The 57,299-nt window shown below is 55.5% G+C and carries 57 protein-coding genes and 2 tRNA genes (2 of these 59 only partly in view); 29 read left to right on the top strand and 30 right to left on the bottom strand.

The window, feature by feature from the left end; all coding sequences use genetic code 11:
* The 6 genes from VNX88_12265 to VNX88_12240 form a co-directional block, all read left to right on the top strand.
* Positions 1-650, top strand: partial view of a TrbI/VirB10 family protein gene (locus VNX88_12265; GenBank protein HWY69435.1) — the 3' portion only. 577 nt of this gene lie to the left of the window's left edge; only the last 650 of its 1,227 coding nucleotides appear in the window; its start codon lies off the left edge, out of view; the stop codon is at positions 648-650.
* 16 nt (positions 651-666) lie between these two features.
* The gene (locus VNX88_12260) at positions 667-1,461 is read left to right on the top strand and encodes a hypothetical protein (GenBank protein ID HWY69434.1); all 795 of its coding nucleotides are present in this window, start codon (positions 667-669) and stop codon (positions 1,459-1,461) included.
* A gap of 16 nt (positions 1,462-1,477) precedes the next feature.
* Positions 1,478-2,332 (top strand): type IV secretion system protein, encoded by an 855-nt coding sequence (locus VNX88_12255; protein ID HWY69433.1) that lies wholly within the window; start codon positions 1,478-1,480, stop codon positions 2,330-2,332.
* A 4-nt stretch (positions 2,333-2,336) separates the two neighbouring features.
* Positions 2,337-3,023 (top strand): VirB8/TrbF family protein, encoded by a 687-nt coding sequence (locus VNX88_12250; GenBank protein HWY69432.1) that lies wholly within the window; start codon positions 2,337-2,339, stop codon positions 3,021-3,023.
* On the top strand, positions 3,020-3,274 hold the full coding sequence (locus VNX88_12245; GenBank protein HWY69431.1) for a helix-turn-helix domain-containing protein: 255 nt from the start codon (positions 3,020-3,022) through the stop codon (positions 3,272-3,274). The genes VNX88_12250 and VNX88_12245 overlap by 4 nt, the downstream gene beginning before the upstream one ends.
* A 99-nt stretch (positions 3,275-3,373) precedes the next feature.
* A complete protein-coding gene (locus VNX88_12240) occupies positions 3,374-4,600 on the top strand; it encodes a site-specific integrase (protein ID HWY69430.1) in 1,227 nt (408 codons plus the stop codon).
* A 37-nt stretch (positions 4,601-4,637) separates the two neighbouring features.
* Here VNX88_12240 and VNX88_12235 read toward each other — a convergent pair.
* Positions 4,638-4,714: transfer RNA gene (locus tag VNX88_12235), tRNA-Asp, on the bottom strand.
* 234 nt (positions 4,715-4,948) lie between these two features.
* Here VNX88_12235 and VNX88_12230 point away from each other — a divergent pair.
* Entirely contained in the window at positions 4,949-5,485 is a 537-nt protein-coding gene (locus tag VNX88_12230; protein HWY69429.1) for a DUF2127 domain-containing protein, read from the top strand.
* Between the two features lie 662 nt (positions 5,486-6,147).
* On the opposite strand, the gene VNX88_12225 is transcribed toward VNX88_12230, so the two are convergent.
* From VNX88_12225 to ndhC, 13 genes are all read right to left on the bottom strand, one after another.
* A complete protein-coding gene (locus VNX88_12225; GenBank protein ID HWY69428.1) occupies positions 6,148-6,906 on the bottom strand; it encodes a hypothetical protein in 759 nt (252 codons plus the stop codon).
* Positions 6,907-7,035: 129 nt separating this feature from the next.
* Positions 7,036-8,556: an NADH-quinone oxidoreductase subunit N gene (locus tag VNX88_12220; protein ID HWY69427.1), complete on the bottom strand. Its 1,521-nt coding sequence runs from the start codon at positions 8,554-8,556 to the stop codon at positions 7,036-7,038.
* Positions 8,553-10,100: an NADH-quinone oxidoreductase subunit M gene (locus tag VNX88_12215; protein ID HWY69426.1), complete on the bottom strand. Its 1,548-nt coding sequence runs from the start codon at positions 10,098-10,100 to the stop codon at positions 8,553-8,555. The genes VNX88_12220 and VNX88_12215 overlap by 4 nt, the downstream gene beginning before the upstream one ends.
* A complete protein-coding gene (gene nuoL, locus VNX88_12210) occupies positions 10,097-12,136 on the bottom strand; it encodes an NADH-quinone oxidoreductase subunit L (protein ID HWY69425.1) in 2,040 nt (679 codons plus the stop codon). Before nuoL ends, VNX88_12215 begins: the two co-directional genes overlap by 4 nt.
* Positions 12,133-12,435 carry an NADH-quinone oxidoreductase subunit NuoK gene (nuoK, locus tag VNX88_12205; GenBank protein ID HWY69424.1) on the bottom strand — a complete coding sequence of 101 codons (303 nt, stop codon included), beginning with the start codon at positions 12,433-12,435 and terminating at the stop codon, positions 12,133-12,135. Before nuoK ends, nuoL begins: the two co-directional genes overlap by 4 nt.
* Entirely contained in the window at positions 12,432-12,932 is a 501-nt protein-coding gene (locus tag VNX88_12200) for an NADH-quinone oxidoreductase subunit J (GenBank protein ID HWY69423.1), read from the bottom strand. Before VNX88_12200 ends, nuoK begins: the two co-directional genes overlap by 4 nt.
* A gap of 13 nt (positions 12,933-12,945) precedes the next feature.
* The gene (gene nuoH / locus VNX88_12195) at positions 12,946-14,016 is read right to left on the bottom strand and encodes an NADH-quinone oxidoreductase subunit NuoH (GenBank protein ID HWY69422.1); all 1,071 of its coding nucleotides are present in this window, start codon (positions 14,014-14,016) and stop codon (positions 12,946-12,948) included.
* Positions 14,017-14,129: 113 nt separating this feature from the next.
* A complete protein-coding gene (gene nuoG, locus VNX88_12190; GenBank protein HWY69421.1) occupies positions 14,130-16,496 on the bottom strand; it encodes an NADH-quinone oxidoreductase subunit NuoG in 2,367 nt (788 codons plus the stop codon).
* 27 nt (positions 16,497-16,523) lie between these two features.
* Entirely contained in the window at positions 16,524-17,858 is a 1,335-nt protein-coding gene (nuoF, locus tag VNX88_12185; GenBank protein HWY69420.1) for an NADH-quinone oxidoreductase subunit NuoF, read from the bottom strand.
* Positions 17,855-18,337 carry an NAD(P)H-dependent oxidoreductase subunit E gene (locus VNX88_12180; GenBank protein ID HWY69419.1) on the bottom strand — a complete coding sequence of 161 codons (483 nt, stop codon included), beginning with the start codon at positions 18,335-18,337 and terminating at the stop codon, positions 17,855-17,857. Before VNX88_12180 ends, nuoF begins: the two co-directional genes overlap by 4 nt.
* A complete protein-coding gene (gene nuoD / locus VNX88_12175; protein ID HWY69418.1) occupies positions 18,337-19,542 on the bottom strand; it encodes an NADH dehydrogenase (quinone) subunit D in 1,206 nt (401 codons plus the stop codon). Before nuoD ends, VNX88_12180 begins: the two co-directional genes overlap by 1 nt.
* A complete protein-coding gene (locus VNX88_12170; protein HWY69417.1) occupies positions 19,543-20,034 on the bottom strand; it encodes an NADH-quinone oxidoreductase subunit C in 492 nt (163 codons plus the stop codon).
* Positions 20,035-20,484, bottom strand: coding sequence for an NADH-quinone oxidoreductase subunit A (gene ndhC / locus VNX88_12165; protein HWY69416.1), 450 nt, complete (start codon positions 20,482-20,484; stop codon positions 20,035-20,037).
* A gap of 170 nt (positions 20,485-20,654) precedes the next feature.
* Here ndhC and VNX88_12160 point away from each other — a divergent pair, with 170 nt between their 5' ends.
* On the top strand, positions 20,655-21,257 hold the full coding sequence (locus tag VNX88_12160; GenBank protein ID HWY69415.1) for a hypothetical protein: 603 nt from the start codon (positions 20,655-20,657) through the stop codon (positions 21,255-21,257).
* 473 nt (positions 21,258-21,730) lie between these two features.
* On the opposite strand, the gene VNX88_12155 is transcribed toward VNX88_12160, so the two are convergent.
* From VNX88_12155 to VNX88_12140, 4 genes are all read right to left on the bottom strand, one after another.
* The gene (locus tag VNX88_12155; protein HWY69414.1) at positions 21,731-22,945 is read right to left on the bottom strand and encodes a tetratricopeptide repeat protein; all 1,215 of its coding nucleotides are present in this window, start codon (positions 22,943-22,945) and stop codon (positions 21,731-21,733) included.
* Between the two features lie 274 nt (positions 22,946-23,219).
* Complete coding sequence (locus tag VNX88_12150; protein HWY69413.1) at positions 23,220-24,035, bottom strand: hypothetical protein; 816 nt, start codon at positions 24,033-24,035, stop codon at positions 23,220-23,222.
* Positions 24,036-24,213: 178 nt separating this feature from the next.
* A tRNA-Arg gene (locus VNX88_12145) sits at positions 24,214-24,290 on the bottom strand.
* 417 nt (positions 24,291-24,707) lie between these two features.
* Positions 24,708-24,935: a hypothetical protein gene (locus tag VNX88_12140; GenBank protein HWY69412.1), complete on the bottom strand. Its 228-nt coding sequence runs from the start codon at positions 24,933-24,935 to the stop codon at positions 24,708-24,710.
* 146 nt (positions 24,936-25,081) lie between these two features.
* Between VNX88_12140 and VNX88_12135 the strand changes: the two genes are divergently transcribed.
* Together VNX88_12135 and VNX88_12130 are read left to right on the top strand one after the other, a co-directional pair.
* Positions 25,082-25,462 carry an EVE domain-containing protein gene (locus VNX88_12135; protein ID HWY69411.1) on the top strand — a complete coding sequence of 127 codons (381 nt, stop codon included), beginning with the start codon at positions 25,082-25,084 and terminating at the stop codon, positions 25,460-25,462.
* Positions 25,463-25,470: 8 nt separating this feature from the next.
* Positions 25,471-27,987: a heavy metal translocating P-type ATPase gene (locus tag VNX88_12130; GenBank protein ID HWY69410.1), complete on the top strand. Its 2,517-nt coding sequence runs from the start codon at positions 25,471-25,473 to the stop codon at positions 27,985-27,987.
* A gap of 241 nt (positions 27,988-28,228) precedes the next feature.
* On the opposite strand, the gene VNX88_12125 is transcribed toward VNX88_12130, so the two are convergent.
* Entirely contained in the window at positions 28,229-28,747 is a 519-nt protein-coding gene (locus tag VNX88_12125) for a TlpA disulfide reductase family protein (GenBank protein HWY69409.1), read from the bottom strand.
* A gap of 44 nt (positions 28,748-28,791) precedes the next feature.
* Here VNX88_12125 and VNX88_12120 point away from each other — a divergent pair, with 44 nt between their 5' ends.
* The 4 genes from VNX88_12120 (at position 28,792) to VNX88_12105 (ending at position 31,268) form a co-directional block, all read left to right on the top strand.
* A complete protein-coding gene (locus tag VNX88_12120; GenBank protein HWY69408.1) occupies positions 28,792-29,202 on the top strand; it encodes a 6-carboxytetrahydropterin synthase in 411 nt (136 codons plus the stop codon).
* Positions 29,199-29,648 (top strand): 6-carboxytetrahydropterin synthase, encoded by a 450-nt coding sequence (locus VNX88_12115; GenBank protein HWY69407.1) that lies wholly within the window; start codon positions 29,199-29,201, stop codon positions 29,646-29,648. Before VNX88_12120 ends, VNX88_12115 begins: the two co-directional genes overlap by 4 nt.
* Positions 29,649-29,659: 11 nt before the next feature.
* On the top strand, positions 29,660-30,298 hold the full coding sequence (folE, locus tag VNX88_12110; GenBank protein HWY69406.1) for a GTP cyclohydrolase I FolE: 639 nt from the start codon (positions 29,660-29,662) through the stop codon (positions 30,296-30,298).
* Between the two features lie 250 nt (positions 30,299-30,548).
* Complete coding sequence (locus tag VNX88_12105) at positions 30,549-31,268, top strand: SDR family NAD(P)-dependent oxidoreductase (protein HWY69405.1); 720 nt, start codon at positions 30,549-30,551, stop codon at positions 31,266-31,268.
* Between the two features lie 110 nt (positions 31,269-31,378).
* Here VNX88_12105 and VNX88_12100 read toward each other — a convergent pair whose 3' ends face one another.
* The gene (locus VNX88_12100) at positions 31,379-33,871 is read right to left on the bottom strand and encodes an ABC transporter permease (GenBank protein ID HWY69404.1); all 2,493 of its coding nucleotides are present in this window, start codon (positions 33,869-33,871) and stop codon (positions 31,379-31,381) included.
* Between the two features lie 330 nt (positions 33,872-34,201).
* Positions 34,202-34,918, bottom strand: coding sequence for a rhomboid family intramembrane serine protease (locus VNX88_12095; protein ID HWY69403.1), 717 nt, complete (start codon positions 34,916-34,918; stop codon positions 34,202-34,204).
* 21 nt (positions 34,919-34,939) lie between these two features.
* Here VNX88_12095 and truB point away from each other — a divergent pair, with 21 nt between their 5' ends.
* The 4 genes from truB (at position 34,940) to VNX88_12075 (ending at position 37,229) form a co-directional block, all read left to right on the top strand.
* Positions 34,940-35,920 (top strand): tRNA pseudouridine(55) synthase TruB, encoded by a 981-nt coding sequence (truB, locus tag VNX88_12090; protein ID HWY69402.1) that lies wholly within the window; start codon positions 34,940-34,942, stop codon positions 35,918-35,920.
* A gap of 72 nt (positions 35,921-35,992) precedes the next feature.
* On the top strand, positions 35,993-36,226 hold the full coding sequence (locus VNX88_12085; protein HWY69401.1) for an AbrB/MazE/SpoVT family DNA-binding domain-containing protein: 234 nt from the start codon (positions 35,993-35,995) through the stop codon (positions 36,224-36,226).
* Complete coding sequence (locus tag VNX88_12080) at positions 36,223-36,636, top strand: type II toxin-antitoxin system VapC family toxin (protein HWY69400.1); 414 nt, start codon at positions 36,223-36,225, stop codon at positions 36,634-36,636. The genes VNX88_12085 and VNX88_12080 overlap by 4 nt, the downstream gene beginning before the upstream one ends.
* A gap of 392 nt (positions 36,637-37,028) precedes the next feature.
* Positions 37,029-37,229: a hypothetical protein gene (locus VNX88_12075; GenBank protein HWY69399.1), complete on the top strand. Its 201-nt coding sequence runs from the start codon at positions 37,029-37,031 to the stop codon at positions 37,227-37,229.
* Between the two features lie 312 nt (positions 37,230-37,541).
* Here VNX88_12075 and VNX88_12070 read toward each other — a convergent pair whose 3' ends face one another.
* The 4 genes from VNX88_12070 to VNX88_12055 form a co-directional block, all read right to left on the bottom strand.
* Positions 37,542-37,856 carry a hypothetical protein gene (locus VNX88_12070; GenBank protein HWY69398.1) on the bottom strand — a complete coding sequence of 105 codons (315 nt, stop codon included), beginning with the start codon at positions 37,854-37,856 and terminating at the stop codon, positions 37,542-37,544.
* A gap of 266 nt (positions 37,857-38,122) precedes the next feature.
* The gene (locus VNX88_12065; protein HWY69397.1) at positions 38,123-38,608 is read right to left on the bottom strand and encodes a bifunctional nuclease family protein; all 486 of its coding nucleotides are present in this window, start codon (positions 38,606-38,608) and stop codon (positions 38,123-38,125) included.
* Between the two features lie 92 nt (positions 38,609-38,700).
* Positions 38,701-40,029, bottom strand: coding sequence for a tRNA (N6-isopentenyl adenosine(37)-C2)-methylthiotransferase MiaB (gene miaB, locus VNX88_12060; GenBank protein HWY69396.1), 1,329 nt, complete (start codon positions 40,027-40,029; stop codon positions 38,701-38,703).
* Positions 40,030-40,197: 168 nt separating this feature from the next.
* On the bottom strand, positions 40,198-43,731 hold the full coding sequence (locus tag VNX88_12055; protein ID HWY69395.1) for a hypothetical protein: 3,534 nt from the start codon (positions 43,729-43,731) through the stop codon (positions 40,198-40,200).
* Between the two features lie 165 nt (positions 43,732-43,896).
* Between VNX88_12055 and VNX88_12050 the strand changes: the two genes are divergently transcribed.
* Positions 43,897-44,364: a PaaI family thioesterase gene (locus tag VNX88_12050; protein HWY69394.1), complete on the top strand. Its 468-nt coding sequence runs from the start codon at positions 43,897-43,899 to the stop codon at positions 44,362-44,364.
* A 10-nt stretch (positions 44,365-44,374) separates the two neighbouring features.
* On the opposite strand, the gene VNX88_12045 is transcribed toward VNX88_12050, so the two are convergent.
* The gene (locus VNX88_12045) at positions 44,375-45,529 is read right to left on the bottom strand and encodes a DUF5009 domain-containing protein (protein HWY69393.1); all 1,155 of its coding nucleotides are present in this window, start codon (positions 45,527-45,529) and stop codon (positions 44,375-44,377) included.
* Positions 45,530-45,768: 239 nt separating this feature from the next.
* Here VNX88_12045 and VNX88_12040 point away from each other — a divergent pair, with 239 nt between their 5' ends.
* The 7 genes from VNX88_12040 to ribB all read left to right on the top strand — a co-directional run bounded on the left by VNX88_12040 (position 45,769) and on the right by ribB (position 52,622).
* Entirely contained in the window at positions 45,769-46,902 is a 1,134-nt protein-coding gene (locus VNX88_12040; protein ID HWY69392.1) for a winged helix DNA-binding domain-containing protein, read from the top strand.
* A 438-nt stretch (positions 46,903-47,340) separates the two neighbouring features.
* Positions 47,341-48,255 (top strand): pyridoxal 5'-phosphate synthase lyase subunit PdxS, encoded by a 915-nt coding sequence (gene pdxS, locus VNX88_12035; protein ID HWY69391.1) that lies wholly within the window; start codon positions 47,341-47,343, stop codon positions 48,253-48,255.
* A gap of 101 nt (positions 48,256-48,356) precedes the next feature.
* A complete protein-coding gene (gene pdxT, locus VNX88_12030; GenBank protein ID HWY69390.1) occupies positions 48,357-48,962 on the top strand; it encodes a pyridoxal 5'-phosphate synthase glutaminase subunit PdxT in 606 nt (201 codons plus the stop codon).
* A gap of 390 nt (positions 48,963-49,352) precedes the next feature.
* Positions 49,353-50,102 carry a cytochrome c oxidase subunit 3 gene (locus VNX88_12025; GenBank protein ID HWY69389.1) on the top strand — a complete coding sequence of 250 codons (750 nt, stop codon included), beginning with the start codon at positions 49,353-49,355 and terminating at the stop codon, positions 50,100-50,102.
* Between the two features lie 331 nt (positions 50,103-50,433).
* The gene (locus VNX88_12020; GenBank protein HWY69388.1) at positions 50,434-50,661 is read left to right on the top strand and encodes a hypothetical protein; all 228 of its coding nucleotides are present in this window, start codon (positions 50,434-50,436) and stop codon (positions 50,659-50,661) included.
* A 110-nt stretch (positions 50,662-50,771) separates the two neighbouring features.
* Entirely contained in the window at positions 50,772-51,407 is a 636-nt protein-coding gene (locus tag VNX88_12015) for a DUF4126 domain-containing protein (protein HWY69387.1), read from the top strand.
* A gap of 48 nt (positions 51,408-51,455) precedes the next feature.
* A complete protein-coding gene (ribB, locus tag VNX88_12010) occupies positions 51,456-52,622 on the top strand; it encodes a 3,4-dihydroxy-2-butanone-4-phosphate synthase (protein ID HWY69386.1) in 1,167 nt (388 codons plus the stop codon).
* Between the two features lie 9 nt (positions 52,623-52,631).
* Here the strand turns inward: ribB and VNX88_12005 are convergent, their stop codons facing one another.
* The 3 genes from VNX88_12005 to thiS form a co-directional block, all read right to left on the bottom strand.
* Positions 52,632-52,895, bottom strand: a complete 264-nt coding sequence (locus VNX88_12005) for a hypothetical protein (protein ID HWY69385.1) — start codon at positions 52,893-52,895, stop codon at positions 52,632-52,634.
* A 32-nt stretch (positions 52,896-52,927) separates the two neighbouring features.
* Entirely contained in the window at positions 52,928-53,467 is a 540-nt protein-coding gene (locus VNX88_12000; protein HWY69384.1) for a MerR family transcriptional regulator, read from the bottom strand.
* A 159-nt stretch (positions 53,468-53,626) separates the two neighbouring features.
* Positions 53,627-53,905: a sulfur carrier protein ThiS gene (gene thiS, locus VNX88_11995; GenBank protein HWY69383.1), complete on the bottom strand. Its 279-nt coding sequence runs from the start codon at positions 53,903-53,905 to the stop codon at positions 53,627-53,629.
* 2 nt (positions 53,906-53,907) lie between these two features.
* Here thiS and rdgB point away from each other — a divergent pair, with 2 nt between their 5' ends.
* Positions 53,908-54,540: an RdgB/HAM1 family non-canonical purine NTP pyrophosphatase gene (gene rdgB / locus VNX88_11990; protein HWY69382.1), complete on the top strand. Its 633-nt coding sequence runs from the start codon at positions 53,908-53,910 to the stop codon at positions 54,538-54,540.
* On the opposite strand, the gene VNX88_11985 is transcribed toward rdgB, so the two are convergent.
* A complete protein-coding gene (locus tag VNX88_11985; GenBank protein ID HWY69381.1) occupies positions 54,533-55,063 on the bottom strand; it encodes a hypothetical protein in 531 nt (176 codons plus the stop codon). The two genes, rdgB and VNX88_11985, sit on opposite strands and share 8 nt — an antisense overlap.
* A gap of 176 nt (positions 55,064-55,239) precedes the next feature.
* Here VNX88_11985 and VNX88_11980 point away from each other — a divergent pair, with 176 nt between their 5' ends.
* Positions 55,240-56,004, top strand: a complete 765-nt coding sequence (locus VNX88_11980) for a hypothetical protein (GenBank protein ID HWY69380.1) — start codon at positions 55,240-55,242, stop codon at positions 56,002-56,004.
* A gap of 70 nt (positions 56,005-56,074) precedes the next feature.
* Positions 56,075-57,299: the 5' portion of a succinate dehydrogenase flavoprotein subunit gene (gene sdhA / locus VNX88_11975; GenBank protein HWY69379.1), read on the top strand. The gene runs 548 nt beyond the window's last position; the window shows 1,225 of its 1,773 coding nt (coding positions 1-1,225); the start codon lies at positions 56,075-56,077; its stop codon lies off the right edge, out of view.

Below are 57,299 nucleotides of genomic sequence, written 5' to 3'. Positions count from 1 at the left end.
CACAGGCAGAAATGCCGCATAAAAGAACGAATCCAAATTTTAATCAGACGATCGGGAAGGACTACGTCGTCTTCGAAGGAACTGTTCTTGAGACCGCACTTGTCACTCGCCTGAACGGAGAGTTCTCCGGGCCGATTATTTGCATGCTGACCAACAATATTTACTCACATGACGGTCAGCACCTGCTTATCCCTGCCGGCGCAAAAGTGCTGGGTGAAACCAAACGGGTGGAGGGCTTCGGCCAGACTCGCCTGGCGGTCGCTTTCCATCGACTCATCATGCCGGATGGCTATTCGGTCGATCTCGATCAGTTTCAGGGCTTGAACCAGATTGGAGAGACTGGACTGAAAGATCAGGTCAATCATCACTACTTCCAAATCTTCGGCGCATCCATTGCGGTCGGTGCAATTGCGGGATTGGCAGAAGCAGGTACAAGTACGAGCAGCGTCGGCTTGCCTCAAACCACAACTGACGCGTACCGGCAAGGCGTGGCCGCTAGCCTTGCGCAGTCTTCAACGCACATTCTGGACAGGTTCTTGAACCTGCTCCCAACCATAACCATTCGAGAAGGCCATCGGGTGAAGGTGTATCTGATGCAGGATTTGCTCGTGCCCGACTACAACCAGCACACGATGCCTTCTGATTTGTGATTAAAGGAGTCTAGGTATGAAGTTCAAATTCGCTCTTGCATTTTTCCTCGTGCTTTCTGCTGCCCAATCAAGCTTCGCGCAGTTTGGAGGGGTCGTTTATGACCCGACCAACTACAAGAATGCCGTGCTGCGCTACCTGCAATTGCAAAAGCAATTGCAGCAGCTACAGCAGTCGTACAACGTCCACATGCAGCAGTTCATGTTCATTCAGTCTCAGGCTCGCCAGATGCAGAACATGGTGGCCCGCTATCGCGCCATTCCCTCCCTCTGGACGAATTTGAGCGCGGCTAACACGCTTGGAAACACTTCTCGTTGGGTGAACGGCATCAATACGGGAAGCTACAGCACCGCTCAGCAAGGCTACGGTCAAGTCAATCTGTCGCTGAGTGACCCTACAGGCGTGAATACTTACGACGGACTGAAGCGGGCTTATGGTCTCGAAGAGCTGTCAGACGGTTCCACCATCAACAACATGGCCACGATTGGGCAGTTGAGAAACAACGCCCAACAGCTTGAGAGTCGGATCAAGCAACTCGAAGACGATTCGCTCTCTTCTGATCCTGATCTCAACACCCAGACTGCCGTTTTGAACAAAATCAATGCGGCAAATGTCCTGCTGGTGCGCAGCCTGCAGGACACGAACAAACTGTTGGTTGCGATGCTCGAACAGCAACTCCTGACTAGCGAGCGCAACCGTACGTCGAATGTAGGCAGTATCAACACGGAACTCTATCGCCAGCAGCACTTCTCGGATCTGATGAGTTTCACCAGTTCGATGCCGAACCGGCTGCAAACGCCGAGCTCGAAATGAGGAAATGGGGCATTTCATGTTGGTTCCAGTCACAGATCCGTTCACCTCTCTCGAAGACGGCATTCGCGGTCTGCTGACCTCGCAACTCGACTTGTTCGTCCAGATGGGCCACAACCTGTTTCGTGGGTTTGCCACGATTCTGATTGTCTGGTTCGGCGTACAGGCTGCCCTCTCCAGCGCTGAAGGGGGCGAAGGCTTCAGCTTCGCCCGCTTCAGCCGCCTGCTCCTGGTCGTCGCCTTCGGTTTTGCAATGGTGACCTACTACAGCACCCCAATTCCGGGAATGGGCTACAGCTTCTCGGACCTGGTGATTCAAGAAGCCTCTTCACTTTCAAACAGCATCGGGATCGAGCAAGGCCGCTTGGTCGAGACGAAGGTCACTGAAGTTGAACAGGGCCTCGAACAACCGAGTTCTGTGAATCTGCACGAGATTCTGACGTTCGTCGTGCTCTATGTCATTCTTGCGGCTGTTCAGGCCGTAATCTTCATGGTGATTGGTTTCGGGCTGATTGCCCAAGCAGTTCTCCTGTTGGTCGGGCCAATCTTTATTCCATTCTTTGTTGTTCCCAAAATGGACTGGCTCTTCTGGGGCTGGTTCAAAGCCTTCCTGCAATATTCGTTCTATCAAGTCGTCGCTAATGCGTTTGTGTTCATCTTCGCGAAGCTGCTGCTGGCGTTCTTTGCGATTGACACGGGCGGAATGACCGTCGATCAGTGGATGACGGCGTTTCCGGCAATGTTCATTTTCCTCCTGATTGCTATTTATGGATTGCTGAAGATTCCGGCCTTAACCAATCACCTCTTCAGTGGTGCGGCGGGAGCTGACTCCGGTTTGGCGGCGGCAATGGTCGCCTACGTCAGTCGAGGTTGATTTTATGGTTGCCGAAGCGAAGCCGGATGCCACATTCAGCGCCGCGAAACAGCTCTATGCCGAGCAGTTCGGCGACGCCATTGTTACCAACACGTACTTGAAAATTGCTTTGCTGGCGATGGCCCTCGTCGTTGCCGGTCTGATCTACACCAACGTCAAGACCGTTCGCATGGTCCAGAACTTCAAGCCGCTGGTGATCCGCATTAGCGACATTGGTCGCGCTGAAGCGGTGTCGTACGACACGCTTGGATATAAGCCTCAAGACGGGGAGATCAAATACTTTCTCAGCGAGTTTTGCCGTCTGTACTACAGCCGAAATCGATACACGATTCGAGACAATTTCAAGAAATCGTTGCTCTTCATGGAAGCTCAACTCGGGAACAGCGTTGCCGAGGCATACCGGAAGAATCACACGATAGACGATTACCTGCAGAACTCGACGAGCCGGCCAGACATCGACATCGAGGTTGAGAAGGTCTCAATCGAAGACTTGCGAGCGGCTCCCTACAAGGCGACGGTCGATTTCTACGAGATCGCCTATTCGCCAGTCGATCATGCCGAGAGCAAGCGCACGCTCTACACGGCGCACTTCGTCTTCCTCTTCCGCGATTCAGTTCCGAACGAACTGATTCAGGTGAATCCGCTCGGCCTGGCAATCACTTATTTCCGTGAAGATGAGGCGTTCAAATGAAGAAACCTAATGTGAACCACAATGGAAATCATGGCCAAGTGGAGGCTCGACAAACGCTCTCCTCCGCCGTCCAAGATGATGCATTCGAGCCTCTCTTGGACAGTGAGGAAGCCGCTGCACTTTTGAAAATCCATCCGAAGACTCTGCAGAAACTCGCGCGCAGCGGCGAAGTGGCGGCGATCCAAATCGGGAAGTTGTGGCGGTTTCGCGCTTCCGCATTGGATGACTGGATCAGGAAAATCGTGAGCTAATGTTCTGTGTATCTCAAGCGAAAAAATAGCGAAAACTGGCGCAAATCGCGTTATGATGAATCTCGCCAGTCTGTGCCGTTCAAACATGGAGGATTTTGAATGTTTGGACGGACACGATTTCAGCAAGGCTCTCTTCAACGCGAGTCGCGTATGAAGGGACCTGAGGTTTGGATTTTCCGTTGGTATGAACCGACGCCCGATGGAAAACGCAAACGTCAGTATCGCGCAATCGGAACTGTTGACGAATATCCAACAGAATCGGCAGCACAGGCGGCTGCCGCTGCATTGCGGTTAGAGATTAACGTCGAGGCCCCTAGAACCGTATGGAAGCCTGTATCGGTAAGGGACCTCATAACCCACTACGAAGAGAAAGAACTCAATCTTGACTTGGTTGATCCAGAAGAGCACGAGAAAGCCCATTCAACAAAGCAGGGCTACAGGATTTATCTCGAAAGCTGGATACGACCTCGCTGGGGCATCCTGGGGATTAAGGATGTCCGTACGGTGGCCGTTGAGGGTTGGCTGAAAACGCTGACGCTTAAGGACGGCAGCAAGATGGCAAGAGGGACCAAGGCGAAGATCAGGAACATCATGCACGCTTTGTTCAATCACGCGATCCGGTATGAATGGCTTCCGCAGAATGCGAATCCAATCAGCAAGGTCCGGCAGAGCGCGAAACGGGAACGTATCCCCGATGTGCTTGAGGTTACTGAATTCCAAGCCTTGCTCCAGGAGCTTTCTTTTCGCGAGAGGACGCTGGTGGCGCTGGATGGGATTACAGGTTTGCGGCGCGGCGAGTTGATTGGTCTCAAGTGGAGTGACATTGATTTTGAGAAGCTGCAAATCAATGTGACCCGGTCGGTGGTGCATCAGGTAGTTGGGAACTGCAAGACTGAGGCATCACAGAAGCCGGTTCCGCTGGAGGCTTCGGTCGCCGAAGACCTTTGGCTGTGGAAGCAAAGCTCACTCTACAATCGGCCCGAGGACTGGGTGTTCGCTAGTCCCTGGACCAAGGGCAAACAGCCGCTGTGGCCTGACAGTCTCCTCAAGCGCTGGATTAAGCCAGCGGCGAAGCGGGTTGGAATTACGAAGAAGGTGGGATGGCACACATTCCGCCACACATATTCCACGCTGCTTCGCGCCAACGGTGAAGATGTCAAAGTCGTGCAGGAGCTGTTGCGGCACGCAAACAGCAAGATCACGATGGATGTCTACACTCAAGCTCTCTCACCGGCCAAGCGCGAAGCGCAGGGCCGGGTGGCCAGCAGTATCCTTCCTAAGAAGGTTGTGAGTGCTGTCGGCTTATCGGACAGTTTTGGACAGTAGCGCCCAAAACGGAATTCCGATAAGTGACTGAAAAGAATGGCGGGGACGACGGGACTCGAACCCGCGGCCTCTGCCGTGACAGGGCAGCGTTCTAACCAACTGAACTACGTCCCCGCTGCTTGACCGCCCGCCTTGGCGGGAACTCTTGGAAGGTGAGCGGAACCTTGCGCCGAAACCTGGCGGCTCCGACTGCTCTGATTGTAACAGAAAAGAATCAGTGCGCAGTTCGCTCACAGCACGTCACCGCCTGCCTAATACGGTCTGGAGCAACGACCGATACTCATGATTCGAGCATCTTAATTTGGGTCCAACCAAATCGCTGTTGTAATCTCAAGTCGAATGAGTGTCGTGCAATCATCTCCGCCCCGAGTAGCCGAAGACAGAGCTCCTGGCGAGCATCTTGCGGGCCTTCGCGCGGTCGCAGCGCTGGAAAGTTTCAAGGGCGTGCTGGCCTTGCTCGCAAGCTTTGCGCTGTTCACGCTGCTGCACAAGGACATCGGGGATATTGCGGAAAAGGTGATCGAGTCCCTGCACCTGAACCCCGCACACCGTTTCGTTCAGGCCTTCTTGAATGCTGCTGACCGGGTGAGTGACAGGAAGATTGTGGCGGTCGCGTGCGTTGGATTCGCCTATGCGGCGATCCGATTCATCGAGGCTTACGGGCTGTGGAACGCCCGAGCATGGGCAGAGTGGTTCGCCATTATTTCAGGATCGGCTTATTTACCGCTGGAGGTCGTCGGACTGATCCGGCATCCGAATGCGATGCACTGGACGGTGCTGATCGTGAACATTCTTGTCGTGCTGTACATGATCTACGTGCGCTGGGACGTCTTACGACACACACACGGCACTGGAGATCAGCAAGCCCAACCCGATGCCTCGTAAAATACGCTGCAAGAAAAATGTACAAGATCTGCCCTGGAGGGCACTCTTTAAAGACTGTCATCCCTCAAAGCCGCAACGGAAAATCGTGATGAATCCCAGAACCTAAGAGCGGCTTTGGTCCGCCGCGGCGGATGCTGTTTGCGCCGAATAGAAAAACAGCAGATCCCCCGCGCCGTACCAACTAGGGCTTGGAGGCACAACCCACATCGCAGCGGCGGGATGACAGGTCTTAAAGGATTCGGTCTCTTAGCTGACTCGGAGCGCGGGCGGTTATCTTTACGTCCCTTTGGCATCTCCACCAGCGAACTATGTTCGCTGATACCATGAATCGCTATTCGAATGCAAGGAAAATCTCAATTTGGGAAATCGCATTCTGCCCGACGTACCTCGGGCAAAGAAAGAATCCAACTGCGAGCAACGGATTGTGATTGGCCAAATTCACTGCTAATTCACTGTTATTCACTGTTCCGGAGCGAACGACGGAATTTCATGAAGCTTGTAACCGATTGGTAGTGGAGAGATTCGACGAAACTATCCGTTGTTCACGGATGGGAATTCCAAAACATTCACTGATAAATTCACTGTTCTCGTACAAGCAAGACACATCGGCTGAATACCGTCGGTCGTCGGCAGGAATGTCTGGAAAAAAATCGGCGCCCAGTCTAGGGCACAGACGTATCGCGATCGACGCGTAGACGCAGACCGCAATCCGCGGGAAGCTCCACCTGCTTGCCGCTCGTCGACAGCACGTAGCCTCCTCCAGAAAGGTTGCCGACGGCAACTCCTTTGATTGGCGGACCGAACGCACGTGAGAGAACCGTATTAGCTCCAATGGCGCTGCTTGCGGGTTGCGAGGCGGTATCGCCTGAGGGTCGCACGGGTTGAGGCTTGTGAACCGACAGCAACGTAGCGTTTATCGGAATATCGGTTCCGTTCGCAAGCTGCACGTTGGTGAACCGCAGGTTGAGGTGTCCGATGTCCTTTATCGCGTTTGCCACCCTCTGGTCATTGGACTCACTGATCTGTCCGTTCACCTTCGAACCCATAGGAACGATGAGATTGCCGCTGGCATCAACCACGGGAGCTGTTACGGTCGCGGTAAAGCGATCACCAACTCGCGAAGTCTTGGTGGAAAGCGGTGTATCGAGACTTGCACGGATCGTCGTTCCTGAGGAGATGCGACCTTGCATAACATTCGGAGCGGGACTGACCTGGTCCAACCTGGGCTGTGTCCCTTGCACTCCAATGGGAGCCGGAGCGTGTGTGTCGGGCGGCATCTGTTTCTGTGGCTGCGCTGGATCATGCGCTGCCGGCGTTGCGCCTGGTGCGGCAACGGTTCCTTGCTGGCCCGAATTAGCTTGGGAGAAAACGAATGAAACGCTGATGAGTAATAGAGCAGGTAAAAGCAGTGCCTTCCGCATCGACAGCCTCTTCTTCAGGAACTTAGAACCGGAACGACGCTATGTAGGTTGGCTGTTTGGTGCGGAACAGCTCGAATGAGCTTAACAGGTGAGCACCCGCGTTGTGTTGAAGCGAACGCGCAAACAAACCTAACGCGACAAGCTGGAGCTCTGCTGCACGCTCGGAAGCAATCTCAATGCGCCACGCGTTGCGTAATCAAGCACACCGGCGGGCCTCACGCCAAGCCAGATCGTGATGATCGCCGTAATCACCAGCGCAGCCGTGAGTCCGGGAGCAGCTCTCAACTGCAGCTTCTCCTCGCCCGGGTGCGGTTCGTGCATATACATCACGACGATGAGGCGCAGGTAGTAATACGAAGCGACTGCGCTGTTCACGAGGCCAATCACCGTTAACCAGACCAGGTTGCTCTTGATCGCGGCATTGAACACGTAGAACTTGGCGAAGAAACCGCCGGTTGCAGGAAGTCCAAGAAGCGAAAGAAGGAAGATGGTCAGCGTTATAGCCAGGACAGGAGACCGTTTTCCCAATCCGGCATAGTCTTCGATGTTCACGTAACGCTCACCGCTACGCGCGAAGTGGGAAACCACCGCAAAAGCGCCCACGTTCATTGCGGCGTAGGAGGCAACGTAATAAATGGCTGCGGCGATTCCAATGTCTCCACGAGCGGCGAAAGCTACGAGAATGTATCCGGCATGGGCGATCGATGAATATGCGAGCATGCGCTTCACATTGTTCTGCAAAAGCGCTCCTATGTTGCCCAGCGTCATCGAGAGGGCCGCGCAGATCCATACTAGCCAGAACCAGGCTTTGCCCACCTCAATCGTTGCTGCGCCGAAGAGAATCCGGAGCAGTACGGCGAACGCGGCCGCCTTTGGTCCCGTAGACATTAGCGCGACCACAGGAGCAGGAGCGCCTTCATAAACGTCGGGAGCCCAGATATGGAAGGGCGCGGAAGAAACTTTGAACCCGATGCCGACAAACATCAGCGCCACCGCAACGTACGCGAGACCATAGCTCACGGGAGTAACAGACGCTCCGACTGTCACCTGCCCAGACTGGAGCGCGCTTGAAATGCTGTAAATGCTCGTCGACCCCGTGGCGCCAAACATCAGCGCAACTCCGTAGAGAAAGAAGGCGGTGGCAAATGAGCCGAGAAGGAAATACTTGATCGACGACTCAACGCTCGTCGCTGCCCTGCGGCGGTAGCCCGCCAGAACGTAAGTAGCGATCGACGAAATCTCCAGGGCGATGAAGGTCAGCACAAGCTCGACCGCCGACGACATCAGCACCATTCCCACGGTGCCGAAAAGAATCAATGCGTAATACTCGCCTCCCTGAATTTGCTGAATCTCGAGATACTCGAACGAAGCGAGGATTACAACCGCAGAGATCGCGCAGATGAGGACGTGAAAGAAGACGCTGAATTCATCCACGCGAATCATGTTGAACCATCCCCATCCGGGATAGTTCGTCTGATACAGAGAGGCGACCATCGCCGCCAGCGTGCCAACAAAGGAAAATATTCCCAGGGATTTGTGACTGCCGCGCGCGGGCATCAGGGGCTCGATGATCATCACGACGAGACCGCAGATGCTCAAGATGATCTCCGGCAGAATGCGGATGTAGCTCAGATCGGGATTCGGAGTCATTTACCTGTTTTGCCCATCGCAAGAATATGTGCAGCTTTCGCGTCTGACTTTGGTGCAGAAGCCGCGCTCACGGAGCTCGGCCGCAGTGATTGTTGAACCGAGGGATCGATCATGCGTATCCACAGCGGCGAAGCTACGCCCATGACCAATGCCATCGCGACCATCGGAATCAAGCTCAGGCGCTCGCGTCCATCGGCATCTGGGAGTTGAGCGTTCACCGGGTGAGTGATTTCGCCATAAAAAGTTCGCTGATAGAGCCAAAACAGATAACCGGCGCTCCAGATGACTCCCGTGGTGGCAATGATTCCATACCATGACCACGCACTGAAGGCTCCGCTCAACACGAGAAATTCTCCAACGAATCCGTTGAACAGCGGTAAGCCGACTGACGACAGCATGATCATCAGGAAAATGGTGGAATACACAGGCATGGGCGTTGCCAGGCCGCCGTATTCCTTGATCTCGTAGGTATGTCGCCGTTCATACAACATGCCCAATAGCATGAAGAGCGCGCCCGTGGAGATGCCGTGATTCAGCATCTGGTACACCGCACCGTCAACTCCAGCCTGGGTGAAAGTAAAGATCCCGAGAACGCAAAAGCCAAGGTGGCTGACTGACGAGTACGCCACGAGCTTCTTCATGTTCGGCTGCACCAGAGCTACTAGTGCGCCATAAACAATTCCAATTAGCGCCAGAGTGTTGATCCAGGGAGCGTGCTCATGTGCTTGAACAGGGAAGAGCGTGGCGTTGAAGCGCAACAATCCGTATGTACCCATCTTCAGGAGAACGCTGGCCAGCAGCACTGAGCCGGCCGTCGGAGCCTCTACGTGCGCATCCGGCAACCACGTGTGGAATGGGAACAACGGAACCTTAACGGCGAAAGCAATAAAGAAGCCTAGGAACAGGAATTCCGCCGCCCGATCGAAGCCCGCGATCGACCCGCTCTGGATCGCGTTCTGAATGGTCACGTAATCGAAGCTGCCGGTCTTGACGTAGAGCCAAATGATTGCAACCAGCATGAACGCCGACGCAATCATGGTGTAGAGGAAGAACTTTATCGCGGCATACACGCGGCGTTCGTGACCGTACATACCGATCATCAACGCCATCGGAATCAGCGTCGCTTCCCAAAAAACGTAGAAGAGAAACAGATCGAGCGAGACGAAGACGCCGATCATCGCCGTCTCGAGGATCAGCATCAGCACGAAGAACTCTTTGATTGGTCCGTGAACGGACTTCCACGAAATCAGCACGCAGAACGGCGTGAGGAACGTGGTGAGCAGCACCAGCCAGACAGAGATGCCATCGACGGCGAGGTGATAGTGAATGTTTGGCGTCGCGATCCACTGTGTATCAACGCCGAACTGGAACCCAGGAGCGCCGTGGGTCCAATGCGTTGCCAGGTGCAGCGAAAGGACGAATGCCAAAATGGAAATGACCAGCGCCGTCCACTTGATGGCCCGGTCGTTGCGCGGCATGAACATTAAGAGAACTGCCCCGGCTAGCGGAACAAACGTAACGAGCGTAAGGATGAGACTGTTCATGCGTGCAACCCCATCCAGATCATGAAGCCGACCACGCAGGCCGCTCCCAGCGCCACCCATCCTGCATAGGAGCGGATACTGCCCGACTGCATGCGTCGCGTTACCGAAGAGGCTCCTTTGGAACTCGTACCCGCGCCGTTCACTAAAGCGTCGATAACTCCAACGTCTACGCCACGCCATAGGACAGTTCGCGAACCATCCACGATCGGATTCACCAATGTCGCGTAGTAGGCCTCATCAACCCAGTACTTGTTGAGAAGGGTGCGGTAAGCGCCCTTCATACTGGCGGCGAGTCGATCGGGGAGCTCCGGTCGGCGAACATACAACAGATAAGCGAGTCCAAACCCAAGAAAGGCAGTGGCGACCGATGCTCCAGCAAGCTCAATTTCGAGAGATTTGTTCTCTTCAGGACTCTCGGATTTCTGTGGTTCGCTTGGGAAGTTTTCGACAGAGCGCACGGGCTCAGAGCTGGTGTGGAAGACAGGCGTCAGGAACTGATCGAATTTGTTGTGACCGCCAAGAGCTTCAGGAATTCCAAGCCAACCCACCACGACAGCTCCGATAGCCAGAACCACCAGCGGTCCAAGCATGATCCAAGGACTCTCGTGAACATGGCCGCCGTGGCCGTGGTTCGCATGTCCAGCGGGCTGATGCCCTTTGTCCTCGTTGTGGACCGGCTCACGACGCTCGCCGAAGAAGGTCAAGAACCAGAGGCGGAACATATAGAAGGAAGTCATTCCAGCAGTGATCAATCCGATCAGCCAGAAGACCCAACTTCCGTACGTCTTATCGGAGAATGCCTTCCAGAGAATCTCATCTTTAGAGAAGAATCCGCTTAGCGGTGGAAAGCCGGTGATGGCGAACGTCGCAATTGTCATCGTCCAGAACGTCCACGGGATTAGCTTCCGCAAGCCCCCCATGTGGCGCATGTCCTGTTCTCCGCCGAGCGAGTGAATCACCGCTCCGGCGGCAAGAAAGAGCAAGGCCTTGAAGAACGCATGCGTCACGAGATGAAAGATTCCGGCAGAGAATGCGGCCACTCCGCAGGCCATGAACATGTATCCAAGCTGCGAGACCGTCGAGTAGGCGAGGACCCGCTTGATGTCGTTCTGTACCAGTCCAATGCTGGCAGCGAAGATCGCCGTTAATGCGCCGATGATCGCAACTACGCGTAGCGCGACGGGAGCATGCAGAAAGAGCACATTCGAGCGCGCGATCATATAGATACCAGCCGTCACCATGGTCGCGGCGTGAATCAGTGCCGAAACGGGAGTCGGGCCTTCCATTGCGTCCGGCAACCAGACGTACAGTGGAATCTGTGCCGACTTGCCAGTCGCCCCAACCATTACGAGCAGAGCAGTCGCCGTAAGCACTCCAACGCCGGCTTCAACCGGAAGTGAGGAAACTGCTTTGAAGACCCTGTCGTAATCCAAGGTTCCAAATTGCTTGATCAGCAGGAACATTCCCAGAAGGAAACCGTAGTCGCCAACCCGGTTTGCGATAAAAGCCTTTTTACCGGCTTGCGCTGCCGATGGCCGGAGAAAGAAGAATCCGATCAGCAAATACGAAGCTAAGCCGACGCCTTCCCACCCAACAAACATCAGCAGATAGCTGTGCGCTAGCACCAGCGTCAGCATGAAGAACATGAACAGATTGAGATAGGAGAAGAAGCGGTAGTAGCCCCCTTCTTCGGCCATGTACCCAACCGAATAGATGTGGATAAGAAAGCCGACGCCGGTCACGACCAGCAGCATCGTGACTGAAAGTTGATCGAGATAGAAGCCGTAGTCTACGCGGAAGGCGCCAGCTTCAATCCAGGGGAAGAGCCGCTCAATGTGGGGGATTTGTGCTTGCGATAGAGAAGCAAACTGGGTCACCACCCAAACCGCGTAAGCGAACGCCGCGCCCGGGAAAAACAACGCCACCGTGGACACCAGGTTGCGGGGGAAGCGCTTGCCGAAGAGGCCATTGATGGCCGAGCCAATGAGCGGCAGGATCGGGATCAACCACAGGTTAAGATTGGGACTCGAATTCATAGTTTGAGCAGGTTCACCTGATCAACATTCAAAGTTTCGCGCGTCCGGAAAACCGACAGAACAATCGCTAATCCAACGGCAGCTTCCGCCGCGGCTACCACCATCACAAAGAAAACGAGCACCTGTCCGCTCACTTGATGCCAGTGGCTGGCAAAGGCCACAAAGGTCAAGTTCACGGCGTTGAGCATCAGCTCAATCGACATAAAAATGGTGATGATGTTGCGCTTGATCAGAAACGAGGCCACACCGATGGCGAACAGAATCGCGCCCAGAATCAGATACCAGGAGAGTGGAATCATTGGCGCTCCTTCCGGGCCAAGACCACGGCTCCCATGATGGCGATGAGCACCAGAACAGACGTGATCTCGAACGGCAACAGAAATTCGCGGAACAGAGCGATGCCAAGCTCCTGCGTGGGCACGTAGTATCCGCCGATCTGTACTTGTCCAAGCTGGGAGCGGGAGCCGGAGAGAGTCCAGCACATCAGTCCAAAAAAGACGACCAGGCCGGGTACGCCCAGGAACAGAGCAACGCGATTGCCGCGCGTGCGCTCTTCTTCGCCGGCATTGAGCAACATGATCACAAAGACGAACAGGACCATCACCGCACCGGCATACACAATGATCTGCACCGCGGCAACAAATTCCGCACCGAGTAGCAGAAACAGAAGCGCCAGCGATCCCATCACCACGATCAGTGACAAAGCGCTGTTCACAGGATGGTGCTGCAGCAGGAAGTTGAGCGCTCCCGCCACACAAATTGCGCCGAAGATGAGAAACAAAATCGTGTGAAGCATTTCCGTTCAGAACCTAGGACCGCAAGGCCAGCACCAGGCTGGTGACCACAACGTTCGCAATCGCAAGGGGCAGGAGAAATTTCCAGCCGAAGGACATCAATTGATCATAGCGGAAACGCGGCAGCGTTCCGCGAACCCAGATGTATACAAAGATGAAGAAGAACACTTTGGCAAAAAACCAGAACAACGGTGAAATCATCAGCCAGATTCCCGGCGCAGGAAGGTGCAGCCCCTCGAACGGGCTATGCCATCCACCGAAGAAAAGCAGCGTCGCCAGGCAGGCGACGGTAATCATGTTGCAGTACTCGGCCATGAAGAACATGGCAAATTTCATGGAGCTGTACTCGGTGTGATAACCAGCAACCAGTTCCGTTTCGGCTTCCGGCAGATCGAACGGAATACGGTTCGTCTCGGCATAGGCCGCCATGATGTAAATAAAGAAGGCGATGAACTGAAATCCGCCAAGGAAATACCAGTGCAGGAGCGATCCTGCCTGCGAATCGACGATCTGCCGCAGGCTCAAGGTTCCGGCAAGAAGCAGCACGCCCACAAGGGAGAGGCTAAGCGCCACTTCATAGCTGATGAGCTGCGCGCCCGCTCTCAGCGATCCGAGCAGGGAATACTTTGAATTGGACGCCCATCCCGAAAGCGCGACACCGTAAACGCCGAGGGAAGTGATGCCCAGGATAATCAGCAAGCCGATATTAATGTCCTGAATTCCAGTACCGTTCCAGAACGCCGTCGTCTGCAACGGAATGTGATATTTGCCAATGTCCCACGCCCCGCCGAACGGAATGATAGAAATCGAGAGGAGCGAGAGAACCAACGCGATGATCGGCGCCCCCAGGTACAAGGGCTTGTAGACGTTGTCGGGAATCACGTCCTCTTTCAGGATGAACTTCAGACCGTCGGCAAGCGGCTGAAGCAGACCGAAAGGTCCAACGCGGGTGGGACCCCATCGGTTCTGCATATGAGCAATAACTTTGCGTTCCAGCAGCGTGGTATAGGCCACCGCTGTCAGCAGAATGAAGAGCAGGAGAGCGATCTTGATGATCGCAAAGATAATGTATGGAAGCAGTTCCAATTTCGTATCCGCTCTGAGTCGTCATGCGGACCGGGTGAAACTCGGCCGATCCGGTAAGCGAGCCGTCACGCTCGCGATTACTGAGACTTCAAAACCCAAGGGAAGCAAACAGTCTAGTCGGCCGGAATCTCTATTTCGACCGGAGTGGCGCGCCGATTCTCGATGATTGAATTCAGAGTCTTCGAGTACCGCCCGAGCGTGCCGGAGGTGAACAGCGTGTCATCTGCCGGAAGGATGCTCTCCGGTGACGAAGGTTGTGAGATCGAACTGAATTCTGGAGCATGCGTGTGGACATCAGCGCCGGCAAACAGATTCAGCCGTGAGAAGTTGTATCCAGGTACAAGCCGCTGAATCTCGTCGAGCAAGGCCTCCGGATCGAACGGGCTCAGCTTAGGTTCCAGGTTTTGCGCGTTAAGCCATACGAGGTGTTGGTCGGCTTCACCGGACTGAGCGCCGCGGCTCTGTCCCATATCGGCACGAACGCCTTTTCCGAACGGAACGAGTTTGTGCACATCTGCTCCCATGCGATCGGCGATGCGGATGATCAGCTCGAAGTCGCTGCGCACGCCAGCTAGGTCGCCGGCCTTCCTCAAGAGCTGCAGATCACCATACGTATTGGTATAGCTGCCTGCCTTCTCATAGGCATTCGCCGCAGGAAGGACGACCTCCGCGGTGGTTGCGGTTTCTGTCAGAAACATGTCCTGCACTACAACGAAAGTATTCTTCAATGCGAATGGATCGATGCTGTAACGCGAAACCGGATTCGATCCGACAACGTAAAGCGCACCCAGCTTTCCCGATTTCGCAGCACTGAACATGCCTTCGATATCGAGCCCGGCCTGTCGGGGCATCGACGAACCGTACTCCTTTGAAAACGCCGCGCTTGAGAGAGCAGTGAATCCCGGGAGCAAATCGGGATATAGGCCCATGTCAGCAGCGCCGCGAGAATTCGCGTAGTCGCCAAGACAAATGAACTTGGCGCCCTGACCCGCTCCCCAATTTACGAGAGTAAGAACGTCGCCGCCACGCAGCTCAGAGCCAAAAATGACGATTAGCTCTTTTTCGTCCTTAACCTTGTCGCGGAAATCGCGTAGGGCCTCGCGAGTAAGACTGCCAGATTGGAGTTGGTTCGCGACGGAGTCATCGCCAGTCAAGTAACGAACCATCAAGCTTTCACCGCCATCCACGGGAACTTGCGCATAGGCGTGAGCCTGCCGACGCAGCTTGATATCGCCCGAATTCACAATGTAAATGCGGCCGTTATGAATGCGGAGATTGGTACGCAGATTCCACGCCAGCAGGGGATGCTGCTCGGTGGGATCGCTCCCGATTACCAGGACAGCAGGAGCAGTCATCGTTTCGCGCAGCGTTGCCGTTACGTTCTGCTTGCCGGCAACTGCCTTCGCGAAGGCTGGATAATCGGCTGTGCGGTGATGATCGATGTTGTTTGTGCCCAAAACGGAGCGCGCGAACTTCTGCAGGAGATAATTCTCTTCATTCGTCGTGCGGTTCGAGCCGATCACGCCGATCGCATTGCCGCCTTGCGAATCACGAATTTGCTTGAAACGATTGGCAACATGATCGATAGCCTGTTCCCATGAAACCGGAACCAACTTGCCATCGCGTCGGACCAGCGGGTGCGTGATTCGGTCGTCAGAATTGGCAAAATCGAAGGCGTAGCGGCCCTTGATGCAGAGGAAGTCACCGTTAATTCCGCTCTTGTCGCGGTTGTCGCCGCGAACGATCTCCATTCCTCCCTTGGAACGCCGAACGCCGAGAGTTGTCTTGCAACCATCGCCGCAATGCGTGCAGATAGTGCCAACATGGTTCATCTCCCACGGACGCGTCTTATAACGGTACGCGCCAGAGGTAAGTGCGCCGACAGGGCAGATGTCGATACACATGCCGCATTCTTCGCACTCGAGGTGATCCTGTTTGTTGGGAGCGATCAGAGAGTGGACGCCGCGGTGCTGAACACCAAGTGCCCACACGTCCATGCCTTCACCGCAAACACGCACACAGCGATAGCAGAGAATGCAACGCGGCCGATCGAAGAACACGACAGGCGACCACTGCTGTTCCTCTTTGTGTTGCTTGGCCTCCATGTACTGCGACTCAGCCGCCCCATATGCGAAGGTCATGTCCTGCAGTTCGCATTCGCCGCCCGCGTCGCACACAGGACAATCCAGAGGATGATTCCCAAGCAAAATCTCGACAGTAGCTTTGCGGGCCTGGTGGACTTCCGGAGTGTCACTAGCCACAACCATGCCCTCGGTGATCGGTATGGTGCACGCCGTTTGAAGCTTCGGCATCTTCTCGATGTGCACCAGACACATGCGGCAAGCACCCTGGACCGAAAGGCCGGGATAATAGCAAAACGCAGGAACCTCGATGCCGGCAGTCTTACAAGCTTCAATCAGAAGCGTGCCGGCCGGGCCTATGACCTTTTTGCCGTCGACGGTGATCGTTACATCTGCCATTAGATTTCGTATTCCTGTGCGCCAGAATTACGCCAATGCCATTTCTCGGCTAGCAGGTTCAAAAGGACACGGCCTGCCATCGAGGTGATCCTCAAATTCCTTTCGCCATTTCTTGACGATTGAAATGGTCGGGAATGCAGCGGCATCTCCGAGTGCGCAAAATGTTCGTCCGGCCATGTTGTTTGCCAGGTACAGCATGTGGTCGATGTCTTTTTTCATGCCGCCGCCGTCATGGAAGCGCGTGAGCGTTTTTTCCAGCCAGTCCGTGCCTTCGCGGCACGGGATGCACCATCCGCAACTCTCGTGCTGGTAAAACTTCATGATCCGCAGCGCTACTTTCACCATACAGGTCTGGTCATCAATTGCGACTACGCCGCCGGAACCGAGAAACTCTCCTCGTTTGGCGAACCAGTCGTAGTCCATCGTCGCCGACTCGGCTTCTTCGCGCGTAAGCAGAAACGTGGAGGATCCACCGGGAACGAATGCCTTCAGCTCACGCCCGTTCGGAATACCACCGCCAACGTCATAGATCATCTTCTTCGCGGGATACCCAAGTGGCAATTCGTAGACACCCGGCTTATTGAAGTGGCCCGTAAGGCACGTCAGACGCGTGCCTCCATTCTTTTCATTAGGCCCGAAGCTCACATACCATTTGCCGCCGTTCAAGATGATCGGTGGCACGGTGGCGATGGTCTCGACGTTGTTAATCACGGTCGGACCGCCATAGAGGCCTTTGATAGCAGGGAAGGGAGGCTTCAAACGCGGCAATCCACGTTTCCCTTCGAGCGACTCCATCAGCGCAGACTCTTCGCCTACTTCGTAAGCACCAGCGCCGGTGTGGGTCAAAATGTTGAATTCGTGTTTGCTGCCAAAAATGCTCTTGCCGAGAAAGCCATTTTTATATGCATCGGCGACCGCCTTCTCCATGATCTCTAATAGATAGCGATATTCGCCGCGCAGATAAATGAAGCCAACCTTCGCGCCGACCGCCAGCCCAGCAATGATTGTGCCTTCAATAATGGCGTGGGGATCATATTCAGCGAGCAGGCGGTCCTTGCAAGTGGCGGGCTCGCTCTCGTCGCCGTTGACGAGAATGTATTTGGGAGCTTCCGACTGCTTGGGAACGAAGGACCATTTCATTCCAGTTGCGAATCCCGCACCTCCGCGACCCCTCAGCCCGGACGCTTTTACTTCATTGATGATGTCGTCAGGCTGCATCTCGAGCGCCTTACGCGCCGCTTTATATCCATCAAGTTCAATGTAGCGATCGATCTCTTGCGCGCCTTGCCCGAAGCGCTTGGAGATGATGCGTACCTCGTCCGCGTGAGTGACCAGGGGCGTCTGCGTGTAGATGGTCTTCACTGTTGGGTCTTCTTTTGATAGGTGTCGAGGATCCTGTCCATCTTCTCAGGCGTTACTTCTAGGTGGAAGTCGTAGTTTACCTGCACGGCAGGCGCCCAACTGCAAGCACCAAGGCACTCGACTTCCTCAACCGAGAACGTTCCATCTCGGGTGACTTCCTTTTGATCGACGCCGAGCTTTTGCTTGCAGTGTTCGAATACCTCCTCCGCCCCGCGCAACATGCAGCTGATGTTCGTGCAGACCTGCACGACGTACTTTCCCGCGGGCTTTGTGCGCAAGAGTGAGTAATAGCTCAACACATTGCGTACTTCGAGTTCGGTTACTTCGACTCGCTTGGCGATGTCTGAAATGACCTCATCGGAAAGGTACCCAACTTCGTCTTGCGCGTAGAGCAGGAGTGGAATCAAAGCGGAGCGCTTCCAAGGATATTGCGCAACGAGCTTTTGAAACCGCTGCTCAAGTTCTGGAGAGTATTGCATCAGCGATCGATCTCCCCCAGGACGATATCAATGCTTCCAATGGCCGCTACGACGTCAGCCAAAAGCCTACCCACACAGAGCTTCTCCAACGCCTGCAGATTGGCAAAGCACGCCGAGCGCATGTGGACACGATAAGGTTTGGCGGTGCCGTCACTGCGAACGTAATAGCCCATCTCTCCGCGCGGCGACTCCACGGCTTGATAAACCTCGCCAGCCGGAACTGCAAAACCCTCGGTCACGATCTTAAAGTGATAGATGAGGGCCTCCATCTGCGTCTTCATCTTCTCGCGATCCGGCAAGATCACTTTGGGAGAATCGGCCTTGAACGGGCCTTCAGGCATTCCCTCCAAAGCCTGGCGAGCGATTTTGTTGGATTCGCGCAGCTCCTGCACGCGGAGCAGATAGCGAGCGTAGACGTCACCGTCGTTTGAGACAGGCACCTTGAATTGAAATTTCTCGTAGCCCGAATAGGGCATATCACGGCGAAGATCCCAATCGACGCCGCTGCCACGAGCGCTCGGACCGGTGACGCCGAGCGCGATGCAATCGTCAGCACTGATGTAAGCCACGCCCCTTGTTCGCTCGACCCAGATGGGATTGGCTGTCAGTAAACCCTCATATTCGTCAATGCAATCCGAAAACTTATCAATGAATTTCTTTACCTTAGCCCAGAAGTCGAGCGGCGGGTCAAGCGAGACACCCCCAATACGGAAATACGAGGTCATCATCCGCTGACCGGCAACGTTTTCGAAAATCTTGAGCACTTCCTCGCGCTCGCGGAAACAGTAGAGGAATACCGTCATAGCGCCGATGTCGAGCGCATGCGTCCCAAGCCAGACAAGATGGGAATTGATTCGCGTAAGTTCGTTCAACAGAACGCGCAGATACTGCGCCCGGGGTGGAATCTCAAGTTGCAGCAGCTTCTCGACGGCCAAACAATACGTGAGGTTGTTGGTCATCGGACACAGGTAGTCGATGCGATCAGTAAGGGGAACTACCTGCTGGTAAAACTTGGCCTCGCAAGTCTTCTCAATTCCCGTGTGAAGATATCCGATATCGGGAACGCATTTGACGACGGTCTCGCCGTCGATCTCGAGAAGAAGGCGCAGCACGCCGTGCGTGGATGGGTGCTGCGGGCCCATGTTCAGGATCATGGTGCGATCCTGCGCTGGTTCGAGTACCGGTGTGGGATTCAGATGTGCCATTTAGCGATAGCCCTCTACCGGATAATCCTTGCGCAAGGGATGGCCTTCCCAATCCTCGGGCATCATGATGCGCCGCAGGTTCGGATGACCCACGAATCGGAGACCGAACAGATCGAAGACTTCGCGCTCGAAGAAGTTCGCCGAAGGCCACACGCCCGTCAAGGACTCAATAGATGGATCCCCACCCGGCACCTTCGCGATCAGGCAAACTCGCTCTTTTCGGGAATGGGAAAGCAGGTTGTAGATGACCTCGAACCGCGGCTCTGACGGAAAGACATCGACGCAAGTGATGTCAGAAAGGAAATTGAATTTAGTCGTCGGATTGTCGCGCAGAATCTCGCACGCGCGCCTGATGTCCGCCCGGTTGACGTATATGGTCAGCTCATTACGATCAAACCTTGCTGAATCCACCAGGGAAGCAGCTTGTAGCGCCGCGGCCGCCCGCTTGTCTTTGAGTTTGTCAATTTCGGTGATTGCAGACTGTAGCGCCATCTAGAAATCCGTTTTCTCCGTCGTATTCCAGTCAAGCGCACCCTTCTTCCAAATGTAGAAGAAACCGACCAGGACAATGCCGATGTAAACCAGCATCTCCCAGAATCCGAACATGCGCGCGCTAAAGTCGCCAGGGGCAGCACCGAGCGCCGGAGCAATCGCTGCCGGCAGCTTGCGGTAGATCACAGCCCACGGAATGAGGAAGATCGCCTCGACATCGAACAAGATAAAGAGCATGGCGACCATGTAGAACTTTACGGAGAATCGTTGACGCGCATCGCCGGTACCAACCATGCCGCACTCGTAAGCTTGCATTTTGGTGCGGCTGTAGCGATGCTTCCCAACGAGCGCAGAGAGAACCACCATGCCTCCGGCAACCAGGCAAGCCACCACGATCTGCAACAGCATAGGCAGGTAAATGACGTAGTAAGGTAGAGGCTGGTTCGGCATAGAGCCCGTTATATAATGCGCGCCAACACTGACGCTGAAACATTTGACTATAAGTTTCGCTGCGACAGAGTGTCAAGCGCAGGACACGAAATGAAACGCTCGCGAACCATTGTCTCGGCGCGAGCAACAGATGAAAGTGAATCTCGTATGCTTCGCGATCACAGGGCCCGATGATTTTTGGTTTTAACACTGACGTAAAATACGATCAGACCGTGTACCACGTGCAGAGTGAAGCGCGAAAAGCGGACTTACTGCTGCAAACAATGGTGTTTGTCCAGGGGCATTGCATCGGCAAGTACGCGTCTTCGTACGCTGAAGCAGTTGGCAATCCTGGATTCGCCGAGGAACACATTCACGATTTGTTAAAGAGACAGCATCGCGAGGTGCTCGAGGTAATCAAAGCCGGTTCGATCGAGCAATTCTTTCGCGATCAGACGGAAATCCGCGATGCTGAGGGTGTGAGTCTCGCTGTTACGTGGCTGAATTCTGATGAACCGGTCGCGAGCAAAAGGCTGACCATGCGGTTGTTGGTCAGCGATGCCGGTGCTGCCGTAGATGGAGCTCTAGTCACCTCGCGATTGCAATATCCGGCTGGTGTGCCGATTCACTCGCAGTCAGTGAGCGAGGCTGATGGGCGCGTGGCCATCGAGTTGAACCTCGAAGAACTGGACGGAGATGTGCGCGATCCAGTTGTGTTCGTGCGCGCAACCCATGGGGAGCGCTCGGTAACTCGCAAGTACCGCCTGAAAGTCGAGAGCAGCGTTCTCAGCTAGAGTTCTGCCTGCGCAAAGCACACTAAGTTCAGAAAGGGAATTGTTAAAAAAGAGGGAGGAAGCACGAGCGTGCTTCCTCTGTCGTCTTACTTAGAGGTACCAAGAAACGTTATTAGGATTGATGTTGAATTGCGAGTTCAGCAGCTTGAAAGAAGCAACTACCGAACGCTAAGAAGGAGGCAACAGGCGGCGATCCAGCTCCAGAAGGCGGCAGTATGTACGCCGATCCGGAAGCAAAGGCTGTCGAGTAGCTTGTTGTTCTCAAACATCCAGATTTACTCCAATTAGGGATCTGATAAAGCGGGCGGCGAGCTTTTGCTGCCTTCTGTTACTTAAGCTGGATGAGCGGCAGATGAGAACGCGAAAACAGGATCAGAGGGCACTTTGGTAACGGGAATTCTGCCTAAGCGCGTTCCAAATCGACACTAAGACTCGGGAGTGACGGCCGCCCAGGTACTCCCGTGTGGGCGTATCTATTGCTTCGGAGGAGTGTTGTTCAGTTCTTCGAGCTGTTTGAGCTTCTCCCGAATGCTTGGTGAATTTGGAGCATTGGGTGCGATGGCCAGATAAGCTTTGGCCTGTTGTACGGCGCCCGCAAAATCCTGTTTCCGCGCAAGGATATCGCCAAGATAGAGAACCGCCATCGGTCTCCTATGCTCGTTGTCGAGCGACAAGAACTTGCGAATATTGCGTTCCGCATCATCCATCTTGCCCAAATTGAAACTTGCGACTCCGCTAAAGAAGTACGCTTCTGGGTATGCAAGTGGGGCGAGTCTGTTCACCTGGTCAGTGAAGCGGATCGTATCCTTCCAGTTTTGCTGGTTCGCAGCAATCACCGCTAAACCGAAATATGGCTTCGCATATTGGGGATCGGACGCAATGGCCTGCGAGTAGTCTTTAGTCGCCTGGTCGAGTTGTTTCGAACTCTGGTGAATCATGCCAAGCAGCGCCCACGCCGCTGCGAACTTGGGAAACTCCAGTACAGCTTTGTCGAGTTCCTTCTCGGCGTCCTTGAAGTTTTCCTTGGAAATTGCTTTCTGCGCCCTTTCGTAAGCCTTCTTTGCGTTATTCGGCGCCTGCATGGTTGTGAGGCTGATTGTCGTGCCGCTGCCTCCTCCAAGGCGCTGCATGGTAATGGTGTCCATCCGTATTTCACCGAAGCTGCCCTCGACACGAATCATTACGGTGCTGGACTGGAACCCAGGTAGCATGGCCCGGAGCTCGCAGCCGATCAACTCGCGGGGATTAACTCCGCCCAATCCGCTGCCCGGATTTCCCGTGACGGAACGGCTTCCCATCCCGAACCCGCCCGAGCCGCCGCTCTCCGAAACATCCTGTAGCTCAAAATTCTGCCCCAGTTGAATCTGGTAATGTCCTTTGGAGTCGGTGTAACCCTCTTTATGCGCTGAACCGCCGCACACTTTCTCAATCGCGACTGGTTCAGGAGGCGCCGTTCCGTCCTGAAGGACTACGCTTCCGGAAATGTAAAGGATTTGCCTCTCGGTTTGAGTGTTGGGGAATCCGGTGCTGGGTTGAGGAAGAGTCGTTGTGCTCCCAGGTGTATTGGTTCGCGTTCCTCCCGAAGGAGTTCCGCCACCACCTCCGCCGCTTGGACGCTGTGCCGCCGTCGTGCAACAGAATGCAAAAACCAGCGGAAGTACGAGGGTAATGCGGGTGGAGCGTGTCATAAGCGTGCCCCCTACTCGAATCCGAAGCGACGAACCTGCTTTCTCGCTTAATGTTACGCCCGATTCAGGAGAAACGGACGAAAAAGTCTGAGCGGGACAGGAGGGACTTCCAGACGCATTCAGCAGCGCGAATTGCGGTTGGTTGAGAGACGGAGGACGACATCACGCAACTTGTCGTTGAAGTTCTTTGGCAGGGTTCCGGTGGGTTCGCGGAGACATTTCAGCCCAAAGAAAAAGCCAGCCAGCTGGCTGGCCTTGCTCAGATGCACTGCGTCTAGAAGGTGAATTTCGCGGCCAAGCGCATAGTTCGAGCACCCGTACGAGCGTAGTGTGGGTTTCCAAAATACGGAGCCGCTGCATTCGGCGGGTCCTGGACATCGAGTACGTTCATATCAAGCCCCGCAGACTCATTTGCATGATTCAGGACGTTGAACATATCTGCGCGAATCTGGAATGAACTCTTCTCCCCCAGGTATGGCACGCGGAAGTTACGGGCAATGCTCGTGTTCCAGGTCACAATGCCCGGCTCACGATAGCCGTTGCGCTGTATGTTGCCGATGCCAGGTTGGATTAGCCAGCGAACCTGCGATGCATCAGTGGGTAAGCCGCTGAATGCGTCGTAGAGATATCCCGGCGCAAACGGCGCTCCGAGAAACGCTCCATCGATGGCAGCGGTACCAGCAGGTGCATTGGGATTCCCGACATTCGGACGTCCGTTAAGAGCGTTGCCATCTCCGTTTGTATCGATTCCGCCGACGAATGGTGTATTCGGCAGTCCGCTTTGCAGAGACGCAGTACTCGACCACTGCCATCCGCGAGTCAGGTAAGCGATGTGATTCAGCAAATTGTTCGAGGATGAGAATCCGGGAACCTCATACACGTAAGCAATCGCGAAACGATGAGTCACGTCGTACGCCGACAGCCCATGCTCTCCCTTACGCGCATTACCGGCATTCAATTGGTCCTGCGGAAAAGGGCTGATTGGCGTGATCTGGTACACCTCTGATGCATCATCCCATCCACGACTCAGTGTGTATGATCCGCGAAGCATCAGGCCACGCGAGAAGCGACGTTCCAGCTTAAACTCCATAGCGTTGTAATTCGAAGATGCACGGTTGTCCCGGAAAACAGAGAAAGGCGCTTGTGGGGTGAGTTCGAAACGTGAGCCGGTACTTAGGTAACAGATTTCGTCCCTCCGGCTTGGGACGTTTACCTGAAGTAAGTTTTTGCACCTACGAGGGGAATGAAATTGGGTGCAAATTAGCGAATGGCGCGCCCTGAGAGATTCGAACTCCCGACCTTCTGATTCGTAGTCAGACGCTCTATCCAACTGAGCTAAGGGCGCGGTTTGCGCAATGAAACTTAGAAGAAAAGAGGTTCTTGCAGACAAAAAAATTATAGCAGAGTGATACGTCCAGTCGGTCGCTGACGTTGCCTCAATACTTGTGAATAAATGCTGTTCGGGCACGTTGCGCCAGAGCAAACATTTTTCACATTTAGAGTGTGGCATTTCCATTGCACCGCCCGAGAAAAACCTACACTAAGTCTTTCGAGTTCCAGAAAACTTTACCGACTCTGACGGCCCCGGCCATCGCTAAGTCCTGCATTTTGAATGGCTGGCTGGTTGGCATCGAGGATGCTTTATCCCGTAACAGACGAAGTGGCGCGCAACGGGACGCTCTTGAGACTTACTCGGCCAGAGGATCTCTTGAGCGTCTCTTTGCTTTTGGGCAACTCTTTTACCTAGCGCAGATAGCCACTCTCAAACGAGCTGAATCTTCTCTCGAAGATCCATGCCCGCGCGCCGCAGGATTGCTGCGACGGTTTCCTCGCTAAGGCGCGAAGCGTCATATTCCACGCGCACAATCTGCTGGGCTTCATCAAACTCAATTTTTCTTACGCCATAAACGTCGCGCGCGTAGGTCAGAGCGCGCAATTCGTTTTCTCCCGGCGGCGTGCCGTAACGGAAAGCTACGTCGAGCTGCGTCATTCAGGCGTTCTCCTCAAAGACTCAGCAATAACTTAACAGCAAGAAGATGTACTCGCGAGTTTGTATATTCGGAACCCGGTCCAGTCTTGGGCGATTCCGCAGTGCCGGTATATGGTACTCACAAACACCTCTGAGAGAGACTACCAATGAACTATCTCCTAAAAACCGAGGCTTCCGCTTACTCGTTTGCTGACCTTCAGCGCGAACAGACCACCATTTGGGATGGTGTAACCAATCCGGTGGCAGTCAGAAACCTTCGCAACATGAAAAGTGGCGATCACCTTGTGATCTATCACACCGGCGATGAAAAACGAGCTGTAGGCACCGCTTCCGTAGTATCAGTGGATTCATCCGACGCAAAAAATCCCCGAGTACAAATCAAAGCCGGCAAGCCGATTACGCAACCTTTGAGCCTGGCAGACATCAAGCAGAAGAAGGCGTTTGCGGATTCGCCGCTGGTGCGCCAAGGCCGCCTGAGCGTCGTGCCGCTCACCGATGAGCAATACAAGATCCTGACTGGGTCATAGATCACAGAATGCAAAGAGAATTGAAGCCGGTAGCGGACTCCGTAGTTGATCCTGTGTGCGGGATGCAGGTTGATCCTGCGCAAGCTCGTGCCAGCCGCGAGCATGCAGGCAGGCACTACTTTTTTTGCTGCAGCTCTTGCGCAGAAAGATTTACGGCCGACCCTGAGAAGTATCTCAACGCAGACCCGAAGGAGTCTCCTGCTGAACTAGTACAGTTAGGCAGAATCCCAGGTCGTCCCCCTGAACTATCGCTTGACCAAAAGGCACGTTCTGCGCCGCGAGCCTCACGCAAGTATTTCTGCCCAATGGATCCGGAGGTCATCTCGGTTGATCCGGGCTCTTGTCCCAAATGCGGAATGGCTCTGGAGCCGGAACTGCTCAGCACCACCAAGACTGAGTACGTGTGCCCGATGCATCCTGAGGTTATCTCCGACAAGCCAGGAGCATGTCCAATTTGTGGCATGGCGCTCGAACCGCGTGTTGCTGCGACCAGCTCTGTCGAGGAGGACGACAGCGAACTTCGGAGCATGCGTCTGCGCTTTTGGATTGGCCTGGCTCTCACCGTGCCTCTGCTGGCGATCAGTATGGGCGGAATGCTCACTTCAGGATGGCTGCACGAGTTCGACATGACACGAGTTTCAGCGTGGCTGCAGCTCGTGCTGGCTGCTCCGGTTGTCCTCTGGGGCGGCGCCCCTTTCTTTCAGCGAGGATGGAACTCGCTACGCACTGGCAATCTCAACATGTTCACTCTGATCGCGATGGGTACGGGCGTCGCTTTTCTTTACAGCTTGGTCGTGACAGTCCTGCCACAGAGCCTGCTGCCGGTGATCGCTCGCGGCATGGGAAGACCTGACGTCTACTTTGAGGTCAGCGCGTCCATCACCGTTCTCGTTTTGCTTGGACAGGTCATGGAGCTGCGCGCACGCAAACAGACTAGCGGCGCAATTCGTGCGCTCCTGAACTTAACGCCGAAGATGGCTCGCAAAGTTGAAGAATCAGGCAGGGAAGCCGACGTCCCGCTCGAACAGATCGCAGTAGGTGACCGTCTGCGCGTCCGTCCGGGCGAAAAGATTCCTGTAGACGGGCGAGTCGAGGAAGGGAAGAGCAGCGTCGATGAATCGATGGTCACCGGTGAGGCGATCCCGGTGCTTAAGCAGCAGGGAGACAAATTGATAGCCGGCACTGTGAATGGCACTGGATCGATGCTGATGGCCGCACAACGCGTTGGCAGCGAAACTTTACTGGCCCAGATCGTCGCGATGGTCGCCTCGGCACAACGGAGCCGTGCGCCAATTCAGCGCCTTGCCGATCGAGTTGCTGCCGTATTTGTTCCCACCGTAATCGCATGTGCGATTGCCGCATTCGCAGGTTGGTTCCTGTTTGGTCCAGAGCCGCGCTTTGCTCACGCTTTGGTCAGCGCTGTAGCTGTGCTGATTATTGCGTGTCCATGTGCGCTCGGATTAGCTACGCCGATGGCGATCATGGTTGGTACGGGACAGGGAGCTCGCAATGGCGTGCTCGTGCGCGATGCCCGCGCGCTTGAGGCCATGGAGAAAATCGACACGCTTGTGGTCGACAAGACCGGGACTCTGACGCTCGGGAGACCGGAAGTTACGGATATCAAGGTGTTCGGCAAGTTCTCCGAGGAAGAGGTGCTGCAGGCAGTTGCAAGCGTGGAGTCACATAGTGAACATCCCATTGCGGGCGCGATCATCCGCGCTGCGCAGGCTCGCGGACTCGAACTGCTGCCATTGTCCGACTTCGACTCGGAGACGGGCCGAGGCATCAGCGCAAACGTCGAGACTCCGCGTGGTCGCGAAGTGGTGATTGTCGGAAACGCGGAGCAGATGCTCAGAGCAGGCATTGACATAAACCTCGCCGAATCGTTCACAGAGCAATTGCGGGAACAGGCCAAAACCGTTGTATTCGCCGCCATCGATGGTCAGCTTTCCACGATCATCGCCGTAGCGGATCCGGTCCGCGAATCCACTCCCGAAGTAGTGAGGGAGCTCCGAATCCAGGGAATCAGAGTCGTGATGGCCACAGGCGACAATCGCGCAACCGCCAAAGCCATTGCGCGGCAGGTTGGTATCGAGGAGGTTGAGGCGGAAGTGCTGCCTCATCGCAAGGCTGAGCTAGTACGTGACCTACAATCGCGTGGCAACCGAATCGCGATGGCTGGAGACGGCATCAATGACGCTCCCGCTCTAGCTCAGGCCGATGTTGGAATTGCCATGGGAACCGGCACGGATGTGGCATTAGAAAGCGCCGATATCGCACTTGTTAAAGGTGATCTGCGCGGAATCCTCAAGGCGCGCCGTCTCAGTAACGCAGTCATGCGCAACATCCGGCAGAATCTGTTCTTTGCCTTCGTCTACAACGCGGCCGGCATTCCCCTGGCGGCAGGCCTGCTGTACCCACTGTTTCACATGACGCTGAATCCCATCTTCGCGGCCGCCGCCATGAGTTTGAGTTCGGTTTCGGTGATTTCGAACTCGCTGAGATTGAGACGCGTAGGCCTGTAGGTTGATTCGCCAAAGCAAGAAACAGCGAAAACAACAGGGGAGTTTTCGAATTCGGCGTCGAAATCGAAGAATTTTGCCCAAAATCTGCAAAATTTTCTCAAAACCAGGGAATTAACAGGGAATTCTGTGGATTTCTTCCCAAGCCACTGTCAAACATGCACTTACTAGTGTCCAACGCGGGATTCAAAAAAATAACAGGGAATTAGCAGGGAATTTCTGTCCCAAATTGGAACGACAGCCCTTAGGATTCAGTCCGCAGTGCTTCCAGATACGAAACGATCGCCGGGCTGGTCCACTCCACTGGTCCGATAAACTTGCGGCGGATGATGCCTTTGCGGTCGATGATGTACGTCTCCGGCCATCCCGACGTCCCATATGTGTCGCTGCTCTTCTGAGCAGGATCGTTGACAGTAATAAGGTCCACATTGTGATCGCGGACAAACTTCCTGTATGCATCCGGATCGTGGTCCGTAGCCACGGCGAGTACGGTCACCCGATCACGGAGAGTGTGCTGCATCTGGATCAGTGAGGGCATCTCTTCGATACAGGGCGCGCACCAGCTTGCCCAGAAGTTCAGGACAACTACTTGCCCTTTGTAGTCATGCAGTGAGATCGTGCGCTGCGAGTCCGAAACCGTAAAATCCGGGGCTGAACGACCAACCAGGTCCGGCCGTGCGCCTCGATCACACCCAGACAGCGCGAGAAAAACTGCAACGGATACGAGCCTTAGGACTCTGATAGATAGGGGAGCAAAGCTCACGCTACGTATAATAAATCCAGAGGAAACGAACTCAAGGCACAAGCATGGTCTACCTCACGCGGAAGGCTGAGTTTTCCGCCTCGCACTTCTATCACAACCCCAAATTGTCACCGGAAGAGAACCAGCGCATCTTCGGGAAGTGCAACAATCCGCATGGCCATGGCCACAATTACACCCTCGAAGTCACGGTAGCGGGCGAGGTTGACGAGCGCTCCGGCTTCGTCATGGACCTCAAGAAGCTCAAGGATCTCATGAACCGCGAAGTAATCGACGGCCTCGATCATCGGCACCTGAACAAAGAGGTGCCGGAGTTTCGGGACAGGATTCCGACTACTGAGAACCTTGCCATTGCCATCTGGAACCGGTTGTCGGGAAAACTGAACGGAGCGAAGCTCCATCGCGTGCGTCTGTATGAAACGGACGATCTCTTCGTGGACGTTTACGGAGAACCATGAAGGCTCACCTCACAAGACGCTACAAGTTTTCAGCCTCTCACCGGCTGCATTCTCCTCACTTCAGCGACGCGGAGAATCGCGAGATGTATGGCAAGTGCAATAACCCCTACGGGCACGGACACAACTACAGAGTTGAAGTCACACTTAGCGGACAACCCGATCCGGAAACTGGCATGGTCTGCAACCTCGCCGATCTGGATGGATTTGTCGATCGGGTTGTGATGCCGAGATTCGAGTTCAGCAATCTCAACGAGTTGGATACTTTTCGCAATCTGGTGCCGACAACTGAGAATCTTTCGCGGGAGCTGTTTCATCTCTTTCGTGATCAATTCGACCTTGCGAAAGTGGAGAAGGTTCGGATTGAAGAGACCATGATGAATTCCTTTGAGTACGCCGGCGGTCGAGAGTTGGGACCGGCAGCAGTTCCGGAACGGGCACAGGGATGAAGGGAGACCGAGTGAAGAGCGGAGCAGTAAAGCGCGTGATGACGATGCCGAAGACGACATTGCAAGAACAAAATGAGGCGGAAGCAGCTCTGGAGAAAGCCTATCTCGAGATCCTCGAGAACATCGGGGAAGATCCTGAGCGCGACGGCTTAAAGCGCACGCCAGAACGCACGGCCAAAGCCATTCGATTTCTCACCCGCGGATATCAGAAAGATCCAGCGCAGTTGCTGCGCGCGGCCCTCTTCGAAGTCGATTACGACGAGATGGTCATCGTCAAAGACATCGAGATGTTCAGCCTCTGCGAGCATCACATCCTTCCATTCTTCGGGAAAGTGCATGTCGCATATCTACCGAAAGGAAAGGTGATCGGGCTTAGCAAAATCCCTCGGCTCGTGGACGTCTTCGCGCGTCGCTTGCAGGTTCAGGAGCGGCTTACAAAACAGATTGCGGACGCCATCCAGGATGCGATCGACCCAATTGGCGTCGGAGTGGTGATCGAGGCTCGACATCTTTGCATGATGATGCGTGGAGTCGAAAAGCAGCATTCAGCTACGGTGACTTCGTCCATGCTGGGCGCCTTCCGCAACGAGCACGAGACACGAGAGGAATTCCTGTCGCTGATTCGGTCGGGCAAGCCTAACGGCTTCTGAAGCTTTGTCTGATGTCATTCCGAACCGCCGGTTTATGGCGGTGAGGAATCCCTATCAACATCGACACTGCTGATTCGAGCCACGCAAAGTACTCGCTACGGTCCTCTCGCAATATCGAGGAACAGCCAGCCCGCAAGCTTGGCATCCTCTAACGTGGTAGCAGGCCATAGGGATTCCTCCCGCCACAGAGCTGGCGGTTCGGAATGACAGAAGCACAAAGACTCGCCGTGGTGAAATACTTGCCGCTACCATGAACGGCAATCTCACAGGAAAGACGGCAGTCGTTACCGGCGGAAGTCGCGGTATCGGTTTGGGAATTGCCCGTGAGCTTGCGAGAAACGGGTGTCGCGTTGCCATCGCAGGTCGGGATCCCCAAGCGCTCGAAGCGGCGATCGAGCAATTCAAGAGCGAAGATTTGTCGCTCTCCGCGAAACGCTGTGATGTTTCTAATCCCGATCAAGTGCATGAACTTTTTCAGGCTGTGCGAGAGCGATTCAAGTCCCTCGATTTCTTGATTAATAACGCCGGCGCCGCGCACCATCTGGCAAATGTTGACCAGCTTCCGATCGAGGAATTTCGCCGGGTCATCGATACCAATCTGGTCGGGACATTTCTTTGCTGCCGTGCTGCTATTCCGCTCATGAACTCGGGAGCTATGATTGTGAACAACTTGTCGGTCGCCGCACATCAGGCGTTCGCAGGTATGTCGGCATATAACGCTTCGAAAGCCGGGGCCCTGGCGTTCACCAACACACTGCGCGAAGAGTTGCGAAAACAGGGCATCCGCGTGATGGCTCTTATTCCCGGAGCCGTCGATACGGATATCTGGCAGCAGTTCTGGCCCGATGCTCCTAGGGAAAAGATGGTCTCCACTCAGGACATTGCCCGCGCCGTGGTACTAGCCCTCGCCATGCCGCCGAATACTTCGATTGACGAGATTCGCATCGGACCTGCCAGCGGGACCTTGTAATCCTTGTCATTCCGAGCCGCCTGTATTTGGCGGGGAGGAATCCCTACTGTACCCGTGCACTCTCGTGACCGTAGGGACGCCTCGCTTCGCTTCGGCATGACAAGGACAGCTCACTCATACCTAAGCGCCACCATCGGGTCGACCGATGACGCCCGACGCGCCGGCAGCAATGCCGAAATCAAGGCCACACCGGCGATGCCAAGCAGGGCCAGCAAGAATGTCAACGGATCGGACGGACTCAGACCGAACAGCATCGATTTGAGCAAGCGCGCTCCAGCGAACGCCAGTGGAAGTCCGACACCTATTCCTACGACGGCCATGACCAGACTCTCACGCAAGATCATCCATAGCACTTGCTTCCTCTGTGCACCCAGCGCCATGCGCACTCCGATTTCGGCAGTGCGGCGGCTCACGCGATAAGCAAGAGTTCCATACAGTCCAATGGCTACGAGAAAAGCAGCCAGCGCGCCGAAGAAGACAGCGAGGCGGGAGAACAGTTGCTCACTGGAATACGACTCCTGCAACTGCTCCGTTTGTGTCATCGGTTCCAAAAGTGGAATGTCCGGACCAAACTCTCGCACAATTCTGCGAGCGTCATCCAGCAGGTAAGCCGGATTCTCCTTTGCCCGCAGCTCCACTTGCATGGTCGAAGCGCCTGGAACCTGCGTATACGGCACCCAAGCCATCGGTCGGGCCTTCTCTCGCACAGCCGTGTACTTCACATCGGGAACTACGCCGACAATCGAATACGGCTCGCCAAATTTGTCGCCATACGTCTCCAGGGCAATCTGGTGCCCGAGCGGGCTGCGCCCAGCGAGATATCGGTCGATAAACGTCTGGTTCACGATTGCAACTCGCGGTGAAGCAGCGGTGTCAGCCAGGCTGATGTCTCGACCAAGCTGCAACTGCGCCCCAAGGACTCGAAAATAATCCGGACCAACTGGATTCCATCTCACTGCAGGAAACTTTCCCGGCGTGGGATCGGCTCCATCCACGTGCACTCCGGTATTATTGCTCCAGCCTGCACCGATACGATTCCCCATGACGGTCGCAGACTCGACCGCCGGAATGGTCTTCAGCCGCTCCAGGAGGGTGGTATAGAACTGCGCGACCTGCTGATCTCCTCTGATGCCGGCCGGAGGATCGATGCCGAAGACCAGCAAGCCGGAGGCGCGGAATCCCAAATTGGCACGTCCTAGATTCTGCAGCGTGCGCAACAGCAGTCCGGCTCCTACGAGAAGCACCAGGCAGAGCGACATCTGCAGCGCGACTACAAGTTTCCCACTGCGCACTTTTTCCTTGTCCTGTTGTGAGCTGAGCGCAGAGTTCTTCAGCGCCAGAGCCACAGGTGCGCTCGTCGCGCTCCGTAGGGGAGCCAGTCCAAACAGCAAAGCCGCGACGGCGGAGATGGCTACAGTGAACAGCAGAACTTTTCCATCAGGAGCAAGGCTAGCTTGCAGCTCCGACCAGCTTGCGAGCGCGGCGGTTGCCCACTGCGCAAAGAGCCAGCCGAGCAACGCTCCGCCCGATACAAGCACCATGCTTTCTATCAGCAACTGGCGCAGGATCTGTCCTCGACTACCCCCCAACGCAACTCGCACGCTAAACTCGCGGCTGCGCGAGGCGTTGCGCGCAATCATAAGCATCGCCACGTTCCCGCATGCGATCACCAGGATCAGAACCACCATGCCCATCAGCATGTAGAGCGGCTGCTTGTACTCGCTGTTGAGACCTTCAATGCCGCGCGCAGGAGTGAAGTAAAGCTCGATCTTGTTTTCAGCCTTGGTCTGTTTGCCTAACGTCTGCTCGACGATACTTCGATACTGAGAGTTGATCTGGGCAAGCGCCTGCTGCTCTGTGATTCCCGGATTCAGGCGTCCGATCATCATCAGGAAGAACCAATCCGGGCTGCCATACATCGATGTCGGCTCCTGAGGTGAGGCCCCCCAGGGCTTGACGTCCGGACGGTTCTGAAATGGAACCCAAACGTCGACTGCAGTTTTGCGCTCCAGTCCGGTGAATCCAGGAGCCGCAACGCCCACGATCGTGAAGGGAACGGCCTTAACGTACAGCGTTTGCCCGATGACCTGAGTATCGCGATTGAACCGCGTCGTCCAGTAGGCATAGCTCAAGACGGCGGTTTGCGTGTGATTCTTCTCGTCGTCCAGACTGAAAGTTCGACCAATCGCCGCGCGAACTCCGAGTCCCGAAAAGAAGTTTCCGCTCACCATGTCGCCGCGGCCCTGTTGGAGATCATCCCCAAAACGGATCCCGATCTTGCCCGCCGAAAGAGGAACGAAAGCCATCAGATCGCTGAATACGCGATGTTCCTGGCGAAGCTGTTCGAAGACCGGCTGCGATATGGAAGCGTCGTCGTATCCGGTTTGCGCCGTGCGCTCGGGCTGATCCTGGTAGTGGAGATATACAAGTCGATCAGGATTCGATCCCGGCAGCGCACGCAACAACACCGCGTTCATCACGCTGAAAATCGCCGTGTTCGCGCCGATCCCGAGCGCCAGCGTCAAGATCGCGACTACGGCAAAGGCTGGGGTACGGCGCAATTGCCGGAATCCAAAGCGCAGATCCTGCATTAGCGTGTCCATTGACTGCTTATCAGTGCAAGTCTGTCGCCGCAGAGCGCTTGAGAAAAACTCTGAAATATGAGGAGCTTAGGACTTGGCTAGGGTCGTCCAGCAGTCTTGCCATGCGCACCGATGAAATGTGCTGTGCGATAGCGGACAGGTTGGGAACAATCCCGCGGATCGTGTTCCATTTGAAGGACGGAGTAGAGGACCGGCCTCGCGCCCTCGCGCAGGTTTTGGCTATGGGACGAGAAATCTCTTGTCCAAGTCAACCGACCGAGAACTCGCCCTCCCCGAACCTTCGATTTGCCGACAAACACCCGCGCGAGGGCGCGAGGCCGTCCTTAAATCCTAGTAGACGTATCGCGACCTCTGGCGCATTCGTTTCGGCAACAGCTTGATCATCACGACCCCAGCCACGAAGCCTCCGACGTGTGCCCAGAACGCGATCCCACCGCCACCGCGTGTGCTGCTCGAGTAAGCGATGGCCGTCGCCGCACCACTTAGGAACTGAAGTACAAACCAGTAGCCCAAGACAATCCAGGCCGGCAGCCACACGAAGGTGAAGAAGATGATTAGCGGTACGAGAGTTAAAACGCGCGCAGAAGGGAAGAGCAGAAAGTAGGCGCCCATCACGCCGGCAATCGCGCCACTGGCTCCGACGCTCGGCACGGTGGAGTCGGCGTTCAGGAAAATGTGAAGCAACGAAGCTGCCAGCCCGCTGACGAGGTAAAACACGATGTACCCGAAATGTCCGAGGTAGTCTTCGATGTTGTCACCGAAGATCCAGAGCACCCACATATTGCCGATCAAGTGCAGCCATGAGGCGTGCAAGAACATAGATGTAAACAGCGGCAGCGCCGACGGGTTCGGTACATGGGCATTCGCCAGCCCCAGCCCGGCGAGAACGCGAATCGGCTCAACTCCAAACTGAAACACAAACGCATTGCGCGTCTGTGGATTCAGCGCAAAAACCTCAAACAGGAACACGAGCGTATTCAGCGCAATCAGCAGGTAGTTGATGTAAGGCGTCGAGTAAGTCGGCGTGTCATCCTTAATCGGTATCATAAGAAATCAGAGTTTGCGGACGTGAGGGAATTTCTGGCCACGAATGTCTTTGCCACTAGTCACAAGGCAACAGAACACAATAACAAACGCACAATGGACGCCGTTCTCGTAATCGACAAACCCGCAGGCCTGACGTCTCATGACGTAGTCGCGCGAGTGCGTCGTTTACTCGGCGAACGATCCGTCGGACACCTGGGAACACTCGATCCTCTGGCGACCGGCGTCCTGCCGCTTCTTACCGGACGCTATACGCGCCTGGCACAGTTCTATACGGCGGCAGACAAGACCTACGAAGGAGTAATTCGTCTGGGCTTCGCCACCGATACCTGGGATGCCGACGGAGAGCCTCTCGGGCCGCCACAGCCAGTTAAAGTTCCACTTGAAGAATTACAGAAAGTTGCTCAAGAACTCAGTGGTGACATTGAGCAACAGCCGCCTAAGTTTTCCGCCAAGAAGATCGGTGGAGTCCCAGCCTACAAACTGGCGCGCAAAGATCGCGAAGTTGAACTTAAGAAAGTTCGAGTCTTAGTTCATCGATTTGAGATTCACAATGTTGAAGCAGATCGCGCATCCTTCACAGCCGAAGTGAGCTCCGGGACTTACGTTCGGGCACTCGCACACGAACTCGGGCAAAAGCTGGAAGTCGGAGCCCATTTAGCAGAGCTGCGCCGAACGCGTTCTGGGGAGTTCACATTGGATCAGGCTGTAACCCTCGACCGGTTAGCCGAAATCAAGAACAACGGTTTATCCCACGAAGGAAAGTTGCCGGACTTGCTCTCCACGGTATCTTTACATCCCAGGCAAATTCTGCCGCAGATCCCATCCGTGACAGTGAACGACGAAACCGCTGGCCTTATAGGAAATGGCCGCGCCGTGAACCTTCCGGAGTTCTCGGGAGCTCGGCAAGTGAAGGTGTTTCTAGGTCAGGAAGAGCTGATCGCCATAGCGAGCCGAATCGCCGGAACACTGTTTCAACCTAAAGTGGTATTGAGAGCAGCCTGAAAAGAGGGCGTCGTATTCGTCTTACTTCATGGTAAGATGCTGGTAACTATGGGTTCGACTTATCGGAGCCGCGTGAGTTCGAAAGGACAGCTGGTAATCCCGGCCGAGGTGCGAGAGCGCTTCGGATTCAAACCAGGCACGGACGTGATCTTTACCGAAAGCAACGGCCGGTTAGTCCTTGAGAAGCAGACGTTTGAGAACATCTTCAAACTTCAGGGAGCTTTGAAGGACAAGGGAGAGCTTGAGCTTCTCAAGGAAGACCGAAAGCGCGAACGAAGTCGCTTAGAGTGGCTTGAGAAGCTGTGATCAGACAGTACGTTCTCGACAGCAGTGCCATCATCATTTACATCCGCAACAGCCCGGATGCCTCGAGAGTACGCAAAGTGTTCCAAGAAGTAGCCTCTGGGGACGCTAGGGCGCTTATCTCCGCTGTTAACTGGGCAGAATGCCGGAACGTGCTCATCCGACGTCATGGTGCCGAGCAAGCAGTCGAGCTGCTTGATCAGTTATCCCAGGGAGTTGAAATCGTGCCCGCAGGTCAGGCACACGCCGAGGCGGCCGGCGACCTCCGGTGTCGATTTAATGGAAGCCTTGCTGATTGTTTCGCGGCGAGTCTCGCGATCAGCAGAAGGGCCACGCTAGTTACCGCCGATCCTGAGTTCGAGGCTATCAAAGCCGAGTTGAAACTAATCCGTTTAGAGAGCACAAAACGCTAGCCTGAATCCAAAAAGATGGGACTCGATCTCGTGGAGCTCGTGATGGCAGTCGAGGAAAGGCTTCGACATTCAGATAAATCGACGAAGAAGCGGCCGCGGCTCGGCCCCCGCGTCTGTTATGTGACGTAGTGGAAAAGAGACTTAAAGGCAGGGTTCCTGCGGTGGGCCGGGAGGATATCCGATCGAAGCTCCGGCAAATCATCAGCGATCAGCTCGGCATTCGTGAGGATTTCGATTGACTGAACCCCCCCATATGTAATGTCCGATAACAGATATTCTGTTAACTACGGACACTGACCTCGTAAATACGCGTGACTTCCCGACGGTCTGTGTTCCTTCTATCAGGAACTTCCACGGCTTCTCTGCCGTATTTCTGCCCAGGAGATCTAGCCTTGCTGACATTCGTCCTGTGGTGCATCTTGCTGGTGCTTTGTTGGCCGCTCGCTCTGCTGGCACTTTTGCTTTATCCGCTAGTTTGGCTGCTCTTGCTGCCGTTTCGAATCGTTGGAGTCGCGGTCGACGGCGTCCTGAAACTTCTTTGGGCAATCGTCACCCTACCGGTCCGCCTGGTAAGTTCTCCTGGGCGCGTGTAGACGGCTGTCGGCTGTCAAAGCGTCTTAAGTGGACGCTATGCATCGAGGGCCGGAGGCCCGGCTGCCAAACGTCAGCCCAGTCGCGGAAGCGCTGGGACATCGGTTACGGCCACCAAACGAGCCGTGTCGCCGCTACACCGCGGATCAAAATTGAACTCCCGAGTGCATTCTTCCTGAACAGACCCGGTACCGCGCCTCCAGCCCTCGGCTCATTGGTACCGACTCACAACCCAGGGCTCCCGCCGCTGGGCTCACGTTTGGCAATCGGCCCTCCAGGCCTCGCACTTACGTGATCCCAGGTGCTCGACGCTATCAATTAGGCTTCGGGCTTAGAAAGGCCTCCAGTTCGGCCTCAAACTCCTGCAATTGCTTAAGCCGCTCTGGAGTCGCCTCTACGAATTGATCCTTGGCCTGAAAGACCTGCTGAGCACCCTTAGTGGTGAGCACCCCTAAGGCTTCGCCCAGACGCCACCCGGGCCTTCCAATGAAGCGCAGGCCGGTAGCAGCAGGCTCAAGGAGCGCGATGCAGTTCCCTTTGATCACGCCAATCGCTCGGGGAAAACGGTCGAAGGTCTGGAGTTCGAAGCCGGCTAGATACAGGGATTGAAGAATCTCGGAAGAATCCATGGCTCTTAGGTCTTAAGCAGTGAGTAATTCGAGAATTGTCATCCTGAGCCGGGTTTTGCGAAGGATCTCCCCCGACATTTTCAGACTCGATTGCTGCCGGTGCGGCTCTTTCACGAGAATACCGGTTCTTCGCCGAAATGCCGCGCGAGTGCAGACGAGTTCGACGCATTCCGGGAGATCCCTTCGCCCAAAAGAGGGGCTCAGGATGACAGCGCGGTGGGTGCCTTATTTTGCCAGCAGCCAGGAGCCAGAAGCCAGCAGCTACTTCACATCTTGTAGCGACCGAAGTCCTCGTCGTTCATGTTCTCGAGCAGCTTTCGCACCTCTTCGTTAGAGACTCGATCAGAGACGGTAGCAGCCAGCTTGGAGGACTTCAGCACCTCGTCCTCGACGAAGATGGGACAATCGAGGCGCATGGCGACGGCCAGCGCGTCGGACGGTCGGGAATCTACGCTTATAAAGCGGCCTTCCCTTTCAATCCAGATAACCGCGAAGAAGGTGTCGTCGCGTAGCTCAGTCACGACTACTTTGTGGACCTTGGAATCAAGCCCGGTGAGAACGTTCTTAATCAGATCGTGCGTCATGGGACGCGGCGTAGCGACTTTCTCAATCTCGAGCGCGATGGCATTGGCTTCGTAAATTCCCACCCAGATCGGCAGGACCGCGTCGCCCGACGGGTCTTTCAGCACGACGATCGGCATGTTGGTGACGGGATCCATCATCAACCCGCGAATCTTCATCTCGACTTCCATCTATGACCTCCGTCGTGCCTCTGGCTGGTCAGGAGCGCCTACCGATCCGTAATCAATATCAGCGTCCCGGCAAGTCAGCACCCGCCAATTGGCTAGTTCATCACCATCTCGCCTACGAGACTGTTTGGGAAGCTCTTTGTTACCAGTACCCGGGCGTAACTTCCAGTCGCCGGAAGTATGGGCGAAGTGGTGGTGAAATTCACGGTTTTATTTTGCGTGCTGCGTCCGATCATTTGCCCTCGGGCCTCATTTCGCCCTTCAACCATTACTTCCATGACTTCCCCGATGTGCTTCTCGTAATTAACCCGCTGAATCTCCCTTTGTCGCTCTTGAAGAACGCTTAATCGCTTCGACTTTTCGTCGTCGGGGATACTATCTGACATACGAATGGCGGGCGTGTTTGGACGTGGCGAGTACTTGAATGAGAACACTCCGTCGTAGCCGACCTCTTGCAGCAGCATGATTGTCTCTTCAAACTCCTGCTCGGTTTCGCCGGGAAAACCGACAATGATGTCGGTAGTCAAGCTGATTTGCCGCCTGGCAGCTTTCATCCACGAAATACGCTCGAGATAATCTTCGCGGGTGTATTCGCGAAGCATGGCCTTCAGCACACGACTCGAGCCGCTCTGTACCGGCAAATGAACGTGATCGCAGAGGGCGGGCGTTGCTTCAATCGCTTCAACGATGTCTTTCGTAAAGTCACGCGGGTGCGATGTCGTAAAGCGCACGCGGCGGATTCCAGGCACTCCGGCGATGGCGATGAGTAATTCCGCAAATGTCTTCTCACCAGTCGGATCACGGTAAGAGTTCACGTTTTGTCCGAGGAGCTGAATCTCGCTGTATCCGCTGTCAGCAAGACGTTGGGCTTCTTCAAGCACCGACTCCGATGTGCGGCTGCGCTCTTTGCCGCGCGTATAAGGAACCACGCAGTACGCGCAGAACTTGTCGCATCCTTCGATGATGGTGATGTAGCCACGGTACGGATTCGTGCGGACGGTGAAAGGAGTATCGAAGGTCTGATCGGTCTGGCGGTCGTCGAGTCCGGTTACACGCCGCTCCCCTGCTTCGATCTGCACCAGCATCTGGGACAGATTGCGATACGAAGCTGAGCCGGCCACGAGCGAAACATGCGGCGCGCGCTCGAAAATCTTTTCGCCTTCCTGCTGAGCGACGCAACCAAGCACGCCGAACTTCTTGCCCTGCGCCTGGAGTTTCTTGTAGTCGTTGAGACGATGAAAGACTTTCTGCTCAGCCTTGTCGCGGATTGAACAGGTGTTGTAGAGCACCAAGTCGGCCGACTCGACTGTGTCCACTTGCGCGTAGCCTTGCTGTACCAGTGTGCCGATGACTTTCTCGGAGTCATGCACGTTCATCTGGCAGCCGAAGGTTTCCAGGTAAAACGTTTTCTGCGCAGTGGACATCGAGCCCAGTATATCTCAGCAAAACCACACAAAACCTAGAGCGAACACCCTTCGACTACGCTCAGGGCAGGCTCCGGGCACGAAGGCAAACCCAAGGTCACGGAGACAGATCGTCCTCAGTGACCTCCTCTGTGCCTTTGTGACCTTCGTGTTCGCCTTTTCCGGTCGTTACTGGGGACTCCACTCCGGCACATGCCCTGGGGTCCACGGTGCTCCGGCCTTTTCCATGTCGTCCTCAAGCTTCTTCAGATCGACATCCACCAATTGACGCAGCTTCGATAGCTGCTCCCCAAACTGCTGTGCGGCGACGTTGTAGGAATCGATGTGCGTCTGCGTCGGCCGACTGGTTGAGAAGCGCTCTTCGTCTTCGATCTGGTTGACACGGTCGTTGATCGCGGCAGGGGTGTTTTCCTGGCGGCGACGAAGCACATTGTCGCCTCTCATCGCTCGCATGATCTCTCGCAAACGACTCTGGATGTCGTCTGCACGAGTCACCAACGAGGACATGTCTCCGGGAGTATCACGCAGTGACTGCCGTATGGCCGTCAGCCGCTTGTCGACATCGCCGCCGGTCTGCACAGCGCCGGTGAGCGCACGATCGAGTCGCGCGACCTTCTGCTGGAACGGCTGCAGTGCGGCGCGGTCTGCCTCGTTCATCTGCTCGGCGCCGAGCGCATTGACCTTGAACTGCACCGGACCAGCCAGTCGCTGCGTCTTGCCGTCAACTCGCGATTCCAGCGCGACTGAATATTGCCCTGGCATGACTAATGGCCCGGTGGGAGGCTGGAAGAACTCTCCGAAGTCCGCCTCATCGGGAGACGGTGTGTGCACTTCCGACGGCGGATAACGAAGGTCCCATGTGGCACGGTTGATCCCAATTTCGTTCGAAGCAGGTACCCGACGAATCGGCGCACCGTTTGCGTCAGAGACTACCAGGTAAACGGCAGGTGCTTGCTCTTCGGCCTCGGCGCGAATCTGATCCATAGTGGGATAAGTGACAGGGGGAGGAGTTCCCTTCTGGTCTTCGGCCTTGGCTTTCTTGTTCTTCGCGTTCGTCTCAGTGCTCTGCGCTCCCTCTTTGCCTGACTGCTTCTTTTCCTGCTCCTGGCGGATTTCTTTTTTGGTCTTGAATTTGTCCTTCAAGTAATACGTGAAGCCTGCGCCATAGGGCGGATTGTCTGCTGCAAAGTACGTAGCCCCGAAATGCCCACGCTTTCCTCCGATGGGACGCTGCTCGATGTACATCAACGCGTCCCGAACTGGGAAGAGAGTGGCCGTCAGCTGAAGCGCTTGCGCGTTAACATTCCTAAGAGGGGTGAGATCGTCGAGGACATAGAAGCCGCGACCAAAGGTAGCGATCACGAGGTCGTTCTCGCGCTTTTGGATTGCGATATCGCGAACCGCGATGGTCGGCATGCCGCCCTTGAGCTGGGTCCAATGTCCGCCGCCATCAATCGAGAAGAAAAGGCCGAATTCGGTGCCGACAAACAGCAGCTGCGGATTGACCGGGTCCTCAGCAATGGCGAGCACGGCTCCGTTATCTGGAAGGTTGCCGGCGATCGAATTCCATGTGCGGCCACTGTCGCCGCTCTTTAGCACATAGGGCTTGAAGTCGCCCATCTTGTGGTTATCGAAGCTCGCATAAACGACATTCGGATTGTGCTGCGAGGCGAGCAGTCGGCTCACATACGTCATGTTCGGCACGCCCGGGAACTTGTCGTACTTGGTCCAATTCCCTCCCGCGTCGTTCGTCACCTGAATCAAGCCGTCATCAGTGCCGACGTAAAGCAAGCCGTCCTTTTGTGGCGATTCGGCGAGTGCGACGATGTTGCCGTAAAAGGAAGTGGATGCGTTCTTGGCGACGGCATCCGGTCCCCAGATGCGTCCCATGACCGGAAGCTTGTCGCGATCGATCTGGCGCGTGAGGTCTGGGCTGATGGCTTTCCATGTATCGCCACGATCGTCGCTGCGGAATAGTTTGTTCGCCGCGAAGTACAGGCGCGTGTGCGAGTGGGGGCTGATGATGATCGGGGAGTCCCAGTTCCAGCGATAAGGCACGTTGTCTGGCCCAGGTTGAGGCTGAATGCCGATCTCCTGGCCGGTGCGGCGGTCGAAGCGCGTCAGGTTCCCGTATTGGTACTCTGCGTACACGGTATTCGGTTCCTCGGGATCGATTACCGAACGAAATCCGTCGCCGCCTTGAGTGATGAACCAGTCTTCATTGCCAATACCACTGACTTTCAAGGTTCTCGAGGGTCCCCCGACGCTCTGGTTGTCCTGCGTCCCACCGTAGACGTAATAAAAGGGTTTCGAGTTGTCGACAGCGACGTCATAGAACTGGGCAACGGGGAGATTGTTCTTGTAACTCCAATTCGCGCCGCGATCGAAACTTTCATACAAACCACCGTCGCAACCGACCAAGTAGTAGTTCGTGTCGGCTGGATCGATCCAGATCACGTGATTGTCCACGTGCTTGTACTTCTCGCCCAGATTGTGAAGCGTCTTGCCGCCATCGTCCGAAACGCGAATCAACACGTTCATCACATAAATCCGGTCAACGTTTTTCGGATCGGCAAAGATTTGGCCGTAATACATCGCGGTGGTGTCGTATGGATTGCGACGCTCCCATGTGGCTCCGCGATCCGACGAGCGGAAGATGCCGCCCTTCTCTTCTGCGGCCTCGATCGTCGCGTACACGATGTTGTGATCGACTGGCGAGATGGCGAGGCCGATGCGACCCATATCAACCGTCGGCAGGCCGGATTTCAGTTTGTTCCACGTGTTGCCGCCATCGACGGAGCGATAGATTGCACTCTCGGGACCTCCATCAATCAGAGTCCAGACGTGGCGGCGGCGCTGGTAAGCAGCGGCATAAATCGTGTCTGGATCGTCGGAGTCGATCACTACATCGGCGAAGCCGGTGTTCTCGCTTACGTTCAGGACCTTCTTCCACGTCTTGCCCCCATCGGTTGTCTTGTATAGGCCGCGATCGCCGCCGGGCGACCAGAGCGGACCTTCAGCGGCGACGAAGACTGTGTTGCTATCCTTCGGACTGATCGCAATCCGGCCGATGTGCTCGGAGTGCTTTACACCAACATTAGTCCAGCTCTTCCCCCCGTCTTCGGACTTGTAGACTCCATCCCCGTAATCGACGCTGCGTTGAGAATTGTTCTCTCCTGTTCCTACCCAAATGACCGCTGGGTCATGTGGATCGAGTTTCACGTCGCCGATCGAAAAGGAGCCTTCATTTTGAAAGACTGGATTCCAAGTGAGCCCAGCGTTGTCGGTTTTCCAAACTCCGCCTGAAGCAACTCCAACGTAATACTGCGCGCGGTTGAAGGGATTCACCGCCAGCGAGTTGACGCGACCGGAGACGAATGCGGGGCCGATGCTGCGCAGACGCAATCCCTTATATGTATCGGCCGAGGTGAGCGGATCGGCCGGCTTTTTCTCGCTTGGCTTCGTCGCGGCAGTCGATTCCGATGGAGCGGCTGCAGCCCCTGCGCGTTTTGGCTTGCGCCCAGCAGGAACCTCCTCATCTGCCTCCTTCTTCTGTCCCGGCTTGGCCGTCGTTGACGCCCTTTCCTGCGTTGCTGCCGCTTGGTCGGATGATGGCGTGATTTGTGGTGTTGGTGGAATGTCTTGGGCTAAACCGAGGGTAGCGATGAAGAAGAAGACAAAAACAGACGCGAGTGTTCGCACGCGTACGCTCCTGAAGAAAGTGAAAACGGAATGTATACAGGAAGTGAAGGGAAAGTTACAGGCCCGCGGGTCAACGAGAGCGAAACCGGGGAGGAGCGAACGCGAAGGTCACGAAGGTGAACCCAAGGTCACGGAGGAACCTTTGGACACCTATAATCCTGTGAAATGTCCAAACGTCTCTCCGGTCACAACACTAAGCACATCTCACTTCCCAAGAACCATTGCTTCGCCTGCGGCAAGGACAATCCTCAGGGTATGCGTCTGAAGTTTTTCTTTGACGAAGGTCACCATCGCGCCTGGTGCAAGGTCAAACTGCCGAAGAAGTATCAAGGACCGCCTGGTCATGCGCATGGGGGAATCATCGCCACGCTCCTGGATGAAGCCATGGGCAAGGTCAATAAGCTGCGCTCGGTAGTGGCGCTGACCTCATCCATGGCAATCGAATATGTGAAGCCGGTTCCACTCGGCAAGACGTTGGTGGTCGAAGGAATCGAGCGCGACGTACAAGGACGCCGGCACTTCAACGCAGCCGAGATCCGCGATGAGCAAGGTCAGGTCCTGGCCCGAAGCCAGGGTGTCTTTATAGCAGTCGATCCGGAGAAGATGAAGGCGAAGTTCGCCAGGGGCCGATAACGCGCGTGAACTATACCCGGATAAAAATCCGCTTCCGATACAGCGCCCACGCAACCGCAAACGAGACCAAAACGAAACTCAAAGCCCAGATCAGGGAGACCACGTAAGGGTCGCCTGAGAGCGGCACGAAGAACTTGCCGAACAGCAACTCCTTGATGGTTCGCCCGTGAATGTGGTGGACGTGCATTGCCGACGCGAGCCAACTCGCAATGCAATACAGCACCAGCGGATTAACGCCGAACATGATGAACGGTGTGCTCCAGCGCTTCCAGCCGCGGATGTCCACCGCCCAATAGCCGATCCCGAGTGCGAACAATGCAAGACCCGCAGTGAACAGCACATAAGAGCTGGTCCAGATCATTTTGTTGATTGGGAACCATACATTCCAGATCTCCCCGGCGATAAGGCCGACGGCGCTTGCAGCGAAGAGTCCAGCGAGTTTTTGTGAGGCGCTTCTCGTTGATCGCAGCCACTCGCCGGTGAAGACGCCAAGCAAACACGTTGCAATCGCTGGAAGCGTGCTGAGGATTCCCTCCGGATCGAAGCGGTGCGCGATCCAGAGATGGTTGTACATAAGGCTGCGATCGATATAGCCCGCCAGGTTTCCGTCCATCGTGAGAACTCCGGCACCATAGCCGGGCACGGGCACTTGCACCATCAGAATCCAATAGCCGATCAACAAGGCAGCCGCCACGATGGCTCGTGTGACGCGGCCGGTGTAAAGAACCAGCACCGATGTGAGCAGGTAAACGACCGCGATCCGCTGCAGGACTCCGGGAATGCGGATGGTGTGCAAGTCGAATTTGCCGTAGGCGTGGAGCAAGAATCCGACGACAAAGAGGATGGCGCTGCGTTGCAGCGCGTGCAGAAGCAGTGTCTTCTTCGAGTCGCCGCGAGCTACCCGCGACACGAATGAGAGCACCAGGGAGACGCCCACGATGAACACGAAGAAAGGAAAGACGAGATCGGTAGGAGTCCAGCCATTCCATTTTGCGTGCTCCAGCGGCCAATAGACATGCTCCCAGTCGCCGGCGTTGTTCACGAGAATCATTCCGGCGATCGTCATGCCGCGGAAGGCGTCAAGCGAGGTGAGGCGCGCGCTGGTCGGAGCCGACGCGACCGTCGTTGCTGTGGGCATTCGAGACTCGGCTACTGTGGCGCCCATTTACTCCTCCAATTCTTAAAACCCGAGTTCACCACGGAGGCACAGAGGACACGGAGGTAAGCATTCGGAAATGGCGGAAGAAAATCGATACATCGTCGCTTTCCAGAAGAATTGTTGCAATGGTTTCCTCCGTGCACTCCGTGTCTCCGTGGTGAAGAACACCTTTCTATAACGTCGTTTCGGAAGGCTTTGTCGAGAAGAGATTATGCCATTTCTCTCGCTGGCATAATTGTCCGCGCATGTTGAAGCTCACCTGGCGGAATGTAGCGGCGTGGCGGGTTCGCCGCCATTATCTCGATCAGCGCGCTCCGGCCGGCAGCATGCTGGAAGTTGCGAGCCGTCTCTGCGGTTTGCACGCGCAGTTGATGTCGTCGGCGGAGCTGACGGCGTGGGCCAGAATCGAAGGTCTCAACCGGGACGCGATCAAGCACGCACTTTGGGAGGAGCGCACGCTGGTAAAGACCTGGGCGATGCGAGGAACGTTGCACCTGCTTCCTGCTGATGAACTGCCCATGTGGCACGCCGCTTTGCGCACCAGCAAACGATATCTGAGGGAGTCGGCGTGGAAGAAGTATTACGGCATCACGCTCGACGAACTTGATCAGATCACAGAAGCGATCGGCAAGGCGCTTGACGGCCGCTTACTCACGCGGGAGGAGCTCGCTCAAGAGGTCGCGCGGATCACCAGACGGCGTGCCTTTGGTCCCAAAGTGGCACTGAGCAGCTGGGGGACACTCCTGCGGCCGGCTGCGTTCACCGGTCTTCTCTGCTTCGGGCCGAGTGAGGGGCAGCTGGTTCGCTTTACGCGTCCTGCGAGCTGGCTGGGCTGCGCAATGAAAGCCGTTGATCCGCAGACAGCAATAGCGGAAATCACTCGCCGCTTCCTGGCCGGCTACGGTCCGGCCACCTATCACGATCTGGCGCGCTGGTGGACCGGCGTCGGAGTTTCAACTGCGCGGGAATGGATCGCAGCGCTCGGTGACGAGGTCTGCCGAGTGGACCTGGAAGGCACTCAGGCGTGGATGCTTGCTGTCCACGCCCGTGAGGCACGCGAGTTCGAGCCGGGAAAATCCGTCCGTTTGCTGCCGGGCTTCGATCAATACGTGATTGGTGCTTCTTTTCACGCCGAACGTCTGCTGGGATGCAAGCTACGGAGTAGCGTGTACCGGCCACAAGGTTGGATTTCGCCTGTCTTGCTGGTAAATGGCTTCATGCAGGGCACTTGGCGCCACGAAATCAAGGGCGGTCGCGTGAACGTTGTTGTCGAGCCGTTCGTGAGGGCGCCCGTCTGGGTGCGACGCTCGGCAGCCGAGGAGGCTGAGCGATTGGCTGAGTTCCTCGGCTGCTCTTTGAGTCTTACCTGGAGGACTTGATCTTGGTCGACCAGATCGAGACCGATGAAACCACGACGGACACGACTGAAACGAAGGTGAAGATTGACACCCCAGGCCGTTCCGTCGTACCAAGAGAACGAGGGTCAACATGAGAGTCTGCGAAACCGTTGCTTCAATGACATGCACTTGTCGGCCTTGCGGCTCCGGGAGAATTCTCTGCAAGTTCCCTCAGAATTCCCTGAGGGATCGCAAATGCCCTGTGTTTATGCTGGTCCGAGGAAAAGAAAAAAACTCCACGGGAATTATTCCCTGCCGAATTCCCTGAAGCAGGGAATTCGGCCCTTCCAAATTTGCAAAGCGTTGCTGACTTCTGTCGGCCGATATACCGCTTCTCACATTGCCGGAACTGCTAAAATTAAAGTTCCCTTCCATCCTGTCGCAATGACCGGAGGGAGAGGTGCGCGTGGAGAGTGCTTTATGTCTGACATGAATGGGAATGGTCTGAGACTCAAGACGGGTCTTGCGGAAATGCTGAAGGGCGGCGTGATTATGGACGTCACCACCGCCGCGCAAGCTGAGATTGCCCAACGTTCCGGAGCAACTGCGGTTATGGCTTTGGAGCGTGTGCCCGCTCAGATCCGCGCCGAGGGTGGAGTCGCCCGCATGGCCAAGATCGCCGTGATTCGCGAGATCATGAAGGCGGTGGATATTCCCGTCATGGCAAAGTGCCGTATTGGACACTTCACTGAGGCTCAAGTTCTGCAGGAACTCGGTGTGGATTACATCGATGAGTCCGAAGTCCTAACACCTGCGGACGAAGCGCACCACGTCGACAAACATGCCTTCAAGGTTCCATTCGTATGCGGAGCCCGTGATCTGGGAGAAGCATTGCGCCGCATCGCAGAAGGCGCAGCGATGATTCGCACGAAAGGTGAGGCCGGAACAGGCGACGTCGTTCACGCTGTGAAGCATATGCGGCAGATCGTGAAAGATATGCGTGCGCTGACCGTCCTCGGCGAAGAAGAACTCTATGCCGCGGCGAAAGAGCTGCGAGCTCCCTATGAATTGGTCCGCATGGTGGCGAAAAGCGGCAAGCTTCCCGTTCCCAACTTCTCCGCAGGTGGAATCGCTACTCCCGCAGATGCGGCACTGGTGCGCCAGCTTGGAGCCGAGGCAGTATTCGTAGGCTCGGGCATCTTCATGAGCGACTCCATCAACTTTGCCCCTGCCAAGGAAGCGGAGATCCGCGCTCGCGCCATCGTGCGCGCGACCACCCATTTCGACGATCCTAAAGTCTTACTCGAGACGAGCGAAGACTGTACCGGTGCCATGAAGGGACTCGCCATCGCTGCGATGTCGGAAGCCGACATGCTGCAGAAGCGTGGCTGGTGAGCTAAAACGGGGGCGTTGCTGACTTGTTGTTGAAAGTACTTAGGTCAGGAACTGTCCGCCTGTCTGAAGCCTTTCGCTCACTTACTCATCGAAGACTAAACGTGGCCGATCAAATCACAATTGGAGTGCTAGCCCTGCAGGGTGACTACGACGCTCATCGTCAGACACTAAGCCGTCTAGGCGTCCGGAGCGTGCTCGTACGCAAGCCGGAAGAGTTGGACGAAATCGATGGTCTGGTGATTCCGGGTGGGGAATCTTCAACCTTTCTGAAATTTCTCGAGCGCGAAGGATTTCTTACCAAACTGCGTGATTTCGTCGCGCAAAAGCCTGCCTTTGGCACCTGCGCGGGCGCAATACTTTTGGCAAAGGAAGTCAGGAATCCACCACAGGAAAGCCTGGGTGCCCTGGATATTGCAATTCAACGAAATGCATATGGTCGTCAGATCGACAGTTCGATCGTGACCGGTCCCACCAAGCTTGACGGACCACCCATGGAGATGGTCTTCATACGCGCGCCGCGCATAGAGCGCACCGGAGCTGGAGTCGAGGTACTCGCTGAACGCGAGCAACATCCGGTGCTCGTAAAGCAGGGCAAGACTCTGGCTGCAACTTTTCACCCTGAATTGTCCAGCGACACACGTGTCCATGAGCTGTTCGTGAACATGGTCAGAGAGCAGAAGAAATCGGGTGATCGGGTCATTGGGTGATCGGGCGAAGTGAAACCGTGAACACTTCGTGGACTTTGCAGTTACTGTGATTTTCAGCAAACAACTTCAAAGGCTGTCATCCTGAGCCCCTTTTTTGGGCGAAGGATCTCCCGAAATATCTCCGGCATGATTGCAGTCGGTAGGGCTCTCTCACGAAGAGCCAGAGTTCTTGGCCAAAGTGCCAAGCAGCAGCAAGAAAGCTTTACGCATTCCGGGGGATCCTTCGCCCAAAACAGGGGCTCAGGATGACAGAATCTTGGAGCAATTCGTTACTGCTAAAGATCGGCCGTTACTTCGCCCGATCACCCGATGACCCGATCACCCGATTCCCCCGATTCCTTCTAGCGTGGAGACCCTAAACCGTGGTCAAATTGGACCGGCGTACCAGCCATGTCCGCAGTAGAAACCAAGGTCCCCTCGAAGGTCAGTGCACCGGATTCCGGTGGACGCGGTCCACACATCAAGCTTCCGACCGGAGGCGGCGGTGACGGAGAATGGAGCCGCCAACCGACACCGGATCCCAAGGACCGGCTGAAGAGAGCGCGAGTCGCTCTCGCGGTGTTGATGACTACTTCGGTAGCCCTGTTTGTGTCTCTCTCCATCGGCTATCTCTGCTTGCGGCGCGGACAAACTGTCTTTGACCGCGCGACCCAGACCTACATCGCGGTCTGGAAACCGATTTCGATTCCGAGCATTCTTTGGTGGAACACGCTGCTATTGATCCTCAGTAGCATGGCACTGGAATTGGCGCGCCGAGAGTACTTTCGCGATGAAGCTCTCATGGAAGAATGGCTCGGACTTACACGGTCCACTCTCCGGCGGGCTTTTCCCTGGCAGGTTTTAGGGATCGTGTTTGCCGTAGGTTTCATCGCTGGACAACTCGGCGCGTGGAGCAAATTAAGAGCTCAAGGAGTCTTCCTTGGCAGCGGACCTAGCAGCCAGTTTTATTACTTTCTGACTGGATTACACGGGCTGCACCTAGTCGGAGGCATTGCCGTCCTAATTCTGTGCATGATCGCAGGCTTTGCCGGGCAACGTGTCGAATCGAGGCAGATCATGATCGACATCACCGCTTGGTATTGGCACGCGATCACCGTCGTCTGGTTTGGTCTGTTTGCACTCTTAAAAATCTCGGCCTGACCGGATCCGACAAAAACTGCCTCTCAACTCTGAAATTCCCTGCAAAACTCAATGTGATAGCCGTTCTCTTTGAAAGAAACGACACTATTGGGCCTGCGGACGAGAGCCTTGGAACGTCTCAAGTACTAAGGTGTTGCTCCTAATTATTGGAGCAATCTACAGTTTTTCATTGCTTTTAGCGGCATTTATTCATAATATCGGAGGTTTTACGGCTCGCTCTGGAGCCGCCTGAGAGCAACGACTTTGTAAGAGCTTCATCGTGCTTATCTGAATCCAGAGGGGTTAGCTCGTAATCGAAGTAGTGAAATCATAATTAAGGCAGGTAGAAATCATGGCTAAGCGTCGCGGAAATCCGAACTGGGGAAAGCCGGAGCCGATCGGACCGGTAGTTCCTGTAGTTACGTCTTTCGAGCAGGCGGTGAAGGAGTTCAAGCTCCTTCCCGACCAGTATCTGCGTTCTACACGTCTGCGCGAGTGGGCACGTAAGAACAAGAATTCAAAGTACATTCCTGAGCCCCTTTTGGAAGCTTGGGGATTCGAAATCGAATCGACTCTGTAACCTGAGTCGATCTTGAAAGAGGCCGCCACAGGCGGCCTTTTCATTTTTCGGAGAATCTCTGGTTCTGTTTCCGCCGCAGTTCCATCGAAGATACTGAGCAACGCGTTTTTATGGATCTCAACGAAGCGCAAATTATTTCACTGGTGATTGGGGCGAGCTTTGCCGCGGGCTTGAATGTCTACGCGATGTGCGGGACCCTCGGACTGCTGGGCCATTTTCAGGTGGTACACCTTCCACCAGGTTTGCACGTTATCGAGAATCCGTGGGTTATTGCGGTGTCGCTGGCGATGTTCGTGTTGCATTTTTTTGCTGACAAGATCCCAGCCTTTGACCTCGTGTGGAATTCATTGCACACCTTTGTCCGAATCCCGCTTGCGGCGTTAGTCGCGTATGCGGCGACATCGCAGCTCGGTCCTGGCGCTCAAATTGCCAGCACGGCATTGGCGAGCGTGATCGCCGGAGTGGCGCACACGGGCAAGTTTGCCGCGCGGGCTGCAGTTACGCCTTCCCCGGAACCGGTCTCAAATATGGCCTTGAGCGTAGGCGAAGATGTGGTTGCTGTTGGTCTCACGTGGTTTGCAACTGTACATCCCTACTGGACTGCAGCCATCGTCGCAGTGCTCTTGATCTTTACAGTGATTCTGATCCGAATGTGTGCTCGCGCGGTGCGCTCGTTGTTCGCTCGTGGAATGGCCTTCTGGCGCCGGCCTGCGAGTCCCGAGGTGGCTCAGCCTCCGGCTGCATGATGCATTCGTATTGCTAGAATCGTAGTTATCAGTTCCTATATCAGGCTCATGAATAGCTCTTTCACCGACGTCCAAACCGCGCTCGCCGAGATCCGGCAAGGGCGCATGATCATCGTCGTCGACGACGAGGACCGGGAGAACGAAGGCGATCTCACCATCGCCGCGGAGTTCGCCACGCCCGAGGCTATTAATTTCATGGCGAAGCATGGGCGCGGACTCATCTGTCTGGCGCTCACCGAAGATCGTCTCGACTATCTGCGCCTGGGCATGATGACCACTCACAACACCTCCCAGTATGGAACTGCGTTTACGGAGAGCATCGACGCCCGGGACGGCATAACCACAGGTATATCGGCGTACGACCGCGCTCGAACGATCAAAGTTGCGATCGATCCCGGCAGCCGGCCGTCTGACCTGGTGAAGCCCGGACACACTTTCCCGTTGCGCGCGCGCAAAGGCGGAGTGCTGGTACGAGCAGGGCAAACTGAGGCCGCAGTGGATCTTGCGCGCATGGCTGGCCTTGTTCCTGCCGGCGTGATCTGCGAGATCATGAAGGAAGACGGCACCATGGCGCGCGTGCCAGATCTGATCGAGTTCTGTAAAGAACACGAGTTGAAGATGCTGACGGTGGCTGAACTCATTCGCTACCGTATGCATCACGAGCGCTACATCCGCCGCATCGGAGAAGGAATTCTTCCTACGCGCTACGGGGAGTTTCGGCTGGTCGCATATGAGTCAGAGATAGATGGAGGCGAATCGCACGTTGGTCTGCTTTACGGCGATGCCGGCGACGGAGACAGTCCCGTTCTGGTGCGGGTTCACTCTCACTGCCTGGTAGGAGATGTGTTCGGAACCACTCTCTGTGAATGCAATGCCGTACTGGATCGTTCGATGAAGATGATCGCAGACGTTGGTCGCGGAGCAATTATCTACCTGCACCAGACGTCCAAAGGCTTCAATGTGAGGGAGATGGTCGGAGGCAGTGCGCTTACTTTTGAACATGAGAGCCGTGATGCCAGAAACCCCGAGCATCAGCGCCGAACGCAGCGGCAAATCGGATTGGGAGCCCAGATACTCTCTGATCTAAATCTGCGGCGCATTCGCCTGTTGACTAATCATCCCCGGCGAGTGCCCGCGCTGGAAGGGTTCGGTATCGAAATCGTCGAACAGGTTCCGATCTCAACTACCGCCGCTGCCGCTCAAGAGCAGAAATAGCCACAAGCGCTAATTTGGCTTACAAGCCCGCACGTCTTCGTCGCGGATAAAAAAGTGGGCCGAGCATTCGTTTGAGCCACAAATGACCGGCGTAATCCCGGCCATCTGCCGGCGGGTGATCAGTCCCAGCGTGCCGCATGCCGGGCAGGCGAGCACTGCCCAGTAAGGATCCTCGTTCTTCCCGACCTCTCCGGCGTTTTCGAGCACGAAGACCGTGCCGGGTTGCATCTGTTCGGGAATCCACTCCGTCAGGATGTTCAGCTCAGCCACCATGGTCACCTCCGACCAGTTAGGGCAGGTTGCGCTCAGGCCGTACGCCGAAGACGCCGCCGGTTGCTTTGACTCGATCGCTCTTCCCCGGGCCTCGGACGCCGCATGCCATTGCGCTTGCGAAGCTGGGCATGAACCTCCTGCACCGCGTCAGTCAAACAGACCGACAAAAGCGGTTGGCGTGAGTTCTTGAGCAGATCGACGATTTGCCGTTCAGAGTTCTCCAGGTAAATTCTTTTGCCATCCGTGAGCAGGTGGTATTCGCTGCCCGAGGTCACCGTCTCGACCAGCCGTTTGCCTAGTTCCCGCTGCAGATATCGCATCACCTGCCGCACTCGCTGAAGTGAGAATCCCTTGTTCCGCAACTCGCAGATCACAGCTACTTCGGCGAGATCGTCGACACTGTAGACGCGATTTCTTCCCCGCCGCTGCGGAACAACGATCTTGCGTTCATCCCACCATTGAAGTTGCCGCGCCGTAATGCCCGTAAGCTCGATTACGTCGGCGGACGTGAACTCCTGGCCTTCAAGGCTTCGAACCTCTTGGCTGTTGCCGGTTTGTGAGTGAGATCGCATCTAACCAGCTTCAAACATTTCGCAATAGAAATGTTTTAAACAAAATACACCTTGGGTGTTTCATGTCAAGTGATATCAGGTGATTTAGAAGGTGCAGGAGCCGTGGGCGAGAAAACTTACTGTGCGGCAAAATGTGGGAGTCGAGACTGCGGACTGGTTCTAGTAATCGAATCCACCGCCGACGAAATGAACGATCTCCAAACGGTCACCCTCGGAGAGCGAGATGTCGGTCCACCGACTTCGTGGAGCGATCTCCCGATTGAGTTCCACAGCGATCCGGTCACCTTTCAACCCGAGATGCTCGATAAACGCAGCAAGAGTTCGTCCGCTGGGAAATTCTTTGGGCTCCCCATTCACCACGACTGTCATACCAAAAGTGTAAAGGAAGAAATGGTTGGCGGTTGAGGAACAGGCCGCCGCGCAAATTATGATCGACATCGATGACTCTCATCTACGTTGCAAGCTCAAACAAAGGAAAGCTCGCAGACTTTGCGGCTGCCGCTCAAGAATATGGTGTCGACATTCGTCCGCTGCCGGGGATCGAGGGAATGGATGCGCCTGAGGAGACAGGCGCAACTTTCGAGGAGAATGCACGCTTAAAAGCTGAGTACTACAGCCGGCACGCGGGAGGAGAGATTGTGATTGCCGACGATTCCGGGCTCACGGTTGATGCTCTCGGTGGAGAGCCAGGAGTGCGATCGGCCAGGTATGCCGACGACGCAGGTATCGTCACCAATCACCCGGATGCCGCGAACAATGAGCTTTTGCTCAAGAGGACAGAAGGCGTTCCCGATTCCCGCAGACAATGTGCCTTCGTCTGTTCCATTTCAGCAGCCCGCGATGGCAAAACGCTCAAAGTCTTCAATGCAGACGCTCGTGGACTATTGCTTCGCGCTCCTAAAGGAAGCAACGGCTTCGGTTACGATCCGCTTTTCTATTTTCCAGAGCTAAGCAACTCATTTGCGGAAATCTCGCGCGAAGAAAAGCTGAGAGTCAGTCACCGGGGAAAGGCCTTTAGGCTTTTTCTGGAGTGGATCGACGAGTCAACTCGCAGCCATTCCCAGATTAGCTGAAACATTTCGCGAGAGCCGAGGCTGCGGCGGCCAACCGCGAAAGCTCCGAGGGGTAGAAATCTGCACCGGCAGCCTTGGATGTAGAGCCCTTGCGGCTAATCTGAATCACTCCTACGACTCCGGCGGAACCGATCACGGGAACGCTCATCACCTTCTGAATGACCATGGCATTCCGTTCCGACTTGCCCGGTGCACGCGTTTTCGACTCCACTGGCACAGACTCAAAGACGCTGGCGTGGCGCACTTGAGGAAAGTTGTTGATGGCTTCAGGACGTTTTGTGCTCGCCGTTCGCGCAGCCAGAGAATGCGAGTGGCTTAAGGGGATCATGCCGACACTCGACAACTGCGGGGGATAGATGAACTTGAGCTGGTTCTTTTCAAGCTTCAGAATCGCCACTTCATCGTCGTGAACACCAAAGCTGCGAGACAACTCTTTTGCGATCTTGGCCGTGTTTTCTGGTGTTAGTCCGGTTGCCTGGCACTGATCAGCGAGCTGACTAAAAGGCAGTGTCGACGATGCCAACGAGGGTTCTCCTCACGCAATTTCAACTGTATCGACTTGCACAATAAAAATCGACTGCGTTCCACGCATGCTTGTTGCGAAGACCAACACACTTATTTGACTCGCTTCCGAGCGGAACCCGATAATAAAAGGTTTGGTATCGATATTCGGAACTAACTGAGGAGACTCGCAACGCGATGGCAACGGCAGCGCCTCCGAGCGCCGGCTATGAGCAGGATCAGTGGAAGGGGGTAAAGCCGCTGCGTGCAGGAGAAGGGCATTCATTTCTCCTTCGCCGCCTGCATTCGCTGAGCGGTATCGTGCCGATCGGCGCCTTCCTGGTCGAGCACTTTGTCTCAAATGCGTATGCGACCAACGGCCCGCACGCGTATGCCAGCCAAATCAAGTTTCTAAATTCCCTTCCCTTCGTGCCATTTCTGGAATGGGGACTCATTTACATCCCAATCCTTTACCACGCGCTGTACGGAATCTTTATCTGGTACAGAGGCGAGTCGAACGTTGTTTCTTATCCCTGGGAAGGAAACTGGCTCTACACCGCGCAACGCTGGACAGGAATCGTTACCTTCGCTTACATCCTCCAGCATGTTTACAGCTTGCGGTTTACCGGAGTTCACCTGGTGGAGTATCCCGGGGCAGGCTTCGGTAAGGTGCAGCATGAACTAGCGAATCCATGGATGCTGGCTTTCTACATCATCGCGATCGTGTGTGCATCGTGGCACTTTGCGTATGGAATTTGGTTGTTCTGTGCCAAATGGGGAATCACGCAGGGAGAACAAGCGAGGCGGAGAGCCGGCGTAGTCTGCTTTGGGATAGGGCTATTGTTTGTAGTGATCGGACTAGTCACCGTAAAAGCATTTGTAGCTCCTCGTAACCCAGACTGGCGCAACATGGGAACCGACCCGGCAACCGCGAAGCGGGTGGAAGCTCAACCGGTGGAATAGCAACGATCACTAAAGTTCGCTTCGTGGCAAATACCGATAACAAGGCACCCGATTCGTTGATTTCAAGTTAATGGCAAATCCGAAAATCATCGTCGTAGGCGGCGGGCTGGCAGGACTCTCAGCCACTATCAAGATCGCAGAAGGTGGCGGGAATGTTGATTTATTTTCCGTCGTCCCGGTAAAGCGCTCGCACTCAGTCTGCGCTCAGGGGGGCATTAACGCCGCCAAGAACCTCAAAGGCGAGGGAGATAGTACCTGGCATCACTTCGACGACACCATCTACGGCGGTGACTTCCTGGCGAATCAGCCTCCCGTGAAAGATATGTGCGAGGCGGCGCCGGCGATTATCGATCTGCTCGACCGCATGGGAGTTCCCTTCAACCGCACGCCGGAAGGACTTCTCGACTTCCGCCGCTTCGGCGGCACTCTCTATCACCGCACCGCTTTTGCCGGAGCGACAACTGGCCAGCAATTGCTATACGCGCTCGATGAGCAAGTGCGCCGATACGAATCGGAAGGTCGCGTCAGCAAGTTTGAAACCTGGGAGTTCCTCTCCGCAGTGCTCGATGCGCAAGGCGTGTGTCGCGGAATCTGCGCGCTGGACCTGTGCTCGATGGAGGTCCGTACCTTCCCTGCCGACGCTGTCATTATCGCGACTGGCGGAATCGGCGCGATCTTCGGGAAGTCTACCAACTCGGTTGTCTGTACCGGATCGGCGCAGTCCGCGTTGTATCAGCAGGGCGCGTACTACGCGAATGGCGAGTTTATCCAGGTGCATCCAACGTCGATTCCCGGCGATGACAAACTTCGGCTTATGTCGGAATCGGCGCGCGGCGAAGGAGGTCGAGTCTGGGTACCGAAGACTCCTGGCGATAAGCGCGATCCGAAGACCATTCCCGAATCGGAGCGCTGGTACTTCCTCGAGGAATGGTATCCGAAGTATGGGAATCTAGTGCCACGCGACGTGGCCACCCGCGCGATACATAAAGTTGTTTATGAGGATGGCCTCGGGATCGACGGCCAGCCGATGGTCTATCTCGATCTTACTCACATCGATCGCGCGACGCTTGATCGCAAACTTGAAGGAATACTTGAGATCTACGAGAAGTTTGTAGGCGATGATCCTCGCGTTACCCCGATGAAGATCTTCCCTGGCATGCACTACACCATGGGGGGTTTGTGGGTGGACTTCAAGCAGGGGACAAATATTCCCGGAATTTTCGCCTGCGGAGAGTGTGAGTACAGTTATCACGGCGCTAATCGACTCGGTGCCAACTCGCTGGTTTCATGCATCT

The organism is Terriglobales bacterium, from assembly GCA_035567895.1.
In the GTDB taxonomy this organism is placed as follows: domain Bacteria; phylum Acidobacteriota; class Terriglobia; order Terriglobales; family Acidobacteriaceae; genus Gp1-AA112.
The sequence above is the reverse complement of the archived record's forward strand: the minus strand, read 5'-3'. Positions and strand labels throughout refer to the sequence as shown.

What these genes read in the sequence shown, in the direction of transcription:
- VNX88_12260 (HWY69434.1), top strand. Translation starts at nt 667, where the DNA reads ATGAAGTTCAAATTCGCTCTTGCATTTTTCCTCGTGCTTTCTGCTGCC.
- VNX88_12255 (HWY69433.1), top strand. Translation starts at nt 1,478, where the DNA reads ATGTTGGTTCCAGTCACAGATCCGTTCACCTCTCTCGAAGACGGCATT.
- VNX88_12250 (HWY69432.1), top strand. Translation starts at nt 2,337, where the DNA reads ATGGTTGCCGAAGCGAAGCCGGATGCCACATTCAGCGCCGCGAAACAG.
- VNX88_12245 (HWY69431.1), top strand. Translation starts at nt 3,020, where the DNA reads ATGAAGAAACCTAATGTGAACCACAATGGAAATCATGGCCAAGTGGAG.
- VNX88_12240 (HWY69430.1), top strand. Translation starts at nt 3,374, where the DNA reads ATGTTTGGACGGACACGATTTCAGCAAGGCTCTCTTCAACGCGAGTCG.
- VNX88_12225 (HWY69428.1), bottom strand. Translation starts at nt 6,906, where the DNA reads ATGCGGAAGGCACTGCTTTTACCTGCTCTATTACTCATCAGCGTTTCA.
- VNX88_12220 (HWY69427.1), bottom strand. Translation starts at nt 8,556, where the DNA reads ATGACTCCGAATCCCGATCTGAGCTACATCCGCATTCTGCCGGAGATC.
- VNX88_12215 (HWY69426.1), bottom strand. Translation starts at nt 10,100, where the DNA reads ATGAACAGTCTCATCCTTACGCTCGTTACGTTTGTTCCGCTAGCCGGG.
- nuoL (HWY69425.1), bottom strand. Translation starts at nt 12,136, where the DNA reads ATGAATTCGAGTCCCAATCTTAACCTGTGGTTGATCCCGATCCTGCCG.
- nuoK (HWY69424.1), bottom strand. Translation starts at nt 12,435, where the DNA reads ATGATTCCACTCTCCTGGTATCTGATTCTGGGCGCGATTCTGTTCGCC.
- VNX88_12200 (HWY69423.1), bottom strand. Translation starts at nt 12,932, where the DNA reads ATGCTTCACACGATTTTGTTTCTCATCTTCGGCGCAATTTGTGTGGCG.
- nuoG (HWY69421.1), bottom strand. Translation starts at nt 16,496, where the DNA reads ATGGCAGATGTAACGATCACCGTCGACGGCAAAAAGGTCATAGGCCCG.
- VNX88_12180 (HWY69419.1), bottom strand. Translation starts at nt 18,337, where the DNA reads ATGCAATACTCTCCAGAACTTGAGCAGCGGTTTCAAAAGCTCGTTGCG.
- nuoD (HWY69418.1), bottom strand. Translation starts at nt 19,542, where the DNA reads ATGGCACATCTGAATCCCACACCGGTACTCGAACCAGCGCAGGATCGC.
- VNX88_12170 (HWY69417.1), bottom strand. Translation starts at nt 20,034, where the DNA reads ATGGCGCTACAGTCTGCAATCACCGAAATTGACAAACTCAAAGACAAG.
- ndhC (HWY69416.1), bottom strand. Translation starts at nt 20,484, where the DNA reads ATGCCGAACCAGCCTCTACCTTACTACGTCATTTACCTGCCTATGCTG.
- VNX88_12160 (HWY69415.1), top strand. Translation starts at nt 20,655, where the DNA reads ATGATTTTTGGTTTTAACACTGACGTAAAATACGATCAGACCGTGTAC.
- VNX88_12155 (HWY69414.1), bottom strand. Translation starts at nt 22,945, where the DNA reads ATGACACGCTCCACCCGCATTACCCTCGTACTTCCGCTGGTTTTTGCA.
- VNX88_12150 (HWY69413.1), bottom strand. Translation starts at nt 24,035, where the DNA reads ATGGAGTTTAAGCTGGAACGTCGCTTCTCGCGTGGCCTGATGCTTCGC.
- VNX88_12140 (HWY69412.1), bottom strand. Translation starts at nt 24,935, where the DNA reads ATGACGCAGCTCGACGTAGCTTTCCGTTACGGCACGCCGCCGGGAGAA.
- VNX88_12135 (HWY69411.1), top strand. Translation starts at nt 25,082, where the DNA reads ATGAACTATCTCCTAAAAACCGAGGCTTCCGCTTACTCGTTTGCTGAC.
- VNX88_12130 (HWY69410.1), top strand. Translation starts at nt 25,471, where the DNA reads ATGCAAAGAGAATTGAAGCCGGTAGCGGACTCCGTAGTTGATCCTGTG.
- VNX88_12120 (HWY69408.1), top strand. Translation starts at nt 28,792, where the DNA reads ATGGTCTACCTCACGCGGAAGGCTGAGTTTTCCGCCTCGCACTTCTAT.
- VNX88_12115 (HWY69407.1), top strand. Translation starts at nt 29,199, where the DNA reads ATGAAGGCTCACCTCACAAGACGCTACAAGTTTTCAGCCTCTCACCGG.
- VNX88_12105 (HWY69405.1), top strand. Translation starts at nt 30,549, where the DNA reads ATGAACGGCAATCTCACAGGAAAGACGGCAGTCGTTACCGGCGGAAGT.
- VNX88_12100 (HWY69404.1), bottom strand. Translation starts at nt 33,871, where the DNA reads ATGGACACGCTAATGCAGGATCTGCGCTTTGGATTCCGGCAATTGCGC.
- VNX88_12095 (HWY69403.1), bottom strand. Translation starts at nt 34,918, where the DNA reads ATGATACCGATTAAGGATGACACGCCGACTTACTCGACGCCTTACATC.
- VNX88_12070 (HWY69398.1), bottom strand. Translation starts at nt 37,856, where the DNA reads ATGGATTCTTCCGAGATTCTTCAATCCCTGTATCTAGCCGGCTTCGAA.
- VNX88_12065 (HWY69397.1), bottom strand. Translation starts at nt 38,608, where the DNA reads ATGGAAGTCGAGATGAAGATTCGCGGGTTGATGATGGATCCCGTCACC.
- miaB (HWY69396.1), bottom strand. Translation starts at nt 40,029, where the DNA reads ATGTCCACTGCGCAGAAAACGTTTTACCTGGAAACCTTCGGCTGCCAG.
- VNX88_12050 (HWY69394.1), top strand. Translation starts at nt 43,897, where the DNA reads ATGTCCAAACGTCTCTCCGGTCACAACACTAAGCACATCTCACTTCCC.
- VNX88_12045 (HWY69393.1), bottom strand. Translation starts at nt 45,529, where the DNA reads ATGGGCGCCACAGTAGCCGAGTCTCGAATGCCCACAGCAACGACGGTC.
- VNX88_12040 (HWY69392.1), top strand. Translation starts at nt 45,769, where the DNA reads ATGTTGAAGCTCACCTGGCGGAATGTAGCGGCGTGGCGGGTTCGCCGC.
- pdxS (HWY69391.1), top strand. Translation starts at nt 47,341, where the DNA reads ATGTCTGACATGAATGGGAATGGTCTGAGACTCAAGACGGGTCTTGCG.
- VNX88_12025 (HWY69389.1), top strand. Translation starts at nt 49,353, where the DNA reads ATGTCCGCAGTAGAAACCAAGGTCCCCTCGAAGGTCAGTGCACCGGAT.
- VNX88_12020 (HWY69388.1), top strand. Translation starts at nt 50,434, where the DNA reads ATGGCTAAGCGTCGCGGAAATCCGAACTGGGGAAAGCCGGAGCCGATC.
- VNX88_12015 (HWY69387.1), top strand. Translation starts at nt 50,772, where the DNA reads ATGGATCTCAACGAAGCGCAAATTATTTCACTGGTGATTGGGGCGAGC.
- ribB (HWY69386.1), top strand. Translation starts at nt 51,456, where the DNA reads ATGAATAGCTCTTTCACCGACGTCCAAACCGCGCTCGCCGAGATCCGG.
- VNX88_12005 (HWY69385.1), bottom strand. Translation starts at nt 52,895, where the DNA reads ATGGTGGCTGAGCTGAACATCCTGACGGAGTGGATTCCCGAACAGATG.
- VNX88_12000 (HWY69384.1), bottom strand. Translation starts at nt 53,467, where the DNA reads ATGCGATCTCACTCACAAACCGGCAACAGCCAAGAGGTTCGAAGCCTT.
- thiS (HWY69383.1), bottom strand. Translation starts at nt 53,905, where the DNA reads ATGTCGATCATAATTTGCGCGGCGGCCTGTTCCTCAACCGCCAACCAT.
- rdgB (HWY69382.1), top strand. Translation starts at nt 53,908, where the DNA reads ATGACTCTCATCTACGTTGCAAGCTCAAACAAAGGAAAGCTCGCAGAC.
- VNX88_11980 (HWY69380.1), top strand. Translation starts at nt 55,240, where the DNA reads ATGGCAACGGCAGCGCCTCCGAGCGCCGGCTATGAGCAGGATCAGTGG.